Origin of the sequence: Methylobacterium aquaticum, assembly GCF_001043915.1 — a bacterium.
Taxonomy (GTDB): Bacteria; Pseudomonadota; Alphaproteobacteria; order Rhizobiales; family Beijerinckiaceae; genus Methylobacterium; species Methylobacterium aquaticum.
Genome location: NZ_LABX01000122.1, coordinates 1 through 50,641, shown reverse-complemented (window position 1 = coordinate 50,641; position 50,641 = coordinate 1). Strand labels below are relative to the sequence as shown.

The following is a 50,641-nucleotide window of genomic DNA, read 5'->3' as shown; positions in this document are numbered from 1 at the left end:
CGGGCTGAGAGCCAGATCTCATCCCCTGGAGAAACGGAAGCAGGTCCAGGTCGCCCTGGCCCTTGCTGTCTTCTCTCTCGGGATGTCCCGGAGGGCTGAGCCGTTTGCTCGGCGCCCCGTCGGTGAGCGGCTGTCTAAGGGTAGCCGGCTCGCCTGTCAACTCGGGTGGGATCGGACGGTTGCGGTCGTGGTAACAGGCGAGGGCAGGGGGGCTGCCCGAACCTCTGGGGCCGGCATGTCCCCCGGATCTGTATCAACCCCGAGCTTCAAGAGGCCAGCGCCTGGAGGTAGCGCTCCGCGTCACCCCAAGCGGCTGCTCCTGCCGACAGGCCGACATAGCCGTCGGGCCGGACGATGAAGAGGCGGGATGCGTCCGTCGTCGTCCGCGGTGCCGGTTCGAGGAGGCCGGGGAAGCGTCCGGTCAAGGCGGTGCCGCGTGCGGCGTCGGCGGTGTAGAGGACGAAACGGGGCGCAGGTCCGCTGCCCGGCGGTGGTCCATCATAAGCGTCAGGCTCCCAGCGGGCGCCGGCGCCGGGCCCGATCGACAGGGGAGAGCCCGCATAGGCGATCTCGATCTCGCTCATCGTCGTGGCCATCCTGTCGCGGACGGCGTGAAGGCCGAGCAGGAAGCGGAGCGCAAGGTTGCGCGCGGCCTGCGCTGCCGGGTTGGACAGCGTCGCCATGTCGGTGAGCCGCCCGGCATTGCGCAGCACCAGATCGCCGACGGCGCTCCGTTCGGGGCTGTAGCTGTCGAGAAGGGACGGGGCGGCCTGGCGGCGCTCCACCATCGCCAGCTTCCAGGCGAGGTTCACCGCGTCCTGCATGCCGGTATTCATGCCCTGGCCGCCGGCTGGACTGTGAATATGCGCCGCGTCGCCGGCAAGGAAGACCCGCCCATGACGGTACTGGGCGACCTTGCGCTCGTTGATGCGGAAATGCGTCAGCCAGACCGGATCGGACGCGCGAAAGCCGCCGCCGGCCCGCCGGTCGATGAGCGCCTGCACATCGTTGAGCGTGGGGATCGGGCGCGGATGCAGCGGGTCCGTCCGGCCCAGGGTCGCGACGATGCGGGCGCGCCGGCCCGGGATCGGGAAGACCACGAAGGGGCCGTCGCGGTGCAGGTAGGTGGCGATCTCGTCCGGCGGCGGCGCCTCCGGGCCGTCGAGGCGCACATCGGCGAGCAGCCAGTCGTCGCCCTGCGCCGCGCCCGCGAAAGCGAGGCCGAGCCCGTGCCGCACCGGGCTGTGGGCCCCGTCACAGCCGATCAGCCACGGCGTGCTCACCCGCTCCTCGCGGCCATCCGCATGCCTCAGCCGGACCTCGACGCCGTCCGCCTCCGCGTGGAAGCCGACCAGTTCCACCTCTCGCTCGACCGCGACGCCGAAGGATCGCAGGTGTGCCGCGAGAAGGCGCTCGGTGTCCCGCTGCGGGATCATCAGGGCGAAGTTGTAGGCGCTCGCGATGCTCTCGAAACGCGGCCGTCCCAGAACCGTCCCGCCGCTGCGGATCGAGGCGCCCGATGCCCGCAGGCCCGCCTCGAGGAAGGCCGCCGTGCAGCCCATGCGGTCCATCAGTTCGAGCGTGCGCGACCAGACCACGAGCGCCTTCGAGGTCTCGGTGGCGTGCGGGGCCCGGTCGATGAGGCGCACGCCGACGCCGTAGCGGGCCAGTTCCGCCGCCAGGGTCAGGCCCACCGGCCCGGCACCGACGATGAGACACTCCGTCATGAGGGCTCCTCTCCATCGACCGCGTCCGTGACGCGCGGGCCGGCGATACGCTGTCCGAAGGAAACGCCCGGAACTCTTATCACGCTCCCAGATAGGCCGCCGTTACCTCGGGGTTGCGGGCGATCTCCGCCGCCTGGCCCTGGAGGCGGATCCGGCCGGTTTCCAGCACGTAAGCGTAATCGGCGATGGCGAGCGCCGCGCTGGCATTCTGCTCGACCAGCAGGATGGTGCGCCCCTCCGCCCGCAACGCGGCGATGATGGAAAAGATCTCGTCGACGATGAGGGGGGCGAGGCCCATCGACGGCTCGTCGAGAAGGAGCAGGACCGGCTCGGCCATCAGCGCGCGGCCCATCGCCAGCATCTGCTGCTCCCCGCCCGAGAGATAGCCGGCCTGCTGGCGCAGCCGCTCGGCGAGCCGCGGGAACCGCGCCTCGACCGCCTGTTGCCGGCGCGCCGCCTCCGGGCCCGGGACGTGATAGGCGCCGAGCCGGAGATTCTCGGCCACCGTCATGTTGGCGAAGACCTGGCGGCCCTCCGGCACCTGCACGATGCCGCGGCGCGCGATGCGGTGGGCCGCCTCGCCGGCGATGTCGACGCGAGACCCGTCGCCGAACAGCACCCGGCCGGCCCGGGGCTTCATGAGGCCCGAGAGGCTGCGCAGGATCGTGGTCTTGCCGGCGCCGTTCGACCCGATCAGCGAGACGATGCTGCCGCGCCGCACCGCGAGGCCGATGCCGTGGACCACGTCGGCCCGGCCGTAGCCGAGGCGCAGTCCCTCGACGGAGAGCAATTCGCTCACGACACCGCTCCGCGGCTGACGCTGACCTCGTGGCGGCCGGTGCCCAGATAGGCCTCGATCACCGCCGGGTGGGCCCGCACCTCCGCCGGCGTGCCGTCGGCGATCCGGCGGCCGAAATTCAGGACCGTCAGCCGGTCGCACAGGCTCATCACCAGGGGCATGTCGTGCTCGACGAGCAGCAGGGTCAGGCCGCGCTCGTCGCGCAGGCGGCGCAGGAGGCCGAGGAGGGCGTGGGTCTCGGCCGGGTTCATGCCGGCGGCGGGCTCGTCGAGGAGCACGAGCCGCGGCTCGCAGGCGAGCGCCCGGGCGATCTCCAGGCGGCGCTGGTCGCCATAGGGCAGGTCGCCGGCGCGGGCGTCGGCCGCCTCCGACAGACCGACGAAGGCGAGAAGATCGCGGGCCTTGGCCTTGGCCTGGCGTTCCTCGGCCCGGAAGCCTGAGCCGCGCAGCAGGACGCCCCAGGTCGACGAGAGCTGCGTGTGCCGGCCGGTCATCACGTTCTCCAGCACCGTCATCTCGGAGAAGATGCGGATGTTCTGGAACGTGCGGGCGAGGCCCAAAGCCGTGCGGCGGTAGGGCGGCAGACCGTCGAGCGGCTGGTCGCCGAGGCGCACGCTGCCGGCGCTGGGCGCCAGCACGCCGGAGACGAGGTTGAACAGGGTGGTCTTGCCGGCGCCGTTCGGCCCGATCAGCCCGTGGACGGTGCCGGGCTCGACGGCGAGGTCGACCGAATCGACGGCGACGAGGCCCTGGAAGCGGCGGGTGAGCCCCTGGACGGTGAGCAGAGCCATGGCCGTCAGCCGGTCCGGGCGATGCGCCAGGGCAGGATGCCCCGCGGCATGAACAGGACGGCGAGCACGATGATGAGGCCGTTCACCATCAGGCGGAAATCGGCGAGGGGGCGCAGCACCTCGGGCAGCAGGGTCAGGATGGTGGAGCCCAGCACCGGCGCCAGCGGCGATCCGATCCCGCCCAGCAGCGCGTAGCTCAGGATCGTCACCGCGGTCTCGAAGCCGTACTCGTTGGGGCCGATGAACGAGGAGACATGGGCCGAGAGGCAGCCCGCCACCCCGGCCATCGCCGAGGAAACGACCAGGGCCACGAGACGGTAGCGCGGCAGGTTCACCCCCATCACGCCGGCCGCCGCCTCGTCCTCGCGCATCGCCTCCATGGCGCGGCCGATGCGGGACCGCGCCACCAGCGTCAGGCCGATCAGCAGCACCGCCAGCGTGCCGTAGATCGCCGGTACGCCGCCGCGCTCCGGGATGCTGGAGAGGCCGAGCGCCCCTCCGGCATAGTCCCAGTTGAGGAAGACGATGCGGGTGATCTCGCCAAGCCCGATCGTCGCGATGGCGAGGTAGACGCCGGTGAGCCGCAACGTCGGCCCGCCGACGACCAGGGCGAGCAGGGCCGGCACCAGGGCGGAGGCCAGCATCGAGACGGCGAAGGGCGCGCCGAGCTTCACCGAGAGCAGGGCGCCCGTATAGGCGCCGACGCCCATGAAGGCGGCCTGGCCGAGGGAGAGCTGGCCCACCGCCAGCACCACGTAGACCGACAGGGCCAGGATGCCGTTCACCCCGATCCCGTGAATCAGGCTCTGGTAGGTCCAGTAGAAGTCGTCGAGGGCGTCCCACATGGATCTAAGCCCGCTTGGCGGCGGCGCGGCCGAACAGGCCGAGCGGACGGAACCACAGGGTGGCGACGAGGAGCGCGAAGGCGATCATGTCCTTGAGGGTCGACGAGAGATAGGCAGCGGTGAGCACCTCGGCGAGGCCCAGGAGCAGGCCGGCGAGAAGGGCGCCGCGCAGGTCGCCGAGCCCACCCACGATGATGACCGCGAAGCCGCGCAGCATCATGTGCTCGCCCATGAAGGGCTGGATGGCGTTGAAGTTGAGCCCGACGAGCACGCCGGCGGCGCCCCCGATGGCGCCGGACAGGAACGAGACCACTCGGAGCATCAGGGCGCCGTTGATCCCCATCAGCGAGGCGGCGTCCGGGTTCTCGGCCACCGCCCGGATGGCCAGCCCGATCCGCGAGCCGCGCACCAGCGCCAGCAATGCCAGCATCAGCACGATGGCGGCGGCGAGGATCAGGATCTGCGTGGTGCCGACCCGCACGTCGCCGAGGCTGTACGCGCCGCCGGAAAAGATCTCGGCCGGGAAGCGCCGGATCTCGGTGCCGAGCGCCGCCGCCATGCCGGCATAGAGGAACAGCGTGGCACCCAGCGTCACCATCAGCGAGGCGAGTTCCGGCGCCTTGGCCTTGCGCAGGCGGGTGAGGAGCAGCGTGTCGAGGATCACCGCGATCACGCCCGCGATCAGCGCGCCGATCGGCAGGGCGGCCCAGATCGGCAGCCCGAGCGCTTGCGTGCTCCAGAGCGCCGCAAAGGCGCCGAGCGCGAAGTAGACCCCGTAGGTGAGGTTGATGACGCCCATCACCCCGAACATCAGCGTGAAGCCGATGGCGAAGAGAGCGTAGGTCGCGCCGAGCACGACACCGTTGACGAGCTGCTGCTCAAGCATGGGAGCGAGGAGATTTCGATGGGCGCCCGGCGCCCGCTGCGGCCCGGCCTCAGGGCCGAACAGGATGACGAGGCTGCGACGTGGCCGATATCGCGCGGCGGGTCAATCGGTGGGGTGGGGAGCGTCGTTGACGCAAAGCGCAGATTTCCCCGTCCCAGGCGATCCCGGGATCGCCTGGGGGAGGGGAGACGCCCCGCCTCGGACGGGTGTGTTGACTACTGCAACAGCTGGAACTTGCCGCCCTTCATCACCAGCACCACCACGCCGGAGGTATCCGCCGGGTCGCGGGTCTCGGAGAAGGAGAATGGGCCCATCACGCCGGTATGCTTCACCTTGATCAGCGCATCTTTGATCTTTTCGGAGTCCGGCGCGCCGGCCGCGTCGATCGCCTTGGCGACGATGAACAGGGTGTCGTAGGCCTGGGCTGCGAACTGGTCGGGCAGGTCGCCGCCATACTTGTCCTTGAAGGCGTTGACGAAGGCTTGGTTGGCCGCGTCCGGCTTGCCGACGAACCACGGGCTTCCCACCAGGGTGCCGTCCGCCGCCTTGCCGGCGATGTCGCCGAGCTTGGGCGAGTTCAGGCCGTTGCCGCCGATGAAGAACACCGTCTCGGGAATGCCGAGCTGGCGCGCCTGCAACTCGATGCCCGATGCCGCCTCGACCAGCGCCGACAGCACGATCGCGTCCGGGTTCAGCGCCTTGATCTTGGTGAGCTGCGCGGAAAAATCCGAATCCTTCGAGCCGAAGGTCTCGGTCGTCAGGGTCTCGATGCCGAGCTTCTCCAGCGACGCCTTCATCACGTCGTAGGCCGACTTGGTGAAGGCGTCGTCGTTGCCGTACATCACGGCGACGCGCTTGAGGCCGAACTTGTCCTTGGCGGTCTTGAGCGTCACCGGGATGACGTCGGATTCCGGCAGCGAGGTGCGGAAGACGTAGGGCCCGATGGCCGTGATGCCGTTGGCGGTCGTCGAGGTGCCGACGATCGGCACCTTGCGCTCGTTGGCGACCGGGCCGGCGGCGAACATCTCGTTCGACAGGGTGGGGCCGAGGATCAGCGGGACCTTGTCGCGGCCGATCAGCTTGCGGGCGGCGTTGAGCGCCTGCTCCTTCGCACCGGCCGAGTCCTCATAGGCGAGGGCGAGCGGACGGCCGCCGAGCACGCCGCCGGCCTTGTTGATGTCCGCGAGCGCGAGGTCGAAGCCGCGCTGGATGGCGATCCCGTAGCGGCTGTTCGGCCCGGTCAGGATCTCGATCGCCCCGAGCTTCACCGGCGTTTTGTCCTGCGCCTGTGCGCCGACCACTGTGCCTCCCAGCAACGCCGCCGCGAGCAGCACCCTCCTCGACATCGACCGCATCCCGGTTCCTCCTCGCATCCGTCGTTCTCGTTGGGCCGCGGGACGACGCGGGCCGAAAGCCCGGGCCGTCCTCTGGACGAGAGAGCGCCTTAAAGCACTGGAGCGCGGCGGTAAATCGTTTCTCCCAGCCGCGTGCACGCGCGAACGGCCCCGCCGATGGACGGAGCCGTTCCGACATGCTGCGAAAGAATGACGAGCCGTGCCAACGGGCGACAGGAACGACGGTGGTTCCGGTCCCGGATTTTTGCCAAGCCCAGGCCCGCGGCCGTCTGGGCTCGACAGCGACAACGCGCGATCAACCAGCCGCCTGATGCGTCGGCATTCTCAGCGTCCGTCACCGACGCGAACGCCGGTGCGGCGGTGAAAATCAGGCACGGCCCGAGCGTGCAGAACCCAAGACCTCAGTGGAGTGGCGCCACGCAACGCCACCGAGGCCGTCGGCATCAGAGGGCGCGGTCGAAGCGCAGCTCGCCGGCCTGGCTCTTGATCACCAGTTGCGAACCGACGAGGTCCCACTGGCCCGAGGTGCGGAGCGCGGTGAGGAACTGCATCTCGGAGGCGCCGACCGCCTTGTCGCAGCTCCGCTTGGTCAGCGCCAGCGGGCCGACCGCGAGGTGCTGCTCCTTGAGCGGGAAGGCGGTCGCCGCGAAGGTGTTGCAGCCGCCGAAGCCGCGGGCGCGGTACTGCTTGTCGATGATGAAGCTCGGCCGCTCGGTCCCGGCGAAGGGCTTGCCGTTGAGGCTCACCGCCGTCCAGGTCGAATCGAGCGGGAAAATCTTTTCCTGCGCCTTCATCGGCGGGATGTATTGCGGCTGAGCGGCCTTGTCCCGGTTCTTCTGGCCGTAGCCCATCATGTTCTGTGCCGAAGCCTGCGTGGCCGACGCCAACAGCGCGACGGCACCGGCGGCCAGCGCAACCTGCATCGCCTTCATCGCAATCCCCATTCGTCTTGTCGTGTTGAGGCGGACCGTAGAGAGGGCACCCCGCACCCGCAACCCTGGCCGCAGGCGGAGATGCCCCGCATCGGCATCTTGCCGACGACTGTTGCAATTATGCGGCAAGCTTGGCGGTAATATGGCAGGACTCGCGAAAGCTTGTGGGTGTGGCAACGAAAGCGGAGCCTCGCCGTTAGCAGGAAGCCGCACCGGCGGGAATCGGCCGGCGAGCCGGTCGTGACGAGAGCAGGGGATAAGGTTCAGTGAACGGCGCAGACGACATCACGACGGCGCAGCTGCGCCAGGCCCGGGACCTGCTGGCCTGGTCCGAGGACGATCTGGCGTTGCGCGCCAATGTCGATGCGGAGAGCATCCGCCAATACGAGGCCGGACATTATCCACCCTCGCCCGAGCAGCGGGCGGCGATCCGTGGTGCCCTCACGGCCGCCGGGGTGGACCTGATCGACGGCGCCTCTCCCGGCGCCCGCCTGCGTCCGGCCGATGCCCCGGACAAGGGGATCCCCCCGAGTGAACTCACCACCGAGAACGATCGCTGACCCTCGGCCCTGACGCGGGATCGGCGACGATGGTCTCGCGACGGCTGACTGATGCCAACGGTCGAAAGAAAACAACCTTTGGTTGCGTTCTCCAATTTTCGTTCAGCCTTTGGCTGAGTACCGAAAATTCGAGATGGCTCATCGGCCCGATGCGTCAGCATCTTGGGCCGATGGTATGGCTGAGCACGACGGTGCGCCGCCTCGTCGAAACGGTCCGGGCGGCATGAGCGCGGCCGGATCAGGGCGCCGCGATCCTGCCGCCGACCATCGCGGCGACCGCCTCGATCACCCCCGCGGCCAGGGGCAAGTCGGGATCCCGGTATGTCGCGATGTTCGCCGCCCGGTCGTTCGACCCGACGAGCTTGAGGACGTGATTGACATCGGCCAGAATCGCGAGGCGGGCCGCTTTGTTTGCCCGGTGCAACGCGTCCGCGTCGGCGCGGCCGACCTGGATGTCGCGCGTGCCCTGGAGGATGAGCACCGGCACCCGCATCTCGGCCATCATCGCAGCCGGATCGATCCGGAGCAGGCTGATCAGGAAGCCCTGCACCGCGGGGCGAAACAGCGGGAGCAGGATCGGGCTCACCGTCTCCACCCGCTCCCCGCGCTCGAGATGCGCCAGGATGTCCAGGGCCTCGGGCATGAGGCCGGCATTGGCCGGGTTAGCGGCGAGCTGCTCGCGCAGCACGGCACCGAGCGGGCGCCCCGGCACCGCCGCGAGAATCAGCCCGGCGAGATCCGGAGCGCCGCCCGCCGACAGGGCCACCAGCCCGCCCTCGCTGTGACCGAGAAGCCAGATCGGCGCCGTCGCGTCGCGCCGGCGGATCTCGGCGATTCAGGCCCGGACGTCGTCGACATAGTCGCCGAGCGTCACCGCATTCGGATCGGCGGCGGCGAGGCGGCTGCCATACATGCCGCGCTTGTCGACGCGGAGCGAAGCGATGCCGCGCGCCGCCAGTCCCTCGGCGAGAAGCCGGTAGGTGCCCGCCGCGACCCCGCCCGGGTTGTTGCCGTCGCGATCGGTCGGGCCGGAGCCCGGGAGGATCAGGACGACCGGAGCGCCGGGCGCCGCCGGCTGCCAGGTGCCCTCAAGAAGGCCACTCGGCCCCCTGGCATGCATGCCGACGGCTGCCTTGATGGGCATGGTCTGCGTCTCCGCCCGGAGGTGACGCAGCGTAGCACAGGCTTTCAGCCGAGCGCGAGAGCCTTGAGATCGAAGCCGGGATCCGCGGCCTGCTCGGGCGTCGGGCTCCGCCCCGTCTGGAGCAGGCGCCGGGCGATCATGTGGTCGGCCGGGCGGTTGAGCGATTCCACGCCGGCGAGGCGCCCGGCCCGGTAGCAGAACACCGAGACGCTGCCGGATTCAGGATCGCCCCGGCGCACGGCGCGATCGTGCGGCTGGCACAGGCCGGCGATCTGGAGCTTGAGCGGACCCTGGTCGCTCCAGAACCACGGCACCGCCGTGAAGGCCGCCGGCCGGCCGGCGAGGCGTGCGGCGACGCAGCGGGCGCCGTCGACGGCGTTCTGCACCGATTCGATCCGCACCCGCGCCCCGCCGGCGTGGGGCGAGGGCACGCTGGCGCAGTCGCCGATGGCCGAGATGGCCGCATCCTCGGTCGCCAGCATCGCATCGACCGCGACCCCGTTCTCGACCCGCAGGCCCGCCGCCCGCGCCAGATCGTCGTTCGGCAGGATGCCGATGCCGACGAGGACGAGGTCGGCCGCGACCTCGTGCCCCTCTGCCAGGGCGACGGCCCGGACGCGGTCCGGCCCAATCAGCCCCGAGACCGCGCGGCCGAACAGGAAGCGGGTGCCGGCCCGGACATGGGAGGTCTCGATCAGCGCCGCCATGGCCGGTGACACCGAGCGGGCGAGGGGACGGTCCAGCCCCTCGATCACCGTGACGGGACAGCCCTTCTGGGCGCAGATGGCGGCGAATTCGAGCCCGATGAAGCCGGCCCCCACCACCGCGACCGCGCGGGCCTCGGCGAGTGCCGCTTTCAGCGCGTCGGCGTCGGCGAGGGTGCGCAACTGGTGGACGCCCGCCAGATCGGCGCCCGGCACCGGCAGCGGGCGGTTGCGCGAGCCGGTCGCCAGGACGAGGTGGTCATAGGCGAGCGCCTCGCCGGAGGCGAGCAGGAGGCGGCGTGCCGCCCGGTCGATCGCGACCGCGCGCTCACCGGCGCGGATGGTCAGCCGGTGCTCGGCGAAATAGGCGTCCGGCCGCAGGGCCAGACCCGCCGCGTCGGTCTTGCCCAGCAGGTAGGCTTTCGACAGGGGCGGCCGTCCGTAGGGCAGGCCCGGCTCGTCGCCGACCAGGGTCACCGGCCCGGCATAGCCGTTCTCCCGCAAGGAGGCACCGAGCTGAAAGCCGGCCTGTCCGGTGCCGACGACCACGATTCCGTTCATCGGCAGGACATAGCCCGGACACCGCCGGGTCGTCGAGCGTGCGCGGCCGGCGATCCGGAGCGTGCCGACACGGCTGGTCCTCTCCCGGTGGCGGAGGTCGGATTGCCCCACCCATCCGGGGCGATCCCAATCTCCCGTCTACTCCACCGACCAGGCCGGGCCTTCGCGACGGCCGCGCCCGTGACAGGTTCGGTGTCGCCTCAGGTCTGCGCCCCCAACTCGGCCGACAGGCGCTCGGCGGCGTCGCGGAGCCTCGGCGCGAGGAGGTCGGCCTGCTCGGACGTGAGGCGCGACGAGGGACCGGACAGCGCGAGGGCGCCGATGAGCCTGCCACCGGCCCCGAAGACCGGCATTGCCAGGGAGGCGACGTGCGGGTCGGTGATGCCCGAGGTGTAGAGCGGCAGCTCGGGCGTCGTCTGCGGGGCCGTCCGGTCGCCGAAGGTCGCCAGCACCTGCGCGATGGCCGACTGGTCCATCGGCCGCATGTCGCCCGGCCGCACGTTCATGCGCAGAGGGTAGGGCGAGTCGGCCCGGAACAGGCATAGCCTCTGGTTGCCGCGGCGGATGTAGAACGACGCGGTCTCCATGGATTCGGCGGCGAGCCGCTCCAGCACCGGCACCACCCGCTCCTCCAGCGCGAAGGATTGCTGGTAGACCGAGCCGATCCGCGCCGCCTCGACCCCGAGGCGATAGCGTCCGTCATCCAGCCGCTCGATCAGGCCGAACTTCTCGAGCGAGATGCACAGCCGCATGATGGTGCTCTTCACGAGGTCCGTGCGGCGGGCAAGCTCCGTCAGTTCCAGCGCGTCGTCGCCGCGCCGGAACGCGGTCAGGACGGTCAGCACCCGCTCCGCCGAGGCGACGCCTTCGAGCTTGGGTCTCGGTCGGGCCTCTTTCGGCATTCGTCTCACGCTCACGGATGTCTGGCTTCGCCGTCGCCTCCCTTAGCGGCGCCGCGCGCCGCCGCCAAACCACTCGGATGACCCTCGCGTCCGCGGCCCTTCTGGGAATCCGCGCGCTTGACCCGTCGGCGCGACGATTGTAGTCATTTTGAAACGCCGTTGCAAAAACGATAGGGAGCAGGTGACATGACCCGGGCAGGACCGGCGCAGCCGGCAGTCGCGCCATCGGCCGAGGTCGACGAGCAGGCGCTTCACCGCAAGATGATGTGGCGCATCCTGCCGTTCCTGTTCGTCTGCTACGTGATCAGCTATCTCGACCGGGTGAATGTCGGCTTCGCCGCACTCACGATGAACAAGGATATCGGCCTCTCGGCGACCGCTTTCGGCGTCGGCGCCGGCCTGTTCTTCTTCGGCTATTTCATCGCCGAGATCCCCAGCAACCTGATCATGATGCGGATCGGGGCCCGGATCTGGATCGCCCGGATCATGATCACCTGGGGCCTGGTGTCGGCGGCGACCGCCTTCGTCACCGGCCCGGTGCAGTTCGGCATCGCGCGCTTCCTGCTCGGTCTCGGCGAGGCCGGGTTCGTGCCGGGCGTGTTCCTCTATCTCAGCCTGTGGTTCCCCTCCGCGGTGCGGGCGCGGGCCACCGCCCTGTTCCTGCTCGGCATCCCGGTCGCCAACATCCTCGGCTCGCCGATCTCCGGCGCGCTGATCCAGCTCGAAGGGTTCGGCCTCAAGGGCTGGCAGTGGCTCCTGATCCTCGAGGCGGTGCCGGCCGTGGCGTTGGGTATCGCCTGCCTGTTCGTCCTGACCGACAGGCCCGAGAAGGCGGCGTGGCTGTCACCGGCGGAGCGCGACGCCCTGGTCTCGAAGCTCGCGGCCGAGAAGGCGGCGATCGAGCGGAAGCACACGATGACGCTCGCCCAGGCGCTGCGGAACTGGCGCGTGCTGATGCTCGCCTGCATCAACTTCTGCGCCATTGTCGGCTCGCTCGGGATCGGCCTGTGGCTGCCGCAGATCATCAAGCAACTCGGCCTCGCCACCTCCCTCGTCGGGGTGGTGACGGCGATCCCCTATATCTGCGGCGCGGTCGCCATGGTGGTGTGGGGCCGGATGTCGGATCGCGGCCGCGACCGGACGATCTACCCGGCGATCTCGCTCGTCGTCGGCGCGGCGGCCCTGCTGGCGAGTGCCTTTACCCCGACGCCCGTCCTCACCATCGCGGCGCTCTGCGTCGCCGTCATGGGCATCAACTCCTTCGTCGCCACCTTCTGGGCGGTGCCCTCGAGCTTCCTCACCGGGCGGGCCGCCGCCGGCGGGATCGCCATGATCGTCTCGATCGGCAATCTCGGCGGCTTTGCCGGGCCGTACATGATCGGCCTCGTGCGCGACCTCTCGGGCGGGTTCACCGCGCCGCTCATCGCGGTCGGCGCCTGCCTGCTGGTCGGGGCGGTCCTGATGCTCGCCTTCGGCCGGAAGGTCCGCCGGACCGACGGGCTTGTCGCGGTCGCGGCCTGACGTCATGATCCCGCGCCTCCCTTCCGACGCCGAGACGGCACCGCTCCACGCGGCCTTCTGCGCCGAATTGCGGGCGCGGGGCTTTGCCGGCGATCTCTCCCTGTCGCGCGCCGACCGGACCGTGCTGGCGACCGACAACTCGATCTATCAGCTCACCCCGCAGGCGGTGGCCTTCCCGCGCGATCGCGACGACCTCGTGCGGATTGCGAGGCTGTTGTCCGAGGACCGCTTCGCGCAGATGCGGATCGCGCCCCGCGGCGGCGGCACCGGCACCAACGGCCAGTCCCTCACCGACGGCCTCGTGGTCGACCTGTCGCGGCACATGAACCGCATCCTGGCGATCGACCCGCAGACCCGCACGGTCCGGGTCGAGGCCGGCGTGGTGAAGGACCAGCTCAACGCGGCGCTCAAGCCCCACGGGCTGTTCTTCGCCCCGGAACTCTCGACCTCGAACCGCGCCACGATCGGCGGCATGATCGCGACCGACGCGAGCGGCCAGGGCTCGTGCCTCTACGGCAAGACCCGCGACCACGTGCGGGCGCTGACCACGATCCTCTCCGACGGCACGGTCTGGCACTCGGAACCCCTCGACGCGGCCGGGCTCGCGGCGGTACAGGCGCGGGACGACCGGGCCGGGGCCATCCACCGCGAGATCGACCGGATCCAGCGCGAGAATGCGGCGCTGATCGCCGAGCGGTTCCCGCCGCTCAACCGCTGCCTCACCGGCTACGACCTCGCGCATCTGCGGCGCGCCGACGGGCTGTTCGACCTCAATGCGGTCCTGTGCGGCTCGGAGGGCACGCTGGGCTTCCTGGCGGAAGCCACGCTTGCGGTCCTGCCGCTGCCGAGCCACGCGGCCCTGGTCGTCCTGCGCTATGCCGGCTTCGATGCGGCCTTGCGTGACGCGCGGGCGCTCGCCGATCTCGCGCCGGCCTCGATCGAGACGGTCGATTCGACGGTGCTGGCGCTCGCCCAGGGCGATCCGGTCTGGGACGGCGTCGCCGCCTTCTTCCCCGAGGATGCGGGCGAGCGGGCGCGCGGCGTCAACCTCGTCGAGTTCGTCGGCGACAGCGAGGCGGCGGTGGCAGGGGCCCTGGCCCGCCTCACGGCGATGCTGGACGCGGCTGGGCCGGCGACCGGACGGCGCGGCTACACGGTGGCGCGGGGCGAGGCCGAGATCGGCCGGATCTGGACCATGCGCAAGAAGGCGGTCGGCCTTCTCGGCAACCGGACCGGCGAGGCGCGCCCGGTCGCCTTCGTGGAGGATACGGCGGTCCCGCCCGAGAACCTCGCCGACTTCATCGCCGCGTTCCGGGCCGTCCTCGACGGCCACGGCCTCGATTACGGCATGTTCGGCCACGTCGATGCCGGGGTGCTGCATGTCCGGCCGGCGATCGACATGAAGGCGCCGGGCGCGGAACGCCTGGTGCGCGCGGTGACCGAGGAGGTCGTCGCGCTGACGCAGAGATACGGCGGCCTGCTCTGGGGCGAGCACGGCAAGGGCGTCCGCTCCGAGTTCTCGCCCCGGTTCTTCGGCCCGCTCTACCCGGCGCTCCAGGCGGTGAAGGCCGCCTTCGACCCGAGGAACCAGTTCAACCCGGGGAAAATCGCGGCGCCTGACGGCGGCGCGCTCCTCACCATCGACGGCGTGCCGACCAAGGGCAGCCACGACCGAGCGATCCCGGCCGCTTTGCGGGCTGCCTACGACGAGGCGCTGCACTGCAACGGCAACGGCGCCTGCTATTCCTGGGACCCGGACGAGGCGATGTGCCCGTCCTGGAAGGGCACGCGCGCCCGCCGGCACTCGCCCAAGGGCCGCGCCCAACTGATGCGCGAGTGGCTGCGGCGGCTCGCCGCCCAGGGGATCGACCCGCTGGCGGAGGCGCGCGCGCTCAGGGCGCGTCCGGGCTGGCTCGCTTTTCCGGCCCGCCTCGCTGCGACCCTGCGACGGCGGGACGACGACTTCTCGCACGAGGTGCACGAGGCGATGGCCGGGTGCCTCGCCTGCAAGTCCTGCACCGGCCTCTGCCCGATCAAGGTCGACGTCCCGACTTTCCGGGCGAAGTTTTTGGAACTCTATCACGGCCGCTACCTGCGGCCGCTCCGCCACCACGCGATCGCCGCTTTGGAGCCGCTGGCCCCCTGGCTTGCCCGGGCCCCCCGTCTCGTCAACGCCGCGACGAGGCTGGGGGCGGGGAGGGCGGTCGGTCTCGTCCACGCGCCGACCCTGTCGGGGCTCGATCTCGGGCGGGAGATGGCACGGCGCGGCGTGGCCCTGGCCGAGGCGGACGTGCTGGCGCGGCTCCCGCCGGCCGAGCGGCGCTCACACGTCGTCGTGGTGCAGGATGCCTTCACCAGCCACTACGACACGCCGGTCCTGCTGGCCCTCCTCGACCTGCTGATCGGCTTGAGGATCCGGCCCTGGCTCGCGCCCTTCCGCCCGAACGGCAAGCCATTGCATGTCCACGGCTTCCTCGGCCGCTTCGCGCGGGTCGCCGCCCGGAACGCAGAAAGTCTCGGCCGCCTCGCCGCGACCGGCGTGCCCCTCATCGGCCTCGATCCGTCGATGACGCTCAGCTACCGCTCCGAGTACAAGCAGGCATTGCCGGGGCGCGACCTGCCGCAGGTGCGGCTCGTCCAGGAATGGCTCGCCGCGCGCCTCGATCCTCGCGCAGCGGACCCGGACGGCGAACCCTACTGGCTGCTGCCGCACTGCACCGAGCGGGCGACGGCGCAAGCCGCCGTGGCGGCGTGGGTCCACGTCTTCCGGTCCCTCGGTCTTCCCCTGGCGGTCCTGCCCTCGGGCTGCTGCGGCATGGCCGGCACCTACGGCCACGAGGCCGAGAACCGGGCGACCTCCGAGCGCATCTACGGCCTCAGCTGGGCGAGGCCCGTGGCGTCGATGGGCCGGACCGGCCGCCTCCTCGCCGACGGCTATTCCTGCCGCTCGCAAGCCAAACTCATCGACGGCGTGCGGCTGCCGCACCCGGTCGAGATCCTGCGCGATCACCTCGCGGCCACGATCCCCGCGCCCCGCCTCAGGCAAGCGGCGCACTGACCCCGACATCAAGGAGCCCATCATGCAAGAGCCCGTCGTGACCGAGCGCACGCAATTCCGGTTCGGCCTCGTCGGCTACGGCGAGATCGGCAGCACCCTCGGGGCGGGTCTGCGCGGCGCCGGCCTGTCGAGCATCGCCTGCTACGACAAATACGCCTTCGACGGGCCCTATGCCGACCTGATCCAGGGCCGGGCGCGGGAGGCCGGGGTCACCCTGGTGCGCTCGAACGCGGACCTCGCCGAGGCCGCCGACCTGATCGTGAGCGTGACGCCGGGTGCGGCCTCGCTCGAGAGTGCCGAGGCTTTCGCGCCGGTGCTGACGGGCCGCCACACCTTCCTCGACTTCGCCTCCGCCACCCCGAAGGTGAAGCAGGGCGTCGCCGAGCGGCTGTCGGCCACCGGCGCGCTCCTCGGCGACGGCGCGATCGAGGGGACGCCGCTTCACGGCTACGCCATGCGGATGCTGTCGAGCGGGCCGGCCGGCGAGCGCGTCCGCGACCTGCTGGTGCCCTGGGGGATGCAGATCGCCTTCATGGGTCCGGCCCTCGGCACGGCGTCGGGCATCAAGATCCTGCGCTCGGTCCTCATCAAGGGCATCGAGGCCCTGCATGACGAGATGCTGCTCGCCGCCCGGCAATACGGCATCGACGAGGTCGTGCTCGCCTCCGCCTCGAAGACCCTGGCCCGGCCCTGGATGGACACGGTCCAGAGCCTGACCCCGTCCGGCGTCATCCACGCCAAGCGCCGGGCCGAGGAGCTGGAGATGTCGGCCGAGGCGGTCGCCGATTCCGGTGTCGAGCCGATCATGGCCCGGGCCATTGCCCAGCGCCTGCGCTGGAAGGACAGCCTGGGGCTCAAGGACCATTTCAAGGGCGTCGTGCCGGCCACCTACCAGGAGGCGCTGGATGCGATGGCCGAGAAGGCGGGGTTGACGGCGGTGAAGCCAAACTGATTTCGAACGGTTCAGGTCCAGTTCTCCGCCGACAGAACTCACACACTCCTGGTCATGCCGGGTCTGCGCAGCGGAGCCCGGAATCCAGAACCGCCTCGTGTGCCGAATTCAGCTAAACGCTAGCCGCGTTTTCCTGAAAGATCTGAGTGTCTGGATTCCGGGCTCCGCTGCGTGGCCCCGGAATGACGGGTTTGTTCTCAGATCCCTTGAGCCAAGCAGTCCTCTCAACTCAGGAACACCGCCATGCCCATCGGCTTCAAGATCCACCCCCGCACCCGCACCGTCGACGCCGCCATCGTCGAAAAATTCAAGGCGATCGCGGTCGCCAATATCAGCGATTCGATGAGCCGGATGGTCCATGGCGGGCCGCGGCTTCGCCCGATGCATGCCGGCGGCGTGCTCTGCGGCGTCGCACTGACCGTCAAGGCGCGTCCGGGCGACAACCTGATGGTCCATGCCGCCCTCAACCGCGTGAAGCCGGGCGACGTCATCGTCGTCGACGCAGGCGGCGACCTGACCAACGCGATCCTCGGCGAGCTCATGCTTTCGCATGCTCAGCAGGTCGGCTGCGCGGGCGTGATCGTCAACGGCGCCGTCCGCGACTTCGGTTGGATCAAGGCGAACTCTTTTCCGGTCTTCGCCGCCGGCGTGACCCATCGCGGGCCGTACAAGAGCGGTCCTGGCGAGGTGAACTGCACGATCGCCATCGACGGGATGGTGATCGAGCCGGGCGACCTGATCGTCGGTGACGACGATGGCTTCGTCTGCGTGCCGTATGACCTCACGGAAAAGGTCTTCGCCGCGGCCGACAAGAAGCAGCAGGGCGAGGCCAAGACCATGGTGGCGATCAAGGCCGGCACCGTCGACCGGTCCTGGGTCGAGCGCGAGCTCGAGAAAGCCGGCTGCGAAGGCCTCTGAACGACGCACGAAACCAAGAATCGGGAGGACCGGACGTGAGCGCCACCATCGACGATCCGCAGACCTTGGAGGCAACGACCATGCGCCGGGTGATCCTCCGGCTCGTGCCGTTCCTGATGGTCTGCTACTTCTTCGCCCTGCTCGACCGGGTGAATGTGGGCTTCGCCGCCCTCCAGATGAACCAGGATCTCGGGCTGACCCCGGCGATGTTCGGCTTCGCCGCGAGCCTGTTCTTCGTCTCGTACTTCCTGGTCGAGGTGCCGAGCAACCTGGCGCTCCAGCGTGTCGGCGCCCGGCGCTGGATCGCCCGGATCATGATCACCTGGGGCCTGGTCACCATGGGCATGGCCCTGGTGACCGGGCCGCATTCGCTCTACGCCATGCGGTTCATCCTGGGGGCGGCGGAGGCCGGGTTCTTCCCCGGCGCGATCCTCTATCTCACCTACTGGCTGCCGGGCCGGTACCGGGCGCGGGTGCTCGCCACCTTCACGGTCTCGATCCCGCTCGCCACCTTCCTGGGCTCGCCGCTCTCGGTCTCGCTCCTCGAATTGCACGGCTGGCTTGGCCTCAAGGGCTGGCAGTGGCTGTTCGTGCTGGAAGGCCTGCCGACCGTGCTCTTGGGCATCGCCTGCCTGTTCGTGCTGACCGACAAGCCGAAGGACGCGACCTGGCTCGCGCCCGCGCAGCGCGACTGGCTGGTCTCCCGCCTCGCCGAGGAGGCGGCGGGCAAGACCCCGGTCGGCCACATCTCGCTCTGGGGCCTGATGCGCAACAAGTACTTCCTCACCATGGCGCTCGTCTGCGCCGGGGCCTCGGCCACCGGCAGCACGCTCTCGGTGTGGCAGCCGCAGATCATCAAGTCGTTCGGGCTCACCAATCTCCAGACCGGCTTCGTCAACTCGGTGCCCTACGGCATCGCCACGGTGCTGATGATCCTGTGGGGCCGCCACTCGGACCGCCGGGCCGAGCGCACCTGGCACACCGCGATCCCGCTCCTGCTCGCCGGCTTCGGCCTCGCCTCCCTCAACCTCGCGGGCGGCATCACGATGACGATCGTGGCGGTCACCTTCGCGCTCGTCGGCGCCTACGCCTTCAAGGGTCCGTTCTGGGCTTTGTCGGCCGGCTGGCTCTCGGCCGGCACCCTGGCGGCGGGGTTGGCCGGCATCAACGCCATCGCCAACCTGATCGGCGGCGGCCTGATGGTAAACGTCGTCGGCCTGGTGAAGACCGCGACCGGGAGCTTCGCCCTTGGCCTGCTCCCGGTGGCGCTCCTCGACGCCGCCGCCGCCCTCAGCGTCGTGATGATCAGCCGCTCGCATGCCCGCATCGTGCAGGCCCGGGCGGTGCCGGCCTGACCGCGCGAACTCAACCCTTCGAGGCGCCCGATGTACTTCTCTCCCCCGCCGACTGTCACGGCCGAGATCTTCACCCGCCTCCCCGATCGCTACCGCACGCGAAAGCCCACCGCCTGGGCCAACGCCAACCGGGGCGGCGAGGCGATCGATTCGTTCCTCGAAGGACCGGTCTTCGATCGCCAGGGCCGGCTCTACGTCACCGACATCCCGCATGGCCGCATCTTCCGGATCGCACCCGACGGGACCTGGGACCTCGTCGCCGAGTATGACGGCTGGCCGAACGGACTGAAGATCCACCGCGACGGGCGGATCTTCATCACCTGCTACAAAAACGGGATCATGCGGCTCGATCCCGACAGCGGGTCGGTGACGCCCTTCCTCGAGACCGCCGGCTCGGAGGGGTTCCGGGGCGTCAACGACCTCACCTTCGCGGGCAACGGCGACCTCTACTTCACCGACCAGGGCCAGACCGGCTTGCAGGACCCGACCGGCCGGGTCTACCGCCTCCGTCCCTCCGGCGAGCTGACCTGCCTCATCGACACCGTGCCGAGCCCCAACGGCATCGTGGTCGACACCGCGATGAAGACCCTGTTCGTCGCGGTGACCCGGGCGCAGCAGATCTGGCGCATCCCGCTGAACGCCAGCGGCCTGGTGTCGAAGGTCGGGGTGTTCGCGCAGCTCCATGGCGGGCTGGGCGGGCCGGACGGCATCGCGCTGGACGAGGAAGGCTGCCTGGTCGTCGCCCATACGGGCTTCGGCTCGATCTGGCGCCTGTCACCCGTGGCCGAGCCGTTGCTGCGGGTGCGGTCGCCAGCCGGCCTCTCGACCACCAACGTCGCGTATGGCGGGCCCGACCGAACAACCCTGTTCATCACCGAATCCGCCACCGGCAGCATCCTGGCGGCGGCGATGCCGGCTCCCGGCCAGCCCCTCTTCTCCCACGCCTGAGATTGCCGATGAGCACGATGACGCGGCGCGACCACCTCGCGCTCCTGGTGACCGGCTCCGTGGCGGCCGGATTCGCCGGCGGCAGCGGCCCGGCCGCCGCCCAGGCGGTGCGCTGGTCCGGCGGCACCGACACCCCCCGGATCACCGTCCCGGCGAACGCCACCGACTGCCACCACCACATCTACGACGCCCGCTTCCCCCCGGCGCCCGCCGCGACCCTGCGGCCGCCGGATGCGAGCGTCGAGGATTACAAGGGCTTGCAGCGCCGGCTCGGCCTCGTCCGCAACGTCGTGGTGCAGCCCTCGACCTACGGCTCCGACAACCGGCTGCTGGTGGACTCGCTGAAAGCCTTCGGGCCGAATGCCCGCGGCGTCGCGATGCTCGACGCGAACGTCACGCCGGACGAACTGCGCCGCCTCGACGCGGCCGGCATCCGCGGCGTGCGCTTCGGCACGCGGCTGCCCGGCGGCGCCCCGATCACCGATCTCGAACCGGTCGCCCGCAAGATCGCCGATCTCGGCTGGCACATCCAGCTCGTCTCCGAGGGCGAGAAGATCGTCGCATTGAGGGAGGTGCTGGAGCGCCTGCCCGTCCCGGTGGTGTTCGACCATATGGGCCACCTGCCCGAGCCCGCCGGGCCCGACCATCCGGGGTTCCGGGTGATCGCCGACCTGATCGCCACCCGCGGCGCCTGGGTGAAGCTCACCGGCGCCTACATCCTGTCGAAATCCGGCCCGCCGTCTTACGCCGATCGCGGCCGGCTCGCCCGCGCCTATGTCGCGCTCGCGCCCGAGCGGCTGGTCTGGGGCTCCGACTGGCCGCACCCGACCTCGCCGGCCGACGGCAAGCCGGACGATGCCGGCCTCCTCGACCTCCTGGCGGAGTGGGCGCCCGATCCGGCCGTGCAATCCAGGATCCTCGTCGCGAACCCGGCCCGGCTCTACGGCTTCTGACCGGCTTTCCGATGATGCCGCACGACAACGGGCAATCGCCGCCCTTCCCCTCTCCCCGGGGCGGGGAGAGGGCTGTGTTCCCGTTCGGGGAACGCAGCAAGCGGAGGCGCAGCCGGAGCGAGGGTGCGGGGGGCTCGACGGGTAAGAGTCTTCCGGAAGCCCCCCTCACGCTTGCCCTGCGGGCTCCCTGAGCCGCTTCGGAGCTCAGCCTCTCCCCGCCCGCGGAGAGAGGAGAGACCCCGCGCTCTTGCTTGCACCCAAGCTCTCCCGGACAGACATGCCGTCGGAGAGTATGAAAATCTCTGTATAATAAATCAAAACAGAAGAATACGAGAGGAAATTCATCACGACGGTTGTTCACACTCCATCGCGCCGAGATATGCTGAAAGCCGCCGGCGCTGTTGCCGCCGCCGCCTTGCCCATCGGCGATGCCCTCGCCCAGACCGCCGTTCCGTTCTCGTCCGGCACCGAGCGGCCGAAGACCGAGGTGCCGCCGCTGGCCTGCGACTCGCACATCCACATCTTCTCGACGCGCTTTCCCGCCTCGCCGCACTGGAAAGGCCAGCCGGTCGTCGACAGCGACGTCGCGGCCTACCGGCTGTTCCAGCAGCGGATCGGCACGAGCCGCACGGTCGTGGTGACCCCGTCGACCTACGGCATCGACAACCGCGCCACCCTCGACGGGATGGCGCAGCTCGGAACCTCCGCCCGCGCCGTCGTGGTCGTCGATCGCGACATCACCGAGGCCGAGCTGAAGGACATGGCGGCCCGCGGCGCGGTCGGTATCCGGGTCAATTTCGTGACCCCGCAATCCTGGGGCGTCACGACGGCGGAGCGCCTGGACGCGATGGCCCGCAAGGTCCACCCCCTCGGGTGGCACGTCCAGGTCTACATGACCGGCGACCAGATCGCCGACCATGCCGAGGTGCTGGCGCGCCTGCCGACCCCGCTCGTCATCGACCACCTGGCCCGGCTCCTGCCCGGACAGGGTCGCGACCATCGCGCCGTCCCGGTCGTTCGGAAGCTCCTCGACGGCGGACGGACCTGGATGAAGCTGTCGGGCGCCTACCTCAACACCACGAGCGGCCCGCCGGCCTACGCGGACGCGACCCAGGTCGCGACGCTGTTCGCGCAAGCGGCGCCGGAGCGCATGGTGTGGGGCAGCGACTGGCCTCACCGCGGCGAAAGGCACATGCCGGACGATGCCGGCCTGTTCGACCTCCTGGCCGAATGGGCTCCGAGCGAGGCCGCCCGGCGCCGCATTCTCGTCGACAATCCGGCTGCGCTCTACGGCTTCGACAAGTCCTGAGCCGTAATACCAACGGCCCAAGATGCTGACGCATCGGGCCGTTGACCCATCTCGAGTTTTCGATGCCAAGTCAGAGTCTTGACGAAAACTCGAGAACGGAACCAAAGGTCGTTTCCAACGAGCGTCGGTATTACGCCCGGGGCGGGGTCCGGCTCGCCGATGCTGCGCTCATGGGTGCCCGCCACCGGCAAGCGACGGGCCCGCTCAAGGGAATCCGGCTTCGAGGCCATCGGCCCGTCGAAGGGCCGCTCGTGCAGGGCGATCACCCCCGGGTCGGGACCATCGCGGTGGCGAAGAACCGCAGGGTGACGCCACGCGCCATCGGCGACAGGTCGTCATCGGCCCGCAACGCCCGCGCGTCGACGTCGCCCGACCCGGGCCCGAGAGGCCCCGTGAGAGGACGGGCGAGCCCGCCGGGATGACGGCGTCACCCCGCATGCCGTCACGGCTGCCAGGCCACCCGCTCCACCGGCGCCTCGGCCGCCGCTTCGTCCATGCGTGCCATCAGGGCACGCAGGGCTTCCGTCACGCCCTGCCGCGTGGCGGAGGACAGGACGAGGGGCCTGTGGCCGGTCTCGGCCTCCAGGCGCTCGAGCTGGAGCGCCAGGGTCTCCGGGTCGAGGGTGTCGGCCTTCGACAGGGCCACCACCTCGGGCTTCTCCTCCAGGCCCTGGCCGTAGGCTTCCAGCTCGGTGCGGACCAGCCGGTAGGCGGCGCCGGCATCCTCGCTGGTGCCCTCGACGAGGTGGAGCAGCACCCGGCAGCGCTCGACATGGGCCAGGAACTTGTCGCCGAGGCCGATGCCCTCATGCGCCCCCTCGATCAGGCCCGGGATGTCGGCGAGCACGAATTCGCGGGTGTCGACCCGCACCACGCCGAGGCCCGGATGCAGGGTGGTGAAGGGATAATCGGCGATCTTGGGCTTGGCCGCCGTGACGGTGGCGAGGAAGGTCGACTTGCCGGCATTGGGCAGCCCGACGAGGCCCGCATCGGCGATGAGCTTGAGGCGCAGCCAGAGCCAGTGCTCCTCGCCCTCCAGGCCCGGATTGGCGTGGCGCGGGGCACGGTTGGTCGAGGTGGTGAAATAGGCGTTGCCGAAGCCGCCATTGCCGCCCTTGGCGAGCCGCACCCGCTGGCCGACCGTGGTCATGTCGGCGATCAGGGTCTCGCGGTCCTCCGACAGGATCTCGGTGCCGGCCGGCACCTTGAGGATCACGTCCTCGCCCTTGCCCCCGGCGCGGTTGCGGCCCGAGCCGTGCTCGCCCTTGCGGGCCTTGAAATGCTGCTGGTAGCGGTAGTCGATCAGGGTGTTCAGCCCCTCGACGCACTCGACCCAGACGTCGCCGCCCCGGCCGCCATCGCCGCCGTCGGGCCCGCCGAACTCGATGAACTTCTCCCGCCGGAACGAGACGCAGCCGGCGCCGCCGTCTCCCGAGCGGACGTAGACCTTGGCCTCGTCGAGGAACTTCACGGGACAAACTCCAGAATGCAGAGGACGGCCGGGGAGAGGCCCCGGCCGTCCGGAGTGTATCAGATCAGGCGCCGACCCGGCATTCCGGCCGCTCGTGACGCTCGAAGACGAGGCCCGCGGCGTGCCAGGTCTTTAGGCTGTCCCAGGCCCGCCGGTCGAGCCGGAAGCGGTCGACCGGGAAGACGCCGCCGCGCGCCGGGAAAGCCTGGAGGCCGGAGCCGACCGAGGCGAAGCCGCACTTCTCCAGGACCCGCCGCGAGGCCGGGTTCACCACCCGGGCGGAGGAGAACAGCTCGTTCCCCGCCGTATAGGCGAAGAAGGCGTCGATCATCGCCCGCGCGGCTTCCGTGGCGAGGCCCTGGCCCCAATGCGGCGTGCCGAGCCAGTAGCCGAGCTGGGCTGAGCCGCCCTCCGCACCGGGCTCGATGCTGACAATGCCGATCGCCTGGGTCGGGTGCCGCCGCGGCGTGATCGCCATCACGAGCGCGCGGCCCTCCGCGTTGGCCCGCCGCGACTCGAGGATGAAGCTGTCCACGGAGGGCGGATCGAGCGGATGCGGAATTCGGGCAGTCATCCCGGCTACGGCTTTCTCACCGGCCAAGCGGACGAGGGCTTGCGCATCGGCCTGGCGGGCCCAGCGCAGCCACAGCCTCCGGGTCTCGAGCCGGAAGACATCGTCGCGGGTGAGGTCGGGAAACATCGCCTGACTCCGATCCGAACCCAGAGCCTCCCGCCCGGGCGCGGTTACGAGAACGACGAAGGGGAAGGTGGTGCCCCACCTTCCCCTCGTGATCTCGCTCGGAGCTTGGCCGTTGAGGGCCTCAGATGAGCAGGAGTCGCCGGGTCGGTGTGGGGACACCGGCGGAGCTCCCTCGTCACTGGCTCCGTCGGGTTACTCTGCGGCCTCCAGGGCCGGGGCGGCGTCGTTGGCGACGACCGTTACGAAGGCGCGGCCTCGTTTCGTCATGAATTGCACGGTGCCGGCGGTGAGGGCGAACAGGGTGTGGTCGGTGCCCATGCCGACATTGACGCCGGGATGCCACTTGGTGCCGCGTTGACGCACGATAATGTTGCCCGGAACGACGGCCTCGCTGCCGAACTTCTTGACGCCGAGACGACGACCAGCCGAATCGCGACCGTTGCGGGACGAACCGCCTGCCTTCTTGTGAGCCATGGGGCTAACTCCTGAATTCTGGGAAAAAGGGCTCGCGGCCAGCTTTACGCGGCGCTGATGCCCGTGACGCGGACCACGGTGAGGTCCTGGCGGTGACCGCGCTTGCGGCGCGAGTTCTGGCGGCGGCGCTTCTTGAAGGCGATGACCTTCGGGCCGCGGGCCTGCTTGACGATCTCGCCGGCGACGCTGACGCCCGAGACCAGCGGGGCGCCGACCTGGGTCGCGCCGGAGCCGTCGGTGAACAGCAGCACCTCGCCGAAGGTGACGGCGGTGCCGGCCTCGCCCTCGAGCTTCTCGATCGTGATGACGTCGTTGGCGGCGACGCGGTACTGCTTGCCGCCGGTCTTGATCACTGCGAACATCGTTCTCGTCCGTGTTCCATCCGGCCTCCGGCGCTGGCCGGGGTCGTCTTTTTGACAGTTGACGTTCGGGAGCCCATCAGAGGCGCCGCGAACGCGACGGCGCGCGGACCGTGCAGCCCGCGCGCCAGACGGCACCGTTACGGGGATGGGCGCCGTCTGTCAACGCCGGGTTCCGCGGTTTCGCCGCCTGCCTTGATTTCCCGCCGGCCTTCGCCGAAGACCTCCCGGCGGCGTGCCGGCAGGTCGCGCTCAGGGCCGCGCCCGATCGCCAGCGATCCGGCTCGGCCGTCATGGATCATGCCGCATTTTCTGCGACGAACCGGCATCCACTTCGTCGGAAAAATGCGCGAGCGGTGCGGGAGACCACGATGGAAGAGCTTGTTGCCCGGGTGACGCAGGCCACGGGACTGGACGCGACCACGGCCCAGACGGCGATCGGCCACATCCTGGCCTTTCTCCAGAAGGAGGGCCCGGCCGAGGAGGTCGGGCAGCTCATCGCCGCCATGCCGGGGGCCGAGGCGGCGATCGCCCAGGCGGGTGCCGGCGAGGGCGGCGGCGGCCTGATGGGGATGCTTGGCGGCATGATGGGCGGCGGCGTGATGGCGCTCGGCCAGAAGCTGATGTCCGCCGGCGTGCCGATGGGCCAGATGCAGCCGCTCGGCCGCGAGCTGTTCGCCTACGGCCGCGAGAAGGCCGGCGAGGACGTGATGGGCCCGATCGTCGGCGCCATCCCGGGCCTGAGCCAGTTCGTCTGATCCGACCGGCGGCGGGGCGGCAGCGCCCCGCCAACCGTTTGTGGGCGTTGGTAAACCCCTGTCATATTCCCGTGCGGGGTTTCGTGGTGTCTTTGTCGCCGCGTGGGGCGATCGCCCCTCGGGCGCCGGATCGGTCGGCGCCGCACGGGATGCCTCGATCATGGTTCCGTTTCTCACCCGCGGCCCGGCCGGCGCTGGCCGCGATGTTCCGCCCGGCATTCCCCTGACGCGCCTGCTCGGCCGCGCCGCCGAGGGCGGCATCCACCTCAAGGGGCTGGCCCAGCCGTCGCGGCTCTTCCCGCGCCTGAAACATTTTCCCACCCCGGGACTCGACCCGGTGCTCGGCCGCATCGGCTCCCTCGAGGTGCGCCTCGCGACGACGCCAAAGGAGATCAAGCGGGCCCAGCGCCTGCGCTACCGCGTGTTCTACGAGGAGATGGCGGCGATCCCGACCGGCCTGGCGCTGCTCAAGCGCCGCGATGCCGACGAGTACGACGCGGTCTGCGACCACCTCCTGGTGATCGACCACGACGCCCAAGAAGCCAAGCCCTTCCGCAAGCCCAAGCCCCGGGTCGTCGGCACCTACCGGCTGCTGCGCCAGGAGCAGGCCGACCGGCATTTCGGCTTCTACACCGCCGGCGAGTACGATCTCGGCCCGGTGCTGGAGGCCAATGCCGGCAAGCGCATGCTGGAACTCGGCCGCTCCTGTGTGCTCAAGCCCTACCGCACCAAGCGCACGGTCGAGCTGCTCTGGCACGGCATCTGGACCTACGTCCTGCACCACCGCATCGACGCGATGCTCGGCTGCGCCAGCCTGGAGGGCACCGATCCCGACCGGCTGGCTCTGCCCCTGAGCTTCCTGCACCACTTCGCCCGCGCCCCCGAGGGCTGGCGCGCCCGCGCCCTGCCGGGCCGCCACGTCGCCATGGACCGCCTCAGCCGCGAGGCGATCGACCCCAAGGCCGCCCTCCATGCCCTGCCGCCCCTGATCAAGGGCTATCTCCGGGTCGGCGCCACTTTCGGCGACGGCGCGGTGGTCGATTACCAGTTCGGCACGACCGACGTGTTCGTGGTTCTGCCCGTCGAGGCGATCGCCAAGCGCTATATCGGGCATTTCGGCGCGGAGGCGGGCCGGCACGCCGCGTAAGGCGACGGTCGCCGTGAAGCCGAGGGCCGTCCGGTGAAAGGCGAGATGCGAACAATCCCCTCTCCCCCGACAGCCCTGCCGCCGAGGGGAGAGGGCGGGGCGGGAAGCGCCTGAATTTGATCCGGCCCACTTAACGCCCCCGCAAGCCCGGCCGGCTATCAGGAAGCCTCATGCGGCGCGAGCGGAGCGGCGGGATGGCGGCCGGGGCGACTCTCGACGAGGCGGAGGCCGGCGGTGGCGCCGGCACCGCGCTCGCGGTGTTCGGCGTGCGGATCGCCGCCGCCGCCTGTGCCTTCGTGGCGCAGGTGCTGATGGCCCGGCTGATGGGCGGCGACGAATACGGGATCTTCGCCACGGTCTGGGTCTGGACCGCGCTGCTCGGCCATGCCTCGACCTGGGGCCTGTCGCAGGCCGCCTGCCGCTTCCTGCCGACCTACCGGGCGACAGGGATGACGGGGCCGGAGCACGGCTTCCTCGCCTTCGGGGCGCTGTTCTCGCTGGCCGCCGCCGCGCTCCTGGCAGGCTTCGGCGCGGCTGTCCTCTGGCTCGTTCCTGGCCTCGTCGCGGGTGCCTATGCCGGTCCGCTGCTCGTGGCGGCCCTGGTGCTGCCGCTCTTCGCCCTCCAGGATTTCTGCGAGGGCGTGGCGCGGGGCCGCCACTGGACCCTGCTCGCCGTGGCGCCGCCCTACCTGCTGCGTCAAGGCCTCATCATGGTGCTGATGCTCGCGGCGGTCGGGTTCGGCGCCCCTGCCGAGGCCACCATCGCCGTCGCCTGCACGCTTGCCGCCACCGCCCTGTCGCTGGCGGTCCAGGCCGCGATCCTGGCGCGGCGGCTCTGGGCGGAGCGATCCGCCGCGCGGGCCCTGTATCCCTGGCGCGACTGGCTCCGGGCGGCCCTGCCGATGGCGCTGATCGACCTTGCCGGCTCTGGCTTCAACTTCGTCGACGTGCTGGTCCTCGGCTTCCTCCTGCCGCCGGCCGAGGTCGGCGCCTATTTCGCGGCGACGCGGCTGCTGCAATTCGTCGTCTTCGTCCAGTACGCCGCCTCCTCGGTCACCGCCCAGCGCTTCGCCGAGGCGCAGGCCTGCGGCGACCGGGCCGGGCTCGAAGCCCTCATCCGGCGCTGGTCGCGGCTCACGCTCCTCGCCACGCTGGGGACCGGCCTTGCCGTGGTGGCGGGGGGGCCTCTCCTCCTCGGCCTGTTCGGGCCGGATTTCCGCGCCGCCCTGCCGCTCCTCGCCCTCCTTGTCGCCGGCCACGGCCTCGCCGCCGCCTTCGGCCCGGCGGAGGATCTCCTGACCATGCTGGGGGCCGAGCGCGCCTGCGCCGCCGTCACGATCGGGCTCCTCGTCGCCGCGGTGATCCTCACCCTGGCGCTGGTGCCGCTCCTCGGCCTCATCGGCGCCGCCCTCGCGGCGGCCGTGGTGACCGCCGGGCGGGGCGGAATCCTCGCGCTCCTGGCGCATCGCCGCCTCGGTCTCCTCACGCCGGCCTTTGCCCGATGAACGCGCACGCGATCCCGGTCCCCGCCGTCATGGCTCCCTCCGTCACGGGGGCCCCGGCCTGCGAGGTCACCACCCTGGCCGCCCTGAGCCGGAAGCCCGGGGCCTGGGACGCCCTCGTCGCCCGGGCGGCGGCGCCGACGCCGGATTACGCGCGCCGCGTGCTGGAGGCGCATCGCGACCACGGCCTCGCCCCGGCGGACCTGCCCTGCCTCGCGGTGCGCTCCGGTCCCGACCTTCTGGCGCTGCTGCCGTTCCGGATCGGGCGCGGGCCCCTCGGACTCGGCCGGATCGCCCGGCCCTTCGCCTCGCCCTACCTCACCGTGACGGCGCCCCTGGTGGCCGCCGGCCCCGAGGGAGCCCCGGCCCTGGCGGCCCTTGTCGCCGGGATGCGCGGGCTCGGGCATGCCTGGTGGTGGCCGCTCCTGCCGGTGGACGGGTCCGCCCTCCTCGCCGCCCTCGACCGGGACGGCTGGGGCCGGGCGGAGGTGTCGGATTTCCTGCGCCCGGTCCTCGACCGGCGCCCGAGCCACGACGCATTCCTCACGGCGCATCCCCACAAGGGCCGGCTCAAGGACCTGCGCCGGCGGCGGCGGCGCCTCGACGAGGCCGGCGCCGTCACGGTCGAGGCGGTCGGGCCGGATGGGGATCTCGCGGGCGCGGTCGCGGCGTTCCTCACCCTGGAAAGCCGCGGGTGGAAGGGGCGGGCCGGCACGGCGCTCGCCTGCCGGCCGGAGACGGAGGGCTTTGCCAAGACCCTGTTTCGCGCCGGCGACGGACCGGTGACGGCGCGGGCCGACCTGCTGCGCCTCGACGGGCGAGTGGTCGCCGCGAGCCTCGCGCTGGTCTGCGGCGGCACCGCGACCCTGCTCAAGACCGCCTACGACGAGGATCTGCGCGCGCTCGCCCCCGGCGTGCTGCTCGAGGCCGAGATCGTCCGGGTCCTGCACGAGACCCGCTTCGCCGAGCGGCTCGATTCGGCGACCCTGGCAAGCGCGGTGCTCGACGACCTCTATCCCGAGCGCGTCCGCATCGGTGAGATCGTGGTCTCGCCGCCCGGCGGGCCGGCGGCGGATCGCCTCGCCGCCCGGGCCCGGCAGCAGCACGCCGCCAAGGCGTGGCTCAAGGAACGGCTCGTCCGCTTTCGCGGTCGCTGACCGCTCCGCTCGCCTCTCCCTCGCGCCAGCCGACCCGGGCCTGGGGTCGGGCATCGGTCGAGGCGAAGTAGGGCTTGATGTCGAGGAGCGGGGTCCCGTCGAGGCAGTCGAGCCCACGCACCCGCAACGTTCCGCCCACGATGCCGAGCAACTCCACCACCGAAACGGCGATCGGGTTCGGGCGCGCCGGCGAGCGCAGCGCGAAGGTGCCGCGGGGTTCCGGGGCGTGGCGGGGCTGCTGCGCCACCAGGTTCCGCGGCGCCCGGTCCATCCAGTAGAGCACGATCAGGTGGGACGTGCCGTCGAGGCTCCGCAAGGCCGGGGCGAACAGGGGATCGACCTCCAGGGTGCAGACCGCGTCCGACTGCGCGGAGTTGCGCGGGCATTCCGCCCGCTCGGTCCAGGGTGTCCGCACCCGGCCGACGAAGTAGAGCCCGGCATCGAAGGCCGGCGGCAGGTCCACGCTCTCCTCGCCCGGCCGCATGCCGAATTCCGCGTCGCTCATCGCTCGTCCCATCGATTTGGGGCTGGGATCCGGGTCGCCCCGCCGCGTCGCCCGGTATAGGCTGGTTGCCCGGGCATCAGGGAGACCGATCGACCGTGTTCGCCGACGAGCTGAGACCGATGGAGACGGTGGCCGACCCCGAGACGGCGGTCGATCGCCTGGCGGCGCTCCACGCCGCTGCCACCGGGAGCCTGCGGGAGGCGCTGACGCGCTTCCTCGCGGAGGGCGTGCCCCCCGACGCCGCCGAGCGGCTGACCTTCCGCTATCCCGAGCTGCGCCTGACCTATCGCCCGACCGGGCCGCTGCCGCGGATCATCCGCGCCACCGCGAAGTTCCAGGGCCCGGGGGTCTATTCCACCACCCTGACCCAGCCGGCCCATTTCCGCGCCTACCTGCTGGAGCAGCTGCGCCCGCTGGTGCAGGATTACGGCGCCACGATCGAGGTCGGCCTGAGCGCCCAGGAGATCCCGTACCCCTACGTCGTCGAGCCCGGGGCGGAGCTGGCCCGCGGCGTCACCTCCAGCGACCTCGCGCGCCACTTCCCGACCCCGATGCTGTCCAGCGTCGGCGACGAGATCGCCGATGGCCTGTGGCTCGATGCCGGCGACGAGCCCCGGCCGCTTGCCCTGTTCGACGGGCCGCGGGTCGATTACTCGCTGCGCCGCCTCGTGCATTACACCGGGGCCGACTGGCGCCAGATCCAGCCGTGGATCCTCCTCACCAACTATCACCGCTACGTCGACCAGTTCGTGCGGGTCGGCCTCAAGGCGCTCGCCGCCGAGCCCGAGCGCTATGCCCGCCTGGTTCTCCCCGGCGGCGTCGTGGTCGAGGCCGGAGATGCGGCCGGCGCCGAGGCCGATGCCCTCATCGCCGCCTCGCCCTGGCACCGGTTCCAGATGCCGGCCTATCACCTCGTCGCGCGGGACGTGCCGGGACAGCCGGAGCAGGGGACCAGCCTCGTCAATATCGGCGTCGGCCCCTCCAACGCCAAGACGATCACCGACCACCTGGCGGTCCTGCGGCCGCATTGCTGGCTGATGGTCGGCCATTGCGGCGGCTTGCGCCAGTCGCAGACCATCGGCGACTACGTGCTGGCCCACGCCTATTTGCGCCGCGACCGGATCCTCGACGAGGTGGTGCCGCCGGACGTGCCGATTCCGGCGCTTGCCGAAGTCCAGGTCGCCCTCCAGGAGGCCGCCGCCAGCGTCACCGGCGAGCGGGAGGAGGCGCTGAAGCAGCGCCTGCGCACCGGCACGGTCGTGACCTACGATGACCGCAACTGGGAGTTGCGCTGGTCGCAGGAGCGGCGGCGGATCAACCTGTCGCGGGCGATCGGTGTCGACATGGAGAGCGGCACCATCGCGGCGCAAGGGTATCGCCTGCGGGTGCCCTACGGCACGCTGCTCTGCGTCTCTGACAAGCCGCTGCACGGCGAGATCAAGCTGCCGGGCGCCGCCAATGCCTTCTACGAGCGGGCGGTGGGCGAGCACCTGCTGATCGGCCTTGCCACCCTCGATTCCCTGAGGCGCAACCGCCACGGCCTGCACTCGCGCAAGCTGCGCAGCTTCGACGAGCCGCCCTTCCGGTAGCGCCCCAGGTCGGAGCGCCAAAGGTCGTAGCACCCATGTTCCTGCCGATCTCGAACAGCCGCCACGTCGCCGTGGCGGAAGGCGGCCTGACGCGGGTCGTGGCGATCGCCGACCTGGCGGCGTCGCTCGGCGTCGACGCGCTGATCCGCCTGCACGGGGAGGATTTCTCGGGGTTGGCGGGCCTCGGCCGCGACCTCGTCCATTTCAACCTCGAACGCACGATCAACCGCGCCGGGCTGCGCTATGCCCTGCTGCCGATCCTTCGGCCCGGGCACCGCCGGCCGGGCGGGGCCGAGGAATTGCCGGTCCTCGACCCGACCCGGTTCCGGACCGGCCTGTGCGTGGCGGTGTGCCAGCGCGTGCCGCTGGCGGCGGTGGCGCCGGGGCTGTTCAACGCCTCGCTGCCGACGATCCGCGACGCCGACGCCCTCGCGGCGGCCCTGGTGCGCCGCTACGCCGGCCTGTTTCCCGACCTCGACCCGGCGGCCCTGGCGGCGCGGGGCTGCGCGATCACGCGCCTGCGGCTCGACGATTGAGGTTATCGGCGTCTCGGCCATGGTCCGCCGAGTCGACGCGCCGCCGTGTCAGGATGAGACGGTTGTCTGCCCGAGCGTCCGTCCCGTCCGGCGCGCGCAGACCGGCCGCTGCCGGCCCGGTCTAACCACGCGAATCCCGTGCAGCGTGTGCCGGAAGGGCCGAATCGGCCGATGTATTTTACCGCTTCGCAACCAGAACTCGGCCACGGTGCCGGGAGCCGAGGCTGGACCGCGACCCTCTCATGCTACAGAGCGCCGAAACCCTGTTTGCCCTGCATGACGGGCGGCTCGTCGGTCTCTCGCTCCTCATCGGGGCGCTCGCCTCGATCACCATGCTCGACCTGTTCCTGCATGCCCGCGCCACGAGCGGCAGCAGCCGGGGAATCTGGATCTCGGCCGCCGGCATCGCGGGTGGGTTCGGTCTGTGGGCGAGCCAATTCATCGCCCAGGCGTCGGTGCGTCCCGCCGCCGCGATGCTGCACGGGCGAGAGACCCTGCTGCTCGGCCTCGTCCTGATGGTGCTTCTGGCCGGGGCCGGCCTGCGGGCCGCCATCTCCGCGCCGCGGCGGGTCGGTTCGGCCCTCGGCGGGGGGCTGATCGGCCTGGGTCTCGCGGGGGTCGGTGCCGCGATGTCGGCGGGCCTGCCGGGGGCCGGGGGGCCGGCCTGGATCGCGGGCCTCGTCATCTCCGCCGCCGCCGGGAGCGTGTTGTCCCATCTCGCCCTGCGCGGCAGCCTGCGCGAGAGCCCGGCGAGCCGCGTCGCGGCGGCCCTGGTGCTGTGCTGCGCCGCGATGCTTCCGCATGCGGTCGGCCTCGTCACGGCGGGCGGCGGGCTCGTGCCGGTCGCCATCGACGGCGAGTTCGCCGCCTCGCTCGGCTTCGCCAGCCTGACGCTGCTCGTCCTCGCCTTCCTGGGCCTGACCCTGGACGGTCGCGTCCGGCGCCGTCGCGAGGCGCAGGACCTGATGAGCAGCCTCGCCGATGCGGCGGTCGAGGGCATCGCGATCTGCGAGGGGCGTCGCATCGTCACCATCAATACCAGCCTCGCCGAACTGATCGGCCGGGCGCCGGCGGCGCTGATCGGCCGTCCGATCACCGAGATCCTGCCCGACGCGGTGGTGTCGCGTCTCGATGCCGGTCCGCACGGCCAGCTCCTCGAAGCGGAGCTGACGGGCAGGGACGGCGAGGCGGTGCCGGTCGACGTGATCCGCCGGCCGGTCGGCAACCGGCCCTGCCACGCCATCGCCGTCCGCGACCTGCGGGCGCGGCGCCAGGCCGAGCGGGACATCCAGTTCCTCGCCCACCACGATTCCCTCACGGGCCTGCCGAACCGGGCGAGCTTCCGCGTCCGCCTCGACGAGGAGATCGCCTCGGCGCGGGTCAGCGGCCGGCTCGTGGCGGTGCTCTGCCTGGATCTCGACCGGTTCAAGGACGTCAACGATCTCTACGGCCACGCGATGGGCGACGGGCTTCTCCAATCCCTGGCGCGCTGGGTCGCGCCGGTGCTGGGCCCCCGGCAGATGATGGCGCGTCTGGGCGGCGACGAGTTCGCGATCCTGATGCCCGACGTGGCGCAGGCCGAGGAGGCCGGGCTCCTCGCGGAGCAGATCCTGCGGGTTATCCGCGACGGCAACCTGCGGACGAGCGGCGGTCCGATCCTGGCGACCAGCATCGGCATCGCCCTCTGCCCGACCGACGCGGAGGACGGCCAGACCCTGCTGAATCACGCCGATGCCGCGCTCTACTGCGCCAAGAACCACGGCCGGGGGGTCCATCGGTTCTTCGAGCCGATCCTGGCCGCGCAGATCCGCGACCGGCGCTCCCTCGAGCACGACCTGCGCCACGCCGTCGAGCGGAACGAGTTCCGGGTCGTCTACCAGCCGCAGATGGCGATCGACACCGGGATCGTGGTCGGCTTCGAGGCGCTGCTGCGCTGGCAGCACCCGGAGCGCGGCAACGTCTCGCCGGATCGCTTCATCCCGATCTCCGAGGAGACCGGCAGCATTCTCGGCATCGGGGAGTGGGTCCTGCGCGAGACCTGCCGCGAGGCGGCGTCCTGGGACAAGCCGCTGCGTATCGCCGTCAACGTTTCGGCGGTCCAGCTCCATGCCCCGGGCTTCGCCGAGCTGGTGCACGAGGTGCTGTTCACCACCGGCCTCTCGCCCGCCCGCCTCGAACTCGAGATCACCGAGACGGCCCTGGTGCGCGATCCGGTCCGGGCCCTCGCCGCCCTGCGCCGGGTCAAGGCGATGGGGGTGCGGATCGCCATGGACGATTTCGGCACCGGCTATTCGTCCCTGTCGAACCTGCGCGCCTTCCCGTTCGACAAGATCAAGATCGACCGGTCCTTCATCCGCGCCGTCGACGTCAACCACGAGACCGCGGCGATCATGCGGGCGGTGCTGGGATTGGGCCGGGGCCTCGGCCTGCCGGTCCTGGCCGAAGGCGTCGAGACCTCGGCCGAACTCGCCTTCCTGGGGGCCGAGCATTGCCACGAGGCCCAAGGCTACCTCCTCGGCCGCCCCGGCCCGATCGCGGCCTTCGCCGAGCACACGCGGGATGCTGCCGGGCGGAAGAGCGCGGCGGCCTGAGAGAGCCGGGCGCGCCGCTCGGGACGGGCGCCCGGATCCGCAGCGTGACGGTCAATCGACCCGCCGCAAGCCTTGCGCGAAGCGCTTGGCATTGGCGACGTAGCGGTCGGCCGAGGCCCGCAAGGACGCCACCGCCGCCTCGTCCAGCACCCGCACCGCCCGGGCCGGCGTCCCGACGATGAGGCTGTTGTCGGGAAATTCCTTTCCTTCCGTCACCAGCGCATTGGCGCCGACGAGGCAGTTGCGGCCGATCCTGGCGCCGTTGAGGATCGTCGCCCCCATCCCGATGAGCGTGGTGTCGCCGATCGTGCAGCCATGCACGATGGCGCCGTGGCCGACCGTGATCCCCTCGCCGAGGGTGAGGGGGAAGCCCGCATCGGTATGGAGCACGGCGCCTTCCTGGATGTTGGTGCGGTCGCCGACCGTGATCGGCTCGTTATCGCCGCGGATGACCGCCCCGAACCACACCCCGACCTCGCGGCCGAGCCGCACCCGGCCGATCACGTGCGCGTCGGGTGCGATCCAGGCGCTCCCATCATCCGGCAGGATCGGGCTGATGGTGTCGAGGGCGTAGAGCGGCATCGCGGGGTTCCTCCTCTGGTCGGGCTTCCTTTCGCATGCCCGGCCGGTGCCGTCAGCCCGATCCTGCCCACCAGCCCGGCCCGACTCGTCAGACGGAGCCGACCGTCTTCAGCCGCGCCCGCGGGTGGATCTCGGCCTGGCTCATCACCGGGGTCTCGCGGCGGAAGCGCTCGATGATCGAGCGCACGAAGGGCCGGGCCTGGACCGAGGTGACGAGGACCGGCATCTCGCCCATCCGCGCCGCCTCCTCGAAGCGGTCGCGCACCGTGGTGACGAACTCGGACAGCTTCGACGGCTGCATCGCGAGGTGGCGCTCGTCGCCATGGCCGACGATCGCCTCCATGAAGGCGCTCTCCCAGGCCGGCGACAGGGTGATGATCGGCAGGACGCCGCCCGGCCCCTGGTATTGGGCGCAGATCTGGCGGCCGAGGCGGGCGCGGACGTGCTCGACGATGTCGCGCGGGTTCTTGATGTGGCCGGCCACCTCGGCGATGCCCTCCACGATCGTGCCGAGGTCGCGGATCGAGACCCGCTCGGCGAGCAGGTATTGCAGCACCCGCTGGATGCCCGTGGTGGCGATCTGGGCCGGCACCATCTCCTTGAGGAGTTCGCCGTGCTCCTTCGGCAGTTCCTTCAGGAGCTTGTGCACCTCAACATGGTTGAGGAGATCGGAGACGTGGGCCTTGATCACCTCGGTGAGGTGGGTCGAGACCACGGTCGCCGCATCGACCACGGTGTAGCCCTTGAGCTGGGCCTCGTCGCGCAAGGAGGCGTCGACCCAGGTCGCCGGCAGGCCGAAGGTCGGCTCCAGCATGTGCTGGCCGGGGAGCTGCACCTGGCCGCCCATCGGGTCCATCGCCATGAACTGGCCCGGGAAGACCTGGCCGGTCCCGGCCTCGATCTCCTTGACCCGCACGACGTAGGTGTTGGCGTCGAGCTGGACGTTGTCGAGGATCCGCACCGAGGGCATCACGAAGCCCAGCTCCGCGGCGAGCTGCCGGCGCAGGGCCCGGATCTGGTCGGTGAGCCGGTCCTGACCCTCGGGGCCGTTGACGAGGGCGAGCAGGGCGTAGCCCATTTCGAGCTTCAGATCGTCGAGCTTGAGGAGGTCGGCCGCGGTCTCCTCCTTGGCCGGGCTGCCGGTCACGGCCCCGTCGACCGTCACGGCGCCGGCGGGCGCATCCTCCTCGGCGGGCTTGGGCAGGAGCGCGATGCGGCGGGCGAGATAGGCGGCGCCGAGTCCGAGCGACAGGAAGGGCAGCATCGGGATGCCGGGCAGGAGCCCGATCAGGATCATCACCCCGGCCGACATGCCGAGCGCCTTGGGGTAGTTGGCGATCTGGCGCCCCAGCGCCCGGCCGGCGGCGCCGCGCACGCCGGCCTTCGAGACCAGGAGGCCGGCCGCCGTCGAGACGATCAGGGCCGGGACCTGGCTGACGAGGCCGTCGCCGACGGTGAGCAGGGTATAGGTCTTGCCGGCATCGGCGAAGCTCATGCCCTGCTGGGCGACGCCGATGATGATCCCTCCCACCACGTTGATGAAGGTGATGAGCAGCGCCGCGATCGCGTCGCCGCGCACGAACTTCGAGGCGCCGTCCATCGCGCCGAAGAACGAGGATTCGTCCTCGAGCGACTGGCGGCGGGTCCGGGCGGTCTTCTCGTCGATGAGGCCCGCCGAGAGGTCGGCATCGATCGCCATCTGCTTGCCCGGCATCGCGTCGAGCGAGAAGCGGGCGGCGACTTCCGCGATGCGCCCCGAGCCCTTGGTGATGACGACGAAGTTCACGATGATCAGGATCGCGAAGACGATGATCCCGATCAGGAAGTTGCCGCCCATCACGAAATGCCCGAAAGCCTCGATGACGTGGCCGGCCGCCGCCGTGCCCTCGTGGCCATGGCCGAGGATCAGCCGGGTCGACGCGAGGTTGAGCGCCAGCCGCAGCATCGTGGTGATGAGCAGGACCGTCGGGAAGACCGTGAATTCGAGCGGGTTCTCGATGAACAGGCCGGTCATCAGGATCAGGACCGACAGGATGATCGAAACCGCCAGCAGCAGGTCGAGCAGCAGGGCCGGCAGCGGGAAGATCAGCACCGTCAGGATGGCGAGCACCGAGACGGCGAGCACCAGGTCGCTGCGGCGCGTCAGCGCCATCAGGTCCGCCCGCGTCGGCAGGACGAAGATGCGGCCCGTGCCGAGTGCCCCCGTCTCGTTCATCGAAGATCCACCTTCCCGTCGACCCGGCAATTCCTGCCGGGTTCATGGTTAGGGAACCGTTAACGAGCCGATGCCGGCAGGCGGCGGCCCTGCCGGCCTCCCACGATCGCACAGAATGGAACGCGGCCGATCGCCGGTCTGGAACAATTTCCGGTCTCGATCTTTGTGCACCGCAGCGCCGGGAAAATGCAAAGGTCACATCTTCAACGGTGAAGCTCGACAAGAGATGTTTTGAAATCCCGATGAGACGCTGGGTTCAACCTTCATCCTGCGGAACCAAGCCGCGTTGCAACGATTGAAGTGGCATCGATCGGTCAGACAAGGTTCGAGGAGAACATGCGCAAGACCCTCATCACTCTCGCGGCTCTCGGCATGCTCGGCGCCGGCGCGGCCCAGGCTCAGACCACCGTGACGGGCGACCCGGCCCGCGACGCCAAGCCCAGCACCCAGTCGCAGGGCCAGGAGGCGGTGACCCGGCCCAACACCGACATGATGGACAAGACCAATCCCGGCACGACCGGGACGGTGACGACCAACGTCAAGCTCGAGCCCGGCGCCAACAGCTTCACCGAGGCCCAGGCCCGCAGCCGCATGGAGCAGGCCGGCTTCAAGGACGTGAAGGAGCTCAAGAAGGACGACCAGGGCATCTGGCGCGGCCAAGCCATGCAGGCCGGCAACACCGTGATGGTCGGCCTCGACTTCAAGGGCAACGTCTCGACGACGCGCTGATGCGTCGGCGCTGATCCGAGTGAAGCCCCTTAATCCCCGTCTCGCAACATGAGGACGACGCCCATGGCGACCCGTACCATCTCGGCCCTGTTCGACAGCTACGACGACGCCTCGGCGGCGGTGCGCAAGGTGGAGGCGGCCGGCGTGCCGCATGCCGATATCAGCATCGTGGCCAACAACCAGGACGCGCGCTATTCCGGCCATGTCGGTGGACGTGACGCCACGGTGACCGGAACGACGACCGGTGAGACCGCGCACGACGCCTCGAACGGCGCCGGGGCCGGCGCCTCGCTCGGCACCGTGCTCGGCGGCGGCGCCGGCCTGCTCACCGGCCTCGGCCTGCTCGCCATCCCGGGCGTCGGCCCGGTCGTCGCCGCGGGCTGGCTGGTCGCGACGCTCGCCGGCGCCGGTGTCGGCGCCGCGGCGGGCGGCCTGATCGGCTCGCTCACCGGAGCGGGTCTCAGCGAGGAGCACGCTCACACCTACGCCGAGGGCGTGCGCCGCGGCGGCACCCTGGTCACCGTGCGGGCGGACGACGCCCATGCCGACCGGGTCCACGCCATCCTCAAGGAGCACGGTTCGATCGACATGGACGACCGTGCCCGCGGCTGGCGCCAGGAAGGCTGGACCGGCCGCCACGACGAGACCGCTCCGTCGATGACGAACCCGGCGGCGGTCGCCGGCGGCTCGTCGGCGGTGGGGGCTGCCGGCAGCAGCACCACGGGCCTCAATACCGGCGGCATGCCGTTCGCGGCCGGCGCCTCGCCGACCACCCAGACCGTCGATCCCGGCCTGCCCGGCACCACCCGCGAGCGCCATGTCGGCATCGAGGACGAGCTGCCCCCGGCCCGCCAGACCCTGGGCACCGAGCGGCGCTAACGGCTGATCCACTGAGATGAGCAGGCGGCGGCAGGGGCGACCCTGCCGCCGCTTTTTTTGGTATGGCCGTGGCGTCTTTGATCTCCGCAGCGACGGCGTGCCATCCAAGTGTCACGACGGCCGGCGGGAGGTTGCTAACTGACTTCCCGCTTTGCCGCGACCGCCCTGACCTGTGTGCCGGCGCACTCCGGCTCCTTCAATCGAATGACGCTCCCCACCAGGTTTTGGCATCTTTATGGCCTCCAAGCGGCGCCGCGTGTGCCGAGGGGATGCCCGATGTCCGACGCCGATGCGTGGTCCGCCCTGCTGGGGCCGCTCTTCACCGCCTATGCGCCCGTCCTCGCCGCCCCCGGGCCCAACCTGCTGGTGGTGCTGCGGGCGAGCGTCGCGGCGCCGGGGCGCGGCCCGGTCGTCGCCGCTCTCGGGGTCGCCTGCGGTGCCGGTCTGGCCGCGGCGTTCGCCGGGCTCGGCGCCTCGCTCCTGCCCGCGGGGCGCCTGGTCACCGGCTTCGGCACCACCGTGTTCGTGCTGCTGATGCTGCGCGCCGCTTACCGCCTGGCGCGCGGCCGGGCCGGGCTCCCGGACGATCCGACCCGGTTCGCGCCGGGGCACGACATCGGGACCTTCGCCCTCGGACTCGGGGCGGCGGTGACCAACCCGATGAGCCTCGCCTTCTTCGCCGGCTTCTTCCTCGCCCATCCCGACCGGGCGGCGGTGCCGGTGGCAGGAGCCACGGTGTTCTGCATGGCGGCGACGTGGTTCGGCCTCGTCGGCCTCGTCCTCGCGCGCCCGTCCTGCCGGGCGCGGCTTGCCGGCACCGGGCGCGTCGCCCGTCTCGTCCTGGCGGGGCTCCTCGTGGCGTGCGCGGGTTGGGCGGTGTGGCGCGCGCTCCAGACCTGACCCTTCGCCCGCTCCCTTCGCCCGCTCCCTTCGCCCGCTCCCTTGCCCGCTCCTCTGGCGCCGTCGTGCGAAACCCCTCTACATTGTCGGCAACGAACAAACGGATCAGGGAGGATCGCCATGCGTCGGCTCGCCGCCGTTCTTGCCGTGCTCGTCTGCGCGGCCCACGCCCTGGCGCAGGATGCGCCTCGGTTCCGGGTCGATCCGGCCTGGCCGAAGCCGTTGCCGAACAACTGGATCATGGGCCAGGCCGCCGGCGTCGCGGTGGATGCCGAGGACCACGTCTGGGTGATCCAGCGTCCCCGCACCCTCACCGACGACGAGAAGGCCGCCAGCCTGACTCCCCCACGCATACGCTGCTGCGTTCCGGCCCCGCCGGTCCTGGTCTTCGACCAGGATGGCACCCTCATCAAACCCTCCTAGAAACCCCGGCCTTCAGGCCAGGGAGCCCGCGCATTCTTTGAGGCTGTTGACGAGCGTCGACAGGCTCACCTTCGGCGGGTCGGTCACGAGCAGATGGACGTGATCGTCCTCGCCCGAGCACGCGACAAGCTCGGCCTCGAAGTCGTGGCACACCCTGGCGAAGATCGGTTTCAGATCGCGGATCGCGAGTTCGGAGAGCACGTCGCGACGGAGTTTCGTGACGAAGACCAAGTGCGCGTGGAGGGCATAGACGACGTGTCTGCCCCTGCGGATGTCCACGTTGCGGCTCCTGAGACCAAGCTGTAGGTTCTCAGGATGATCGCCCGCGGCTTCCGCTTCAAGCTGGATCCGACGCCTGAGCAGGATGCGCTTCTGCGGCAGTTCGCGGGCGTGTGCCGCCTCGTCTACAATCTCGGCTTGGAGCAGCGCGCCACGTGGGGGCGAAAGCACAGGATCGGCTACGTCAGCCAAGCCGCCGATCTCACGCGCTTGCGGGCCGAGTTCGACTGGATCAGGGGCGTGTCCGTGTCGTGCCAGCAGCAGGCGCTGCGCGACCTCGACCGGGCCTTCCAGAACTTCTTCGCGGGGCGGGCGAGCTTCCCGCGCCCCCGCAAGCGCGGCGTCAACGACAGCTTCCGCTTCCCCGGCCGGGAGGTCGAAACGAAGCGCCTGAACGCGAAGTGGAGCGCGGTGCGCCTGCCGAAGATCGGCTGGGTCAAGGTCCGCGACACGCGGCCTCTGCGGGGCGCGCTGAAGAACGCCACCGTCAACCTCGACACAACCGGTTGGCACATCTCCCTCGCCTGCGAGATCGAGCACGACGCCCCCGCTCCGCGGCCCGAGAGCGTCGGCATCGACCGCGGCGTGGCGACGACCCTTGCTCTCTCGACGGGCGAGATGATGCGCCTGCCCGAGAGCCTGGAGCAGATCGAGGCGCAGACGCGGAAGGTGCAGAAGGTCGTTGCCCGGCGCAAACGTGGATCGAACCGCAGGCGCCGGGCTCAGGCCCGTGTCGCCCGTCTCCAGGCCCGGCAGGCCCGCATCCGGCGCGACTTCCACCACCGTGCCACCCTCGACATTGCCCGCAGGTTCGGTGTCGCCGTCCTCGAAGACCTCAACACCCGCGGCATGAGCGCATCCGCCCGCGGTACGGTCGCCGAGCCCGGCCGCAACGTCCGCCAGAAGGCGGGGCTCAATCGTGTGATCCTCAACGCGGGCTGGCACCTTTTCGCGACGATCCTGGCCTACAAGATGGAGGAGAGGGGCGGACAGGTCGTGACCGTACCGGCTCGTTTCACGAGTCAAACCTGCGCCGCATGTGGTGTCGTTGACGCCCGGAGCCGCGAAAGCCAAGCGCGCTTCGTTTGCGTCAGTTGTGGCCATACTGACCACGCTGAAACCAATGCGGCCATCGTCATCAAACGGCGTGCGAACAGCGCGTTGCTGGACGTGGAGGGTTTGCATCAGCAGCCCTTTGAAGCGTCAACTGGACGAGATCTCACAGCCTCCGAAAATCCCCGTCCTTCAGGGCGGGGAAGATGTTAATGCATCCAGGTGGCCCGCGACGGGCTGGTCTATGTCTGCGACCGCACCAACGACCGGGTCCAGGTTTTTCGCCGCGACGGGACCTTCGTGAAGGAATTCACCGTCGAGCCGCAAACCCGGGCCAACGGCTCGGTCTGGGAGCTCGCCCTGTGGCCGGACGAGGCGCAGAGCTATCTGATGAATGCCGACGGGGCCAATAACGAGGTCCGCACCCTGCGGCGGGAGGACGGCGCGATCCTCGGCCGGTTCGGCCGCAATGGCCGGATGGCCGGCGACTTCCACTGGGTCCACAATCTGGCGATCGACTCCCACGGCAACGTCTTCACCACCGAGGTCGATACCGGCAAGCGGGCGCAGAAGTTCCTGCTCCAGGGCAACATGGTGCTGCGCAAGCGCACGCCGTGATGCGGGTCACGGCTCCGGCGTCGCAAAGTCGTTCGCTCGCGCGGCGAGGTCGTCGAGGTTGCGCCGCAACTGCTCCAGGCTGAAGGCGAGCCAGAAGATGCGGCCGACGCCGTCGGTGGGGAGCGTGCGGGTCACTTGGCGCCGGCGCATCCCGTCGATGGCGTCGCGGTAGCCGACAATGGCCGCCGCCAGGGCCGCCTCGTCCCCCGTCGGGCGGCGGCCTGCCGCAAGGGCCTCGGCGAGGTCGCGCAGCCGTGCGGCGGCGGCGTCGGCGGCCGTCCCCCAGGCCCCGGCGAGATGGATGCGCAGCACGTCCGCATCGGCTTCCGTGATGGCGCGGCGCAGAAGCACGAGGTCGTGGCGCAGGCGCATCAGGGTGCGCAGCAGCGGGTCCGGATCCGGGGCGGTGGAGAGCCGGCTGCGGCGCTCGCGGGCGGCCTCGCCCGCCAGGGTCTCGAGCCGCGCCAGGCTGCGGCGCACCGCCGGCGGCAGGGCCTTGACCTCTGGCGTCTCCACGGTCTCGAGCCGCGCGAGCGCCTCGAGCTGGCCGGCGAGAAGCCGGGCGAGACCCGCGGCCTGCTCGGTCACCGCCCGGGCGGCCCGGGCCGGCGCCACCAGGAGCGAGACCGCGAGGCCGACGACGCAGCCGAGCCCGATCTCCAGGATCCGGTCGAGGGCGAAGGCGAGGGGGCCCAGCGTCGATCCGGTGGTGGAGAGCAGCACGATGATTGCGGTGATCGGTGCGATGCGGAACCCCGCCGAGACCGCTGCCGCGATGGTGAGGGGGGCCACCGCCACGAACAGGGCCGCGAAGGTCGAGGCCCCGCCGTGATGCGGGATCGCGAAGGCGACCGCGCCGCCGTAGCACGCCCCGACCACCGAGCCGAGGAAGCGGTCGAGCGCCGCCTTGAGCGAACCGCCGACGCTGCTCTGGGTGACGATGAGCGCCGTGATGACCGCCCAATAGCCCTGTGGCAGCCCGAGGGCCTCGGCGAGGCCGAAGGTCGCGAGGCTCGCCACGGTCATCCGCACCGCCTGCGTCAGGCGTGGCCGCTGGCGCTCGAAGACGCGATGCAGGCTGTCCGGGAGAAAGGCCATGGTCGAGGTCAGAACCCGGGACGGGCCGCCGAGTCAATCGGCGCCGGTCGGTTTGCCAGGATGATGCGTCGGCGACGGATCCGTTCAGGAGCGGGAGGGGAGCCGGGAGGAGCCGACGATCGAAGCCTGGGAAGCCGCGGTCCACGCCCCCCTGCGGGATCGCGGGCCGTTGGCGCACGTGGCGCCGCCGCGCCATGCCCCACCGCGCGCCGGACGCGCCGGCGGCGCCATGCCGGGGGCCTTCGCCGCCGAAAACCGCTGCCATGTCATCCGGCATGTCATCCGGGCCGCTCACCACAGCGTTTTTTGCACGGTCTTGGCCTCCCCCGGAAGGACGCTTGCCCGCCGGGCGCCGGACTCGCTATACGGCGATGACGGGGCCGATGCGTCAGGCCCGTGCAGGAGCGGCCTCACGGTTGCGCCGCGCTGGGTCCGGCTCGCTAATGGGTGGAACACGACACGATGCCCGCAGCGCCTGGAGGCCCGCGCCTGCTCCTGCGCCGCCTTCGCGAGGCCATGGCGGAGCCCGTCGGCCCGCAGGCGCGCCTCGACCGCATCGTCGTCCTCATCGCGTCCAACATGGTTGCGGAGGTCTGCTCCGTCTATGTGCTGCGTGACGATGGCAATCTCGAGTTGTTCGCCACCGAGGGCCTCAACCGGGAGGCGGTGCACCTCACCACCATGCGGGCCGGCGAGGGCCTGGTCGGCCTGATCGCCGCCACGGCCGAGCCTCTCTCGCTGTCCGACGCGCAGTCGCACCCGGCCTTCTCCTATCGCCCGGAGACCGGCGAAGAAGCCTACCACGCCTTCCTGGGCGTGCCTCTGCTGCGGGCCGGCAACACGCTCGGCGTGCTGGTGGTGCAGAACCGCACCTACCGGGTCTATTCCGAGGAGGAGATCGAGGCGCTCCAGACCACCGCCATGGTGCTGGCGGAGATGATCGCCTCGGGCGAGCTGCAAGCCCTGTCGCCCGGCACCGTCAGCGCCTCGCGCCGGGCGCTCAGCCAGGGCGGCGTCGCCCTCGCGGACGGCGTCGGCTTGGGGCATGTCGTGCTGCACGAGCCGCGCATCGTGGTGCGCAACCTGATCGCCGAGAATGTCGAGCGCGAGGCGTCGCGCCTCGACACCGCCATCGCGGAGGTCCGCGCCGCGATCGACGACCTCGTCGAGCGCGGCGACGTGGCGGGGGCCGGCGAGCACCGGGAGGTGCTCGAGACCGTCCGGATGTTCGCCCACGACCAGGGCTGGCTGCGCCGGATGCGCGAGGCGGTCCTGTCGGGCCTCACGGCGGAAGCCGCGGTGGAGCGGGTCCAGTCGGACAACCGCGCCCGGATGCTGCGCCAGAGCGACCCCTATCTGCGCGAGCGCCTGCACGATCTCGACGACCTCGCCAACCGCCTCCTGCGCCAGCTCGTCGGCCGCCCGACCGTCGGGCAGGACGCGATGCCCGAGAACGCCATCCTGGTCGCCCGCTCGATGGGCCCGGCGGCGCTCCTCGATTACGACCGTGCCCGCCTGCGGGGCGTGGTGCTGGAGGAGGGCGGGCCGACGAGCCATATCGCCATCGTGGCCCGGGCGCTCGGCATCCCGGCGGTGGGCGAGGTGGCCAATGCCACCGCCCTCGTCGAGAGTGGCGACGCCATCATCGTCGATGGCGGAACGGGCGAGGTCCAGATCCGGCCCGGGCCGGAGATCGAGGCGGCCTATGCCGAGAAGGCGCGGCTGCGCGCCCGGCGCCAGGAGCAGTACCGCGCCCTGCGGGACGTGCCGGCGGTCACCCGCGACGGCATCGCCGTCGGGCTCCAGCTCAATGCCGGCCTCATCGTCGATCTGTCGCACCTGACCGAGACCGGGGCCGAGGGCGTCGGGCTGTTCCGCACCGAGTTGCAGTTCATGGTCGCCGAGCGGATGCCGACCGCGGCCGAGCAGCAGATCCTGTACGAGGCGGTGTTCGAGGCGGTCGGCGACCTGCCGGTGACGATCCGCACTCTCGATATCGGCGGCGACAAGGTGCTGCCTTACATGAAGTCGCTCGAGGAGGAGAACCCGGCTTTGGGCTGGCGGGCGATCCGCATCGGCCTCGATCGGCCGGGCCTCCTGCGCATGCAGTTGCGCGCCCTCCTCAAGGCGGCCCGTGGGCGGCCGCTCAAGATCATGTTCCCGATGGTCGCGACGGTGGAGGAATTCGTCCAGGCCAAGAGGATCGTCGAGCGCGAGAAGGCGCATCTCACCCGTCACGGCCACCCGCTGCCGGCGGATTGCCGCCTCGGCGTCATGGTCGAGGTGCCCTCGCTGCTGTTCCAGATCGACGAGATCGCGGCGGAAGCCGATTTCCTCTCCGTCGGCTCGAACGACCTGATGCAGTTCCTGTTCGCGGTCGACCGCGAGAACCGCCAGGTCGCCAACCGCTTCGATCCCTTGAGCGCCGCGGCGCTCCGGGCGTTCCGGCTGATCGCCGATCGGGCGCAGGCCGCCGGCACGCCGGCCACGGTCTGCGGCGAGATCGGCGGGCGGCCGCTCGAGGCGATGGCGCTGATCGGCCTGGGTTTCCGCGCCCTCTCGATGTCCCCCGCCTCGATCGGCCCGGTCAAGGCGATGGTGCTGGGGATCGATGCCGGTGCCGTCTCGGCGTTCCTGGAGCAGGAACTGGCGCGGACCCGCGACGGGGCGTCGTTGCGCCCGGCGCTCGCGGCCTTCGCGGAGAGGCACGGCGTTCCGGTCTGACCGGCGCCGTGCCGTTCATGGCGATCCCCGTCATGACCCGCCCGGCCGGCGGCCACACGCGACGGCGGACGCCCGCGCGGTCCGGCACGGTGACCGGATCCACGGCCCGTGGTGGGGTCCGCGACGGTCTATCGGCCGTGCACCCGGCTCGTCCAACTGGCCTGCGCCACCCTATCGGCCCAGGCCGAGCCGACCGGCTGGAGGATGACCCAGGTTTCCGCCAGCCGGCCCGCCTCGATGCGGTAGGATTGCAGGCCGGCCCGGGTTCGCACCTCGCCGCTCGCGAGGTCCGTCCAGCGCATCGTGAAGCGGTACCACGCACGGTCACCGTCGAAGCTGTGATCGTAGACGATGATTCGGATGTCCGGGCGCGCCTGCCGCAGGCGCGAGAGTTCGACCGCGTAATCCTCGCGGGTGACGATGCGATCACCCATCTCGTCGTGCCGGGAGTGATACCAACGGTCGTTGGAAACGACTTTTGGTTCCGCTCTCTCAATTTCGCCAAGCCTTTGGCTTGATGTCGAAAATGAGAGATAGGTCAACGGCCCGCTGCGTCAGCATCCTGGGCCGTTGGTATAATGCGGCGCGACGCAAGCCTCGACGAGATCGAAGGCGCCCTCGTGCCAGACACGCTCCCAGCGGTCGAACAGATCCTTCACGCCGCTCGTCTCCGTCATGGCCCGCTCCCCTGGTCGGCGGGACCGACAGGCAAGCGGTCTGCCAGTTCGGTCGGCCGCCTCCGCGGGCGCGGCCCGCTTACTGCCATGGTGCAAGCGGTGGGTGGCGCCGCCCCGACTCCCCAACCCTCGCAGACCTGCTATACGCGGCACCATCTCCGGCACCGGGCGCGGGCCGCCCCGGCTGAACCGGCCGATGCGAATGGCCATATCTCCTGCATGATCGCGATCCCGTCCGACCGTCTCGACGCCATCCTGGCCCGCCACGACATCGTCACCGCCACCCTGAGCGCCGGCGAATCCGACGCGGAGAGCTTCGTGCAGCTCTCGCGCGAACTCTCCGACCTGGATTCCGTCGTGGAGGCGATCCGCGCGTTCCGGGCCGCCGAGGCTGCGCTCCACGGTGTCGAGGAGATGATCGAGGAGGGCGACCCCGAGATGCGGGCGCTCGCCGCCGAGGAGAAGCCGGAGGCGGAGGCCGCCCGCGACGCTGCTGCCCGGGCGCTCCAGCTCCTGCTTCTCCCCAAGGATGCCGCCGACGAGAAGAGCGCCATCCTGGAGGTGCGCGCCGGCACCGGCGGCGACGAGGCGGCGCTCTTCGCCGGCGACCTGTTCCGGATGTATTCGCGCTACGCCGACCTGAAGGGCTGGCGGGTCGAGGTCATCTCCGAGAGCCCCGGCACCATGGGCGGCTATCGCGAGGTCGTGGCCGAGGTGAAGGGGCGCGGCGTCTTCGCCCGGCTGAAGTTCGAGAGCGGCGCCCACCGGGTGCAAAGGGTGCCCGACACCGAGACGCAAGGACGGATCCACACCTCCGCCGCCACCGTGGCGGTGCTGCCGGAGGCGGAGGAGGTCGACATCCAGGTCAACGAGGCGGATCTGAAGATCGACACGATGCGGGCGCAGGGCGCGGGCGGCCAGCACGTCAACAAGACCGAATCGGCGATCCGGATCACCCACGTGCCGAGCGGTATCGTGATCTTCGTCCAGGAAGAGCGCTCGCAGCACAAGAACCGGGCGCGCGCCATGGCGCTCTTGCGGGCCAAGCTCTACGATCAGGAGCGCAGCCAGAAGGATGCCGCCCGCGCCGCGGACCGCCGCGCCCAGGTCGGCAGCGGCGACCGGTCGGAGCGGATCCGCACCTACAACTTCCCGCAAGGCCGGGTGACCGACCACCGCATCAACCTGACCCTCTACAGGCTCGAAGAGGTGATGGCCGGCACCGCCCTCGACGAGGTGGTGGATGCGCTCATCACCGAGCACCAGGCGGCTCTGCTGGCCGCCGAGGGGATGGCGTGATCGCGATTGCCCCCGGGACCAGCCGGATCGCGGCCAGGGCCCGGGCCGTGGACGCCCTCGCCGCCCGCGGCATCGAGACGGCCGTCCTCGACGCCCGGATCCTGGTCGAGGAGGCGCTGGGCGTCACCGCCACCGATCTGGCCCTGCGCGGGGCCGAGCCGGTCGGACGGGAGGGGGCCGAGCGCCTCGGCTCCTTTCTCGCCCGGCGCGCCGCCGGGGAGCCGGTGGCGCGGATCATCGGCGCCTGGGAGTTCTGGGGCTTGCCGTTCGGGCTCTCGCCCGAGACCCTGGTGCCGCGCCCCGACACCGAGACTCTGGTCGAGGCGGCCCTCGGCTTGCGGCCGGACGGTCCGCACCGCCTCGCCGATCTCGGCACCGGCTCCGGCTGCATCCTGGTCGCTCTGCTCACCGAATGGCCGTCGGCCTTCGGCGTCGGCCTCGACCGGTCGCCCGGCGCGCTGCGCACCGCTCAAGCAAATGCCGCCCGCAACGGCGTCGCCGACCGCGCGGCCTTCGTCGTCGGCGACTGGGCCGCGTCGCTTGCCGGGCCGTTCGACCTGGTCGTCACGAACCCGCCCTACATCGCGAGCCACGTCATCGCCGGCCTGTCCGGGGAGGTGCGTGACCACGATCCGCGCCTCGCCCTCGATGGCGGGCCCGACGGGCTCGACGCCTACCGCACCATCCTGGCCCAGGTGCCGCCTCTCTTGCGCCCAGGCGGGCATCTGCTGGTCGAGATCGGCTACGACCAGGAGGCGGCGTTGCGCGGCCTCGCCACCGTCCACGGCCTGGGCGCGGAGGTGCGGCGCGACCTCGCCGGGCATCCCCGGGTGGTCGTCATGACGGCCGGGAGCGAGTTCTGACGTGGATTCTCAAGGTTTCTGTGGCCTTTGTGCGCAAAATCGGCGCGAAGTCACTTGGCGCCGCCGGCCGAACCCGCTAACGTCCCGGGGTAGATCGTGAACGGTCCGGACAACACAGCCAGGCTCAGTTCTCGGGCGCGACATTGAGCGCGGACCTTTGGACGATCTTCCACCACCGGGCAGACCCATGAGCGCGTAGGCGGTCCGGTGCCCCGCATCTGTGGATCGACGGTGGCCGGACCGTGAGACGGCCCGCGGTCGCACAGGTCAAGGCGGACATCGCTGCGGAGACGGAACATGGCCCGGCAGAGGCCGCCCGGCTCCGCTGGCGACGAGCCGCCGCGCGCGTGAAGTCCCGCCCTTCAAGTCGTCGAAGAGGGTCAGTCGAGGCCGATGAGACCGAACCAGAACAGGCGTATGCGTGGTCGCAACCGCAGCAACAACAAGGGGCCGAACCCGCTGACCCGGGCCTACGAATCGAACGGCCCCGACGTCAAGATCCGCGGCACGGCGCAGCACATCGCCGAGAAATACGCTCAGCTCGCCCGCGACGCCCAGGCGAGCGGCGATCCCGTGATGGCCGAGAACTATTTCCAGCACGGCGAGCATTATTTCCGCATCATCACCGCGGCGAACGAGCAGTATCGCCAGCAATACGGCGGCACCTATGGTCGCCAGGGCTACGACGACGAGGATGACGGCGACGACGAGGCCGTGCCGGGCAACGGCTATGCGGTCCAGGACCGCGGCGGGCCGGACCGCGGCGTGAACGGCTACGCCCCGTCCGGCTACGGCGCCGCCGATGATTACGGCGATCCCGGCCAGCAGCCGCAGCCCTACGATACCCGCAGCGACGACCGACCGTCCCGCTTCGACCGCCAGGACCAGCCGCGCCAAGATCATCAGCGCCAAGATCAGGCGCGCCCGGACCGCCCCGACCGGCAGGAGCGCCGCGAGCGCTTCCAGAACCGCCAGGAGCGCCAGCAGCGCGACCGCCAGGACCGGGCGGAGCCGCGCGCGGAGCGGCAGGATCGTCCCGAGCGTCAGGACCGGGCCGAGCGGCAGGATCCGTCCCGCGCCGAACAGCCCCGGCCGGAGCCGGTCCGTCAGGAGAGCCCGCGGCAGGAGGGCTACCGCGAGGGCGGCCGCTCCGAGTTCCGCCGCGAGCGCCGCCGCGAGGAGCCCCGCTCCGAGCCGGTTCTGGCCGCCGACGAGCCGACTGGCCTGCCGGCCTTCCTGACCACTCCCGTGCGCCCGCCCGCGCCCGCGCCGGTCGAGGAGGCCCCGCCCGCC

General features: G+C 70.9%; 45 protein-coding genes and 3 pseudogenes. 26 read left to right on the top strand and 22 right to left on the bottom strand.

What is annotated here, in order from left to right:
* Nucleotides 1–266 precede the first annotated feature (266 nt).
* The 7 genes from VP06_RS16500 to VP06_RS16470 form a co-directional block, all read right to left on the bottom strand.
* Complete coding sequence (locus VP06_RS16500) at nucleotides 267–1,727, bottom strand: FAD-dependent monooxygenase (RefSeq protein ID WP_048464864.1); 1,461 nt, start codon at nucleotides 1,725–1,727, stop codon at nucleotides 267–269.
* Nucleotides 1,728–1,806: 79 nt separating this feature from the next.
* Complete coding sequence (locus VP06_RS16495; protein ID WP_048464875.1) at nucleotides 1,807–2,517, bottom strand: ABC transporter ATP-binding protein; 711 nt, start codon at nucleotides 2,515–2,517, stop codon at nucleotides 1,807–1,809.
* Between the two features lie 5 nt (nucleotides 2,518–2,522).
* Nucleotides 2,523–3,317 carry an ABC transporter ATP-binding protein gene (locus VP06_RS16490; RefSeq protein ID WP_048464863.1) on the bottom strand — a complete coding sequence of 265 codons (795 nt, stop codon included), beginning with the start codon at nucleotides 3,315–3,317 and terminating at the stop codon, nucleotides 2,523–2,525.
* 5 nt (nucleotides 3,318–3,322) lie between these two features.
* Nucleotides 3,323–4,162, bottom strand: coding sequence for a branched-chain amino acid ABC transporter permease (locus VP06_RS16485; RefSeq protein ID WP_048464862.1), 840 nt, complete (start codon nucleotides 4,160–4,162; stop codon nucleotides 3,323–3,325).
* Nucleotides 4,163–4,166: 4 nt separating this feature from the next.
* Complete coding sequence (locus VP06_RS16480) at nucleotides 4,167–5,048, bottom strand: branched-chain amino acid ABC transporter permease (RefSeq protein WP_048464861.1); 882 nt, start codon at nucleotides 5,046–5,048, stop codon at nucleotides 4,167–4,169.
* A 215-nt stretch (nucleotides 5,049–5,263) separates the two neighbouring features.
* Complete coding sequence (locus VP06_RS16475; RefSeq protein ID WP_245291203.1) at nucleotides 5,264–6,394, bottom strand: ABC transporter substrate-binding protein; 1,131 nt, start codon at nucleotides 6,392–6,394, stop codon at nucleotides 5,264–5,266.
* Between the two features lie 452 nt (nucleotides 6,395–6,846).
* Entirely contained in the window at nucleotides 6,847–7,347 is a 501-nt protein-coding gene (locus tag VP06_RS16470; RefSeq protein WP_425350918.1) for an META domain-containing protein, read from the bottom strand.
* 254 nt (nucleotides 7,348–7,601) lie between these two features.
* Here VP06_RS16470 and VP06_RS16465 point away from each other — a divergent pair, with 254 nt between their 5' ends.
* Nucleotides 7,602–7,895, top strand: a complete 294-nt coding sequence (locus tag VP06_RS16465) for a helix-turn-helix domain-containing protein (protein WP_053081851.1) — start codon at nucleotides 7,602–7,604, stop codon at nucleotides 7,893–7,895.
* A gap of 238 nt (nucleotides 7,896–8,133) precedes the next feature.
* Here VP06_RS16465 and VP06_RS16460 read toward each other — a convergent pair whose 3' ends face one another.
* The 4 genes from VP06_RS16460 to VP06_RS16450 form a co-directional block, all read right to left on the bottom strand.
* The gene (locus VP06_RS16460; RefSeq protein ID WP_245291202.1) at nucleotides 8,134–8,661 is read right to left on the bottom strand and encodes an alpha/beta fold hydrolase; all 528 of its coding nucleotides are present in this window, start codon (nucleotides 8,659–8,661) and stop codon (nucleotides 8,134–8,136) included.
* A gap of 69 nt (nucleotides 8,662–8,730) precedes the next feature.
* Nucleotides 8,731–9,039, bottom strand: coding sequence for an alpha/beta hydrolase (locus VP06_RS37230; RefSeq protein WP_197093218.1), 309 nt, complete (start codon nucleotides 9,037–9,039; stop codon nucleotides 8,731–8,733).
* 44 nt (nucleotides 9,040–9,083) lie between these two features.
* On the bottom strand, nucleotides 9,084–10,304 hold the full coding sequence (locus VP06_RS16455) for an NAD(P)/FAD-dependent oxidoreductase (RefSeq protein ID WP_048464872.1): 1,221 nt from the start codon (nucleotides 10,302–10,304) through the stop codon (nucleotides 9,084–9,086).
* Nucleotides 10,305–10,504: 200 nt separating this feature from the next.
* Nucleotides 10,505–11,206 (bottom strand): IclR family transcriptional regulator, encoded by a 702-nt coding sequence (locus VP06_RS16450; RefSeq protein WP_048464859.1) that lies wholly within the window; start codon nucleotides 11,204–11,206, stop codon nucleotides 10,505–10,507.
* Between the two features lie 186 nt (nucleotides 11,207–11,392).
* Here VP06_RS16450 and VP06_RS16445 point away from each other — a divergent pair, with 186 nt between their 5' ends.
* The 8 genes from VP06_RS16445 (at nucleotide 11,393) to VP06_RS16410 (ending at nucleotide 22,220) form a co-directional block, all read left to right on the top strand.
* The gene (locus tag VP06_RS16445; RefSeq protein WP_048464858.1) at nucleotides 11,393–12,727 is read left to right on the top strand and encodes an MFS transporter; all 1,335 of its coding nucleotides are present in this window, start codon (nucleotides 11,393–11,395) and stop codon (nucleotides 12,725–12,727) included.
* A 4-nt stretch (nucleotides 12,728–12,731) separates the two neighbouring features.
* Nucleotides 12,732–15,785 carry a D-2-hydroxyglutarate dehydrogenase YdiJ gene (ydiJ, locus tag VP06_RS16440; protein WP_048464857.1) on the top strand — a complete coding sequence of 1,018 codons (3,054 nt, stop codon included), beginning with the start codon at nucleotides 12,732–12,734 and terminating at the stop codon, nucleotides 15,783–15,785.
* 37 nt (nucleotides 15,786–15,822) lie between these two features.
* On the top strand, nucleotides 15,823–16,737 hold the full coding sequence (locus tag VP06_RS16435) for a DUF1932 domain-containing protein (RefSeq protein ID WP_048464871.1): 915 nt from the start codon (nucleotides 15,823–15,825) through the stop codon (nucleotides 16,735–16,737).
* Between the two features lie 243 nt (nucleotides 16,738–16,980).
* Nucleotides 16,981–17,655: an RraA family protein gene (locus VP06_RS16430; protein ID WP_048464856.1), complete on the top strand. Its 675-nt coding sequence runs from the start codon at nucleotides 16,981–16,983 to the stop codon at nucleotides 17,653–17,655.
* 80 nt (nucleotides 17,656–17,735) lie between these two features.
* Nucleotides 17,736–19,010, top strand: a complete 1,275-nt coding sequence (locus tag VP06_RS16425) for an MFS transporter (RefSeq protein WP_048464870.1) — start codon at nucleotides 17,736–17,738, stop codon at nucleotides 19,008–19,010.
* Between the two features lie 30 nt (nucleotides 19,011–19,040).
* Complete coding sequence (locus VP06_RS16420) at nucleotides 19,041–19,958, top strand: SMP-30/gluconolactonase/LRE family protein (RefSeq protein ID WP_048464855.1); 918 nt, start codon at nucleotides 19,041–19,043, stop codon at nucleotides 19,956–19,958.
* 8 nt (nucleotides 19,959–19,966) lie between these two features.
* A complete protein-coding gene (locus VP06_RS16415; RefSeq protein ID WP_048464854.1) occupies nucleotides 19,967–20,911 on the top strand; it encodes an amidohydrolase family protein in 945 nt (314 codons plus the stop codon).
* A gap of 313 nt (nucleotides 20,912–21,224) precedes the next feature.
* Nucleotides 21,225–22,220, top strand: coding sequence for an amidohydrolase family protein (locus tag VP06_RS16410; RefSeq protein WP_342586826.1), 996 nt, complete (start codon nucleotides 21,225–21,227; stop codon nucleotides 22,218–22,220).
* Between the two features lie 442 nt (nucleotides 22,221–22,662).
* Here VP06_RS16410 and obgE read toward each other — a convergent pair whose 3' ends face one another.
* The 4 genes from obgE to rplU all read right to left on the bottom strand — a co-directional run bounded on the left by obgE (nucleotide 22,663) and on the right by rplU (nucleotide 25,227).
* The gene (gene obgE, locus VP06_RS16405) at nucleotides 22,663–23,691 is read right to left on the bottom strand and encodes a GTPase ObgE (RefSeq protein WP_048464852.1); all 1,029 of its coding nucleotides are present in this window, start codon (nucleotides 23,689–23,691) and stop codon (nucleotides 22,663–22,665) included.
* A 64-nt stretch (nucleotides 23,692–23,755) separates the two neighbouring features.
* On the bottom strand, nucleotides 23,756–24,391 hold the full coding sequence (locus VP06_RS16400) for a GNAT family N-acetyltransferase (protein WP_048464851.1): 636 nt from the start codon (nucleotides 24,389–24,391) through the stop codon (nucleotides 23,756–23,758).
* Nucleotides 24,392–24,583: 192 nt separating this feature from the next.
* Complete coding sequence (gene rpmA / locus VP06_RS16395; protein ID WP_048464850.1) at nucleotides 24,584–24,865, bottom strand: 50S ribosomal protein L27; 282 nt, start codon at nucleotides 24,863–24,865, stop codon at nucleotides 24,584–24,586.
* Nucleotides 24,866–24,909: 44 nt separating this feature from the next.
* Nucleotides 24,910–25,227, bottom strand: a complete 318-nt coding sequence (rplU, locus tag VP06_RS16390) for a 50S ribosomal protein L21 (protein ID WP_048449052.1) — start codon at nucleotides 25,225–25,227, stop codon at nucleotides 24,910–24,912.
* A gap of 368 nt (nucleotides 25,228–25,595) precedes the next feature.
* Between rplU and VP06_RS16385 the strand changes: the two genes are divergently transcribed.
* From VP06_RS16385 to VP06_RS16370, 4 genes are all read left to right on the top strand, one after another.
* Nucleotides 25,596–25,982, top strand: coding sequence for a DUF2267 domain-containing protein (locus tag VP06_RS16385; protein ID WP_048464849.1), 387 nt, complete (start codon nucleotides 25,596–25,598; stop codon nucleotides 25,980–25,982).
* Nucleotides 25,983–26,142: 160 nt separating this feature from the next.
* Entirely contained in the window at nucleotides 26,143–27,129 is a 987-nt protein-coding gene (olsB, locus tag VP06_RS16380; protein WP_048464848.1) for a l-ornithine N(alpha)-acyltransferase, read from the top strand.
* A gap of 194 nt (nucleotides 27,130–27,323) precedes the next feature.
* Entirely contained in the window at nucleotides 27,324–28,634 is a 1,311-nt protein-coding gene (locus VP06_RS16375; RefSeq protein ID WP_048464869.1) for a lipopolysaccharide biosynthesis protein, read from the top strand.
* Between the two features lie 29 nt (nucleotides 28,635–28,663).
* A complete protein-coding gene (locus VP06_RS16370) occupies nucleotides 28,664–29,788 on the top strand; it encodes a GNAT family N-acetyltransferase (RefSeq protein ID WP_048464847.1) in 1,125 nt (374 codons plus the stop codon).
* Here the strand turns inward: VP06_RS16370 and tsaA are convergent.
* The gene (tsaA, locus tag VP06_RS16365) at nucleotides 29,754–30,293 is read right to left on the bottom strand and encodes a tRNA (N6-threonylcarbamoyladenosine(37)-N6)-methyltransferase TrmO (RefSeq protein WP_048464846.1); all 540 of its coding nucleotides are present in this window, start codon (nucleotides 30,291–30,293) and stop codon (nucleotides 29,754–29,756) included. The two genes, VP06_RS16370 and tsaA, sit on opposite strands and share 35 nt — an antisense overlap.
* A 95-nt stretch (nucleotides 30,294–30,388) precedes the next feature.
* Here tsaA and VP06_RS16360 point away from each other — a divergent pair, with 95 nt between their 5' ends.
* The 3 genes from VP06_RS16360 to VP06_RS16350 all read left to right on the top strand — a co-directional run bounded on the left by VP06_RS16360 (nucleotide 30,389) and on the right by VP06_RS16350 (nucleotide 35,009).
* Nucleotides 30,389–31,882: an AMP nucleosidase gene (locus VP06_RS16360; RefSeq protein WP_082167435.1), complete on the top strand. Its 1,494-nt coding sequence runs from the start codon at nucleotides 30,389–30,391 to the stop codon at nucleotides 31,880–31,882.
* Between the two features lie 35 nt (nucleotides 31,883–31,917).
* Nucleotides 31,918–32,418 (top strand): hypothetical protein, encoded by a 501-nt coding sequence (locus tag VP06_RS16355; protein ID WP_048464845.1) that lies wholly within the window; start codon nucleotides 31,918–31,920, stop codon nucleotides 32,416–32,418.
* A gap of 242 nt (nucleotides 32,419–32,660) precedes the next feature.
* Entirely contained in the window at nucleotides 32,661–35,009 is a 2,349-nt protein-coding gene (locus VP06_RS16350; protein ID WP_048464844.1) for a putative bifunctional diguanylate cyclase/phosphodiesterase, read from the top strand.
* A 51-nt stretch (nucleotides 35,010–35,060) separates the two neighbouring features.
* Here the strand turns inward: VP06_RS16350 and VP06_RS16345 are convergent, their stop codons facing one another.
* A complete protein-coding gene (locus VP06_RS16345) occupies nucleotides 35,061–35,591 on the bottom strand; it encodes a gamma carbonic anhydrase family protein (protein WP_048464843.1) in 531 nt (176 codons plus the stop codon).
* 88 nt (nucleotides 35,592–35,679) lie between these two features.
* A complete protein-coding gene (flhA, locus tag VP06_RS16340; protein ID WP_048464842.1) occupies nucleotides 35,680–37,806 on the bottom strand; it encodes a flagellar biosynthesis protein FlhA in 2,127 nt (708 codons plus the stop codon).
* Between the two features lie 336 nt (nucleotides 37,807–38,142).
* Here flhA and VP06_RS16335 point away from each other — a divergent pair, with 336 nt between their 5' ends.
* From VP06_RS16335 to VP06_RS16320, 4 genes and pseudogenes are all read left to right on the top strand, one after another.
* Nucleotides 38,143–38,535: a hypothetical protein gene (locus tag VP06_RS16335; RefSeq protein WP_048464841.1), complete on the top strand. Its 393-nt coding sequence runs from the start codon at nucleotides 38,143–38,145 to the stop codon at nucleotides 38,533–38,535.
* A gap of 63 nt (nucleotides 38,536–38,598) precedes the next feature.
* Nucleotides 38,599–39,414, top strand: a complete 816-nt coding sequence (locus VP06_RS16330) for a hypothetical protein (RefSeq protein ID WP_048464840.1) — start codon at nucleotides 38,599–38,601, stop codon at nucleotides 39,412–39,414.
* 276 nt (nucleotides 39,415–39,690) lie between these two features.
* Nucleotides 39,691–40,314, top strand: coding sequence for a LysE family transporter (locus VP06_RS16325; protein ID WP_048464839.1), 624 nt, complete (start codon nucleotides 39,691–39,693; stop codon nucleotides 40,312–40,314).
* A 120-nt stretch (nucleotides 40,315–40,434) separates the two neighbouring features.
* A pseudogene (locus VP06_RS16320) lies at nucleotides 40,435–40,728 on the top strand (hypothetical protein); the annotation flags it as partial.
* Between the two features lie 27 nt (nucleotides 40,729–40,755).
* Here VP06_RS16320 and tnpA read toward each other — a convergent pair.
* Nucleotides 40,756–41,016, bottom strand: a pseudogene (gene tnpA, locus VP06_RS36435) (IS200/IS605 family transposase); the annotation flags it as partial.
* Between the two features lie 36 nt (nucleotides 41,017–41,052).
* On the opposite strand from tnpA, the gene VP06_RS16310 reads away from it, so the two are divergent.
* Both VP06_RS16310 and VP06_RS16305 read left to right on the top strand, forming a co-directional pair.
* Nucleotides 41,053–42,282: an RNA-guided endonuclease InsQ/TnpB family protein gene (locus tag VP06_RS16310; RefSeq protein ID WP_048464837.1), complete on the top strand. Its 1,230-nt coding sequence runs from the start codon at nucleotides 41,053–41,055 to the stop codon at nucleotides 42,280–42,282.
* Nucleotides 42,283–42,687 (top strand): annotated as a pseudogene (locus VP06_RS16305) (NHL repeat-containing protein); the annotation flags it as partial.
* Between the two features lie 6 nt (nucleotides 42,688–42,693).
* On the opposite strand, the gene VP06_RS16300 reads toward VP06_RS16305, so the two are convergent.
* The gene (locus VP06_RS16300) at nucleotides 42,694–43,785 is read right to left on the bottom strand and encodes an FUSC family protein (protein ID WP_048464836.1); all 1,092 of its coding nucleotides are present in this window, start codon (nucleotides 43,783–43,785) and stop codon (nucleotides 42,694–42,696) included.
* A gap of 462 nt (nucleotides 43,786–44,247) precedes the next feature.
* Between VP06_RS16300 and ptsP the strand changes: the two genes are divergently transcribed.
* Nucleotides 44,248–46,509 (top strand): phosphoenolpyruvate--protein phosphotransferase, encoded by a 2,262-nt coding sequence (gene ptsP / locus VP06_RS16295; protein WP_048464835.1) that lies wholly within the window; start codon nucleotides 44,248–44,250, stop codon nucleotides 46,507–46,509.
* Between the two features lie 128 nt (nucleotides 46,510–46,637).
* Here the strand turns inward: ptsP and VP06_RS33770 are convergent, their stop codons facing one another.
* Both VP06_RS33770 and VP06_RS38610 read right to left on the bottom strand, forming a co-directional pair.
* Entirely contained in the window at nucleotides 46,638–46,943 is a 306-nt protein-coding gene (locus tag VP06_RS33770) for a nuclear transport factor 2 family protein (protein WP_053081847.1), read from the bottom strand.
* Between the two features lie 120 nt (nucleotides 46,944–47,063).
* The gene (locus VP06_RS38610) at nucleotides 47,064–47,186 is read right to left on the bottom strand and encodes a hypothetical protein (RefSeq protein ID WP_280950216.1); all 123 of its coding nucleotides are present in this window, start codon (nucleotides 47,184–47,186) and stop codon (nucleotides 47,064–47,066) included.
* Between the two features lie 219 nt (nucleotides 47,187–47,405).
* Between VP06_RS38610 and prfA the strand changes: the two genes are divergently transcribed.
* The 3 genes from prfA to VP06_RS16275 form a co-directional block, all read left to right on the top strand.
* Complete coding sequence (gene prfA, locus VP06_RS16285; RefSeq protein WP_048464834.1) at nucleotides 47,406–48,485, top strand: peptide chain release factor 1; 1,080 nt, start codon at nucleotides 47,406–47,408, stop codon at nucleotides 48,483–48,485.
* Nucleotides 48,482–49,348 (top strand): peptide chain release factor N(5)-glutamine methyltransferase, encoded by an 867-nt coding sequence (prmC, locus tag VP06_RS16280; RefSeq protein ID WP_053081846.1) that lies wholly within the window; start codon nucleotides 48,482–48,484, stop codon nucleotides 49,346–49,348. The genes prfA and prmC overlap by 4 nt, the downstream gene beginning before the upstream one ends.
* A gap of 417 nt (nucleotides 49,349–49,765) precedes the next feature.
* Nucleotides 49,766–50,641: DUF4167 domain-containing protein (locus tag VP06_RS16275; protein WP_048464833.1), on the top strand; the 876-nt coding region annotated here is incomplete at its 3' end.

Excerpts from the sequence above, each read along its gene's own strand:
- VP06_RS16500 (WP_048464864.1), bottom strand. The coding sequence starts at position 1,727 with ATGACGGAGTGTCTCATCGTCGGTGCCGGGCCGGTGGGCCTGACCCTG.
- VP06_RS16490 (WP_048464863.1), bottom strand. The coding sequence starts at position 3,317 with ATGGCTCTGCTCACCGTCCAGGGGCTCACCCGCCGCTTCCAGGGCCTC.
- VP06_RS16485 (WP_048464862.1), bottom strand. The coding sequence starts at position 4,162 with ATGTGGGACGCCCTCGACGACTTCTACTGGACCTACCAGAGCCTGATT.
- VP06_RS16480 (WP_048464861.1), bottom strand. The coding sequence starts at position 5,048 with ATGCTTGAGCAGCAGCTCGTCAACGGTGTCGTGCTCGGCGCGACCTAC.
- VP06_RS16475 (WP_245291203.1), bottom strand. The coding sequence starts at position 6,394 with ATGTCGAGGAGGGTGCTGCTCGCGGCGGCGTTGCTGGGAGGCACAGTG.
- VP06_RS16470 (WP_425350918.1), bottom strand. The coding sequence starts at position 7,347 with ATGGGGATTGCGATGAAGGCGATGCAGGTTGCGCTGGCCGCCGGTGCC.
- VP06_RS37230 (WP_197093218.1), bottom strand. The coding sequence starts at position 9,039 with ATGCCCATCAAGGCAGCCGTCGGCATGCATGCCAGGGGGCCGAGTGGC.
- VP06_RS16455 (WP_048464872.1), bottom strand. The coding sequence starts at position 10,304 with ATGAACGGAATCGTGGTCGTCGGCACCGGACAGGCCGGCTTTCAGCTC.
- VP06_RS16450 (WP_048464859.1), bottom strand. The coding sequence starts at position 11,206 with ATGCCGAAAGAGGCCCGACCGAGACCCAAGCTCGAAGGCGTCGCCTCG.
- VP06_RS16445 (WP_048464858.1), top strand. The coding sequence starts at position 11,393 with ATGACCCGGGCAGGACCGGCGCAGCCGGCAGTCGCGCCATCGGCCGAG.
- ydiJ (WP_048464857.1), top strand. The coding sequence starts at position 12,732 with ATGATCCCGCGCCTCCCTTCCGACGCCGAGACGGCACCGCTCCACGCG.
- VP06_RS16430 (WP_048464856.1), top strand. The coding sequence starts at position 16,981 with ATGCCCATCGGCTTCAAGATCCACCCCCGCACCCGCACCGTCGACGCC.
- VP06_RS16425 (WP_048464870.1), top strand. The coding sequence starts at position 17,736 with ATGCGCCGGGTGATCCTCCGGCTCGTGCCGTTCCTGATGGTCTGCTAC.
- VP06_RS16420 (WP_048464855.1), top strand. The coding sequence starts at position 19,041 with ATGTACTTCTCTCCCCCGCCGACTGTCACGGCCGAGATCTTCACCCGC.
- VP06_RS16415 (WP_048464854.1), top strand. The coding sequence starts at position 19,967 with ATGAGCACGATGACGCGGCGCGACCACCTCGCGCTCCTGGTGACCGGC.
- VP06_RS16400 (WP_048464851.1), bottom strand. The coding sequence starts at position 24,391 with ATGTTTCCCGACCTCACCCGCGACGATGTCTTCCGGCTCGAGACCCGG.
- rpmA (WP_048464850.1), bottom strand. The coding sequence starts at position 24,865 with ATGGCTCACAAGAAGGCAGGCGGTTCGTCCCGCAACGGTCGCGATTCG.
- rplU (WP_048449052.1), bottom strand. The coding sequence starts at position 25,227 with ATGTTCGCAGTGATCAAGACCGGCGGCAAGCAGTACCGCGTCGCCGCC.
- VP06_RS16385 (WP_048464849.1), top strand. The coding sequence starts at position 25,596 with ATGGAAGAGCTTGTTGCCCGGGTGACGCAGGCCACGGGACTGGACGCG.
- olsB (WP_048464848.1), top strand. The coding sequence starts at position 26,143 with ATGGTTCCGTTTCTCACCCGCGGCCCGGCCGGCGCTGGCCGCGATGTT.
- VP06_RS16375 (WP_048464869.1), top strand. The coding sequence starts at position 27,324 with ATGGCGGCCGGGGCGACTCTCGACGAGGCGGAGGCCGGCGGTGGCGCC.
- VP06_RS16370 (WP_048464847.1), top strand. The coding sequence starts at position 28,664 with ATGGCTCCCTCCGTCACGGGGGCCCCGGCCTGCGAGGTCACCACCCTG.
- tsaA (WP_048464846.1), bottom strand. The coding sequence starts at position 30,293 with ATGAGCGACGCGGAATTCGGCATGCGGCCGGGCGAGGAGAGCGTGGAC.
- VP06_RS16355 (WP_048464845.1), top strand. The coding sequence starts at position 31,918 with ATGTTCCTGCCGATCTCGAACAGCCGCCACGTCGCCGTGGCGGAAGGC.
- VP06_RS16350 (WP_048464844.1), top strand. The coding sequence starts at position 32,661 with ATGCTACAGAGCGCCGAAACCCTGTTTGCCCTGCATGACGGGCGGCTC.
- VP06_RS16345 (WP_048464843.1), bottom strand. The coding sequence starts at position 35,591 with ATGCCGCTCTACGCCCTCGACACCATCAGCCCGATCCTGCCGGATGAT.
- flhA (WP_048464842.1), bottom strand. The coding sequence starts at position 37,806 with ATGAACGAGACGGGGGCACTCGGCACGGGCCGCATCTTCGTCCTGCCG.
- VP06_RS16335 (WP_048464841.1), top strand. The coding sequence starts at position 38,143 with ATGCGCAAGACCCTCATCACTCTCGCGGCTCTCGGCATGCTCGGCGCC.
- VP06_RS16330 (WP_048464840.1), top strand. The coding sequence starts at position 38,599 with ATGGCGACCCGTACCATCTCGGCCCTGTTCGACAGCTACGACGACGCC.
- VP06_RS16325 (WP_048464839.1), top strand. The coding sequence starts at position 39,691 with ATGTCCGACGCCGATGCGTGGTCCGCCCTGCTGGGGCCGCTCTTCACC.
- VP06_RS16310 (WP_048464837.1), top strand. The coding sequence starts at position 41,053 with ATGATCGCCCGCGGCTTCCGCTTCAAGCTGGATCCGACGCCTGAGCAG.
- VP06_RS16300 (WP_048464836.1), bottom strand. The coding sequence starts at position 43,785 with ATGGCCTTTCTCCCGGACAGCCTGCATCGCGTCTTCGAGCGCCAGCGG.
- ptsP (WP_048464835.1), top strand. The coding sequence starts at position 44,248 with ATGCCCGCAGCGCCTGGAGGCCCGCGCCTGCTCCTGCGCCGCCTTCGC.
- VP06_RS33770 (WP_053081847.1), bottom strand. The coding sequence starts at position 46,943 with ATGGGTGATCGCATCGTCACCCGCGAGGATTACGCGGTCGAACTCTCG.
- VP06_RS38610 (WP_280950216.1), bottom strand. The coding sequence starts at position 47,186 with ATGACGGAGACGAGCGGCGTGAAGGATCTGTTCGACCGCTGGGAGCGT.
- prfA (WP_048464834.1), top strand. The coding sequence starts at position 47,406 with ATGATCGCGATCCCGTCCGACCGTCTCGACGCCATCCTGGCCCGCCAC.